Genomic DNA, 57,165 nt, shown 5'->3' with positions numbered 1-57,165 from the left:
ATTCGAAGCCATCGTCCACATGCTGATGGGCGCGCGCGGCTATCTCAGCCGGCGCTACTCCTATTCGGCTGCCGGCGTCACCGCCGTCCCCGAGCACGTCATCTCCGCCTATTGCAAGCTGATGACGCGCGGCCTCTTCACTGCCTCCGGAGATCAGGAAACCCCATGAACATCTCGTCTCCGCACAAGCCGCTCGATCTCACTTCTGCGATTGCGGAGGGCGACATCCGCTGCCTCCTGATGGTGCTGGTGCACATGACCGGCGACGAGCGCTGGCTCGCGCCGCCCTATCTGCCCAAGCGCGACATCCGCCTCATCCCCGATCCCGAGGCTGGCGTGCCTCGGGAGGCTCAGGACGAGATCCGGGCCGCGGTGCTCAAGCTGTTTTCCGAGGGCGCGCCAAAACCAGTCATCGCCGATCCCGGCGAAGAGCTGCTGCTGAAGATGATGCGGGCCTGCCTCGGCGAGAACGTCGCGCCGGAATATGCGCCCCTGATGCGCGAGGAGATGGGGTTTGTATCGCGCGAGGCGCGGTGGACCAAGAAGCCCACCGACGACAAGCTCGCGGAGCAACATGTCCTGATCGTCGGCGCCGGCGTCTGCGCCATCGCGCTCGGCGTCGCGCTCGGCCATCTCGGCATCCCCTACACCATCGTCGAGAAGAACGACGAGCTCGGCGGCACCTGGTGGATCAACCGCTATCCCGGCTGCGGCGTCGATACGCCGAACCACTCCTATTCCTACTCCTTCGGCTCGGGCAACGCCTGGACCCGCTATTTCTGCCAACGCGAGGAACTGCTCGGCTATTTGCTCAAGGTCGCGGACGAATACGGCATCCGAAAACATCTGCGCGTCAACACCGAGCTGACCTCGTCGCGCTGGGACGAAAGCAAGCGGCGTTGGATCTCGACGCTCAAGACGGGGAATGGCGAAGAGACGTTCGAATCCACCGCGCTGGTCTCGGCCATAGGCCAGCTCAACGATCCCTCCCGCGCGCACTTCAAGGGCGAAGAAGCATTCGAGGGAACGATCCTGCATTCGGCGCTGTGGTCGGGCGACATCCACGTCGACGGCAAGCATGTCGCCGTGATCGGCACCGGTGCGACCTCGATGCAGCTGGTCCCGGCGATCGCCGGCCGAGTCGCCTCCGTCACCGTCTATCAGCGCAGCGCGCAATGGGCGCGGCCAGTGAAGGGCTATGCCGAACCGATCAGCGAGGGCGCGCGCTGGCTGCTCGCGCATCTGCCGTTCTATGTGCAGTGGTACCGCTTCAACATGTTCTGGCGCTACGGCGACGGCCTTCTGCCGTTCCTGCGCAAGGACCCGCACTGGCCGCATCCGGAGCGCGCCGTCAACAAGGGCAACGACCGGCACCGCCAGGAGCTGACCGACTTCATCCTGTCCGAGCTGAAGGACCGCCCCGACCTGATCGAAAAATGCGTGCCGACCTATCCGCCCTACGGCAAGCGCATCCTGCTCGACAACAACTGGTTCAAGACGCTGACGCGCGACAACGTCGAGCTCGTCACCGACACGATCGATCGTTTCGACGAAAGCGGCATCGTCACCGCAGACGGCGAGCATCGCCCCGCCGACATCATCGTGATCGCTACCGGCTTCAAGGTCACGGAGATGGCGGCGCGCCTCAACATCAGCGGCCGCAACGGCAAGGATTTGCGCGAGGCCTGGGCCAACGACAATCCGACCGCCTTCCTCGGTCTCACCGTGCCTGATTTCCCAAACTTCTTCTGCATGCTCGGTCCGAATTCCGGTCCCGCGCATGGCGGCAGCGTGATCTTCCAGTCGGAATGCCAGAGCCGCTACATCTCGGCCTGCCTCGCCGACATGATCGAGCAAGACGTCGCCGCCATCGACGTCCGCCAGGACGTGCTCGACGACTACGTCCGCAAGGTCGATGCCGAGCACGAAGCGATGATCTGGACGCATCCGGGCATGAGCACGTACTACCGCAACGCCAGCGGCCGCGTGTTCTCGGCGATGCCCTGGCGCTTCGTGGACTACTGGCGCATGACGCACGATCCGGATCTGGGGCAGTACAGGCTGACGAGGGCGTAGCCCGCGATTGAGTTGCTAGCGTCACGTGGACGGTGCACCTTCTCCCACAAGGGGAGAAGGAAGGAAAAGGAAACGCCGATGCCCAAGCCAATCGTGCGCATCTACACCGACTACAAGAGCCCCTACGCATTCGTCGCGAACAAGCGTCTGTTCGCGCTGGAGGAGACACACGGCGTCGAGCTCGAATGGCTGCCTTACACGCTGCGTGTCGCTGAATTCATGGGGACGGTCGAGGAGCGCACGCCGCATTTCTGGCGCAAGGTGCGCTACGCCTATATGGACGCGCGGCGCCATGCCAATGCGCAGGGGCTAATCATGAAGGGGCCGCGACGGATCTACGACGCCTTCTATTCCAGCGTCGGCATGCTGTTCGCACAACGGCACGGCTTCTTCCGCCCCTACCACGACACGGTATTCCACAAATTCTGGAGCCATGAGCTGGAGATCGACGACCTCGCCGCAATCACGGATGTCATCACATCGTGCGGCGGCTCGGCCAGCGAGTACGAGGCCTACGTCCATGGCCCTGCGCGCGCCGAGCATGATCGCATCATCATTGATGCCGAAGCGCTCGGCGTGTTCGGCGTGCCCACCATGGTGTTCAACGGCGAGCTGTTCTGGGGCGGCGACCGCATCGACATGCTGATCGAACGTATCGAAAAGCCAGAGACGATCGAGGCCGCGCTCGGCAGCCGCCATCGCAAGCCGGCGTAACCGCTAGGCCGCCAGCCCGCTCTCCACCGGCGCGAATTCGAGCCCCAGACTTTCCGCCACCGCCTTGTTGGTGATGCGGCCGCGATGCACGTTCAGCCCGTTGCGCAAATGCGGGTTCTCCAGCACCGCGGCAAAGCCCTTGTTCGCCAGCATCAGTCCAAACGGCAGCGTCGCATTGTTCAGCGCCTGGCTCGACGTCACCGGCACCGCGCCCGGCATGTTGGCGACACAATAATGCACGACGCCGTCGACCTCGTAGGTCGGATCGGTATGCGTGGTGGCATGCGAGGTCTCGAAGCAGCCGCCCTGGTCGATCGCGACATCGACCAGCACGGCGCCGGGCCGCATCGATGTCAACATCGCCCGCGTGACGAGCTTTGGCGCGCTGGCGCCGGGCACCAGCACCGCGCCGATCACGACGTCGGCATTGAACACCTCGTCCTCGACGGACTCGATCGTGGAGAAGCGGGTGCGCACGCGTCCGATAAAGAGATCATCGAGCTCGCGCAGCCTTGGGATGGAGCGGTCGATCACGGCGACTTCCGCGCCAAGGCCCGCGGCCATGCGCGCCGCCTGCGTGCCCACCACGCCGCCGCCGAGCACGACGACCCGCGCCGGCTGCACGCCGGGCACGCCGCCGAGCAGCAGCCCGCGCCCGCCGGCCGACCGCTTGAGCGCGGCACCGGCGGCCTCAATGGCGAGGCGGCCGGCGACTTCGCTCATCGGCGCGAGCAGGGGGAGGTGGCCGGCCGCGTCGGTGACGGTTTCATAGGCGATCGCGGTACAGCCGGAGGCGAGCAGACCCCTGGCCTGTTCGGGATCCGGTGCAAGATGCAGATAAGTGAAAAGGATCTGGCCGTCGCGGAGCTGGGTCCATTCGCTCTTCTGCGGCTCCTTCACCTTCACGATCATGTCGGCCTTGGCGAAGATCTCGCGGGCATGCTCGGCGATCGTCGCCCCTGCCCGCCGATAGACCTCGTCGGAGGCGCCGATGCCGCTGCCGGCGCCGGTCTCGACCGTCACCTGGTGCCCGGCGGCGACATATTCACGGACCGCGCCCGGAGTGAGCCCGACGCGATATTCCTGCACCTTGATCTCCCTGGGCACACCGACGCGCATCTTTGGCTCCTTTTTGATTCTCTTCATCATCGTAACGACGGCGGCGGTTTGGTTTCGTGCAAATATCCGCTAGTTTGGCGACCCGCGCGCCGGTTTCCGGCGCGGAAATGTCCTTTCACGCTGGAAACGAAACCTTGGCCCTCGACCGGAAAGACCTCGCCATCCTCGCGGAACTCACGACCAATGCGCGAGCCAGCCACACCGAGCTTGCCAACAAGGTGGGACTCTCCAGCACGGCGCTGGCACGGCGGCAGAAGGCGCTGGAGGACGACGGCTACATCCAGGCCTACCAGGCTGCGCTCGATCTCGCGCAGTTCGGCCTCACCATTACGGTGCTGGTGCGCATCTCGCTGGAGAGCCAGAGCGACGAGGCGCTGAAGGCGTTCGAAGCGGAGGTGGTGAAATGCCCCTCCGTCGTGCGCTGCTTCCTGATGTCGGGCACCGACGACTACATCCTGATCGTGCTCGCCCGCGACATCCAGGATTTCGAGCGCATCCACCGCACCGAGCTGTCGCGCCTGCCGCGCGTGGCGCGGGTGCAATCGAGCTTCGCGCTGCGCGAGATCGTCAACCGCGCGGTGCCGACGGTGGTGTTCGGCGAGGCGAAGCGGTAGCGGCTCCCCCTCTGCAAACGCGACGGAAGCTATCCAGGGCCGCTGTCATCGAATTGTCATCGAATGTGCCGAGAGCTGTGCTCCTGGCACATTCGGGACCCCACATGGACTATTTCAAGCGCTTCAACTTCCTGTTCGCAGCACCAATGTTCGACGCCGACGACCTCGAAGGCGTCCGCTTCAACCAGATCATCGAGGAGATCCAGCGCTCCGGCTTCGAGGTGGTCCGGGCCCGCAAGCTGGAGGATGCCGAGATGGCGGTGCAGACCGATGCCGCGATCGGCTGCATGGTGGTGGACTGGGGCAAGAAGGGCCTTGAGGGCAAGACCTCGGCGCTGATCAATTTGATGCGACGCCGCGGTCTCGATTTCCCGATCATCCTCTTGATCCGGCGCAAACGCTTCGAGGACCTGCCCGTCGAGGTGCTCGATTTCATCGACGGCTATGTCTTCCTGTCCGAGGAGACGCCGACCTTCATCGCCAAGAATTTGATCAGCCGGCTCAAGCAATATGCCGAGACGCTGAAGACGCCGTTCTTCGGCGCGCTGGTCGACTATGCCGAGGAAGGCAACCAGCTCTGGACCTGTCCGGGCCACAATGGCGGCGTGTTCTACAACCGCAGCCCGATCGGCCGGGTGTTCGTCGAGCATCTCGGCGAATCCGTGTTCCGCGACGACCTCGACAATTCCGTGCTCGACCTCGGCGACCTCCTCACCCATGAGGGGCCGGCGCTGAAGGCGCAGAAGGAAGCCGCCCAGATCTTTGGCGCGGAGAAGACCTATTTCGTGCTCAACGGCACCTCGACCTCGAACAAGGTCGCGCTCGGCGCCCTCGTCACCGACGGCGACCTGGTGCTGTTCGACCGCAACAACCACAAGGCCGCCCACCACGGCGCGCTGATGATCAATGGCGGCGTCCCGGTCTACGTGCCGACCATCCGCAATGCCTGGGGCCTGATCGGTCCGATGCGCTGGGACATGCTCGACGAGAAGGCCCTGCGCGAGGCGATCCGCAATCATCCGCTGGTCACGGACAAGGATGCCTGGCGCAAGGAGCGGCCGTTCCGCGTCGCCGTCGTCGAACAGTGCACCTATGACGGGACGATCCACAGCGCCGAGATGATCCTGAAGCGCATCGGCCATCTCTGCGAATACATCCTGTTCGACGAGGCCTGGGCCGGCTTCATGAAATTCCATCCCCTCTATGCCGGCCGCTTCGCGATGGGGCTGGCGAACCTTCCTCCCGAAGCACCGGGCATCATCGCGACGCAGTCGACGCACAAGCAGCTCGCCAGCTTCTCGCAGGCCTCGCAGATTCACATCAAGGACCGCCACATCCGCGGCCAGAAGCGGCGCGTCGAGCACCGCCGCTTCAACGAGAGCTTCATGCAGCACGCCTCGACGTCACCCTTCTATCCGCTGTTCGCCTCCCTCGATGTCGGCGCGCAGATGATGAAGGGCCGCTCGGGCGAAGTGCTATGGGACGACACGATCCGCCTCGGCATCGAGCTGCGCAAGAAGATCCGCGCGATGCGCCGGGAGTTCGAGGAGAAGGAGCAAAATCCGGATCGCCGCTGGTTCTTCGAGCCCTTCGTTCCCGATCGCGTCGCCATTCCCGATGTCGGCCGCCCCGGCGCGGCGCATAACGTCGCATGGGAGACCCTCTCCACCGACGAGCTCGCCACCAATCCCGCGCTGTGGCAGCTCGCGCCCGACACCAACTGGCACGGCTTCCCCGGCATGGCCGAGGGCTTCGCCATGACGGACCCGAACAAGCTGACGCTGCTCACCCCCGGCTTCGACCGCTCCGGTGCCTATGCCGAGCACGGCATCCCCGCCCCCGTCGTCGCGCAATATCTTCGCGAGAACCGCATCGTGCCCGAGAAGAACGACCTCAACTCCCTGCTCTTCCTGCTCACGCCCGGCGTCGAGGCGAGCAAGGCCGGCACGCTGATCTCGGGCCTTGTCGCCTTCAAGAAGCTGCATGACGACAATGCGCTTCTGGCCGACGTGATCCCGGAGTTCTACCAGCGCCGGCAGGCACGCTATGCCGGTGTGCGGCTGCGCGACCTCTGTGGCGACATGCACCGCTTCTTCCGCACCGCCGACGTCAGCGCCCTCCAGGCCCGGCAGTTCATGCCCGAGCACATGCCCGAGATCGCGATGTCGCCCCGCGATGCCGCGCGCTACCTATTCAAGAACGATGTCGACTATCTGCCGATCGAGGCGATCGCGGGCCGCATCGCGACCACGCCCTTCGTGGTCTACCCGCCCGGCATCGCCACCATCGTGCCCGGCGAGCGGCTGACGGAACGGGCGAAGCCCATGGTGGATTATCTCAAGATGTTCGAAACCTGCTTCAACACTTTTCCCGGCTTCGATGTGGAAATCCAGGGCGTCTACAAGGAGATCGATGCGCAGGGCCGCATCGGGCTCTATACTTACGTCGTTGCCGAGTAGGTGCCGATGAACGAAACAGCTGCGCGCGCGAGTGACGAACGCGTCCTGGTCAGGCCGTCGCGCGAGAGCGATGTCGAGGCGATGCTGGCGATCTACCGCCATCACGTCCGCAACGGCGTGCCGCGCGATGTCGAGGGAACCGGCGCGCCCGAGCCGGACGATTTGCGCGACCGGCGCAAGAACCTGAAGCAGACCCGCCTGCCGCATCTGGTCGCGACCTATCGCGGCGAGGTCGTGGGCTATGCCTATGCGGTGCTGTTCCGCAAGCGTCCGGCCTATCGCTACACGGCCAAGCACTCGATCTACGTCCACCACGAGCATGTCGGCCGCGGGGTCGGACGGCTCCTGCTCCAGGAATTGATTGATGCTTGCGCGGCGGCCGGCTTCCGCCAGATGATCGGCTATATCGATGCCGACAATGCGCCCTCGCTGGCGCTGCACGAGAAGTTCGGCTTCGCGCGCGCCGGCCTGCTCTGCGGTGTCGCCTATCGCCACGGCCACTGGTCCGACACCGTCATGGTGCAGCGGTCGCTCGGCGCGGGGACGACGGCGCCCCCGCCTGTCGCGGCGCCGGGCCGCTAACCTTCACGACGGAAAGTCAGCCTGCTTTACATGGATGCGGTCGGCATGCAGCGACCAGTGATGCAACGCCTGGTCCTTGCAGAATTTTGCCTTCGCCCGCTCCCTGGCTTCGTTCTCGTCCGAAGCGTCGATTTCGAGCGTGCTCTGGCAAACCTCGCTCTGCCGGCCGTACTGCCCGAGCACGTCCTTCATGAACCTGACGACATAGATAGACATGGGACCTCCTGCGACCCCCGGCGTCACTCTAGTCCTATTTAGGCCGGACGGGGGAAGGAGATTTTGACGCGGATCAAGACGAGGAGGCAGCGCCGACAATTCATTGCGGAACCAGCCGTCCAGGGCTAAGCCGGGCTGCCGGCCGCTGCCCATGAGGATTTTGCCTTGCACTTTGTTTCCGACACCGAAGTCACGAAGGTCTTGACCTTTCCGATCCTCATCGCAGCCCTGGAAGATGCGCATCGCCGGCCGAAGATGGAGGTTCTCGATGCCTTCCTCGGCGGTGAAGGGGCGCAATATGTCATCCGCAGCGCCGTCGATCCCGGCCGGTACATGGCGAGCAAGATGTTCACCAGCTTTCCTGCCAATCTGGCGGAAGGGAAGATGCCGGCGGTGCAGGCCGTGTGCGTGCTGTTCGACGGCACCAACGGCAAGCCGCTGGCGGCAATGGACGGGACCGAGATCACGCATTGGCGCACCGCGGCCGACTCTGCGCTCGGCACGAAACTGCTGGCCCCTCCCAATCCCGAGACGTTGCTTTGCGTCGGTGCCGGCGAAATGTCCGAATGGCTGATCCGTGGCCATCGCACCGTACGGCCATCGCTCGCACGCGTGCTGATCTGGAATCGGAGCCGGGACCGGGCGGATGATTTCGCGAAGCGACTGGCGGCAGGCGGCGTGAAGGCGGAGACGATCACGGACCTCGACGCCGCGACGCGTGAGGCCGACATCGTCACCACCTGCACCCGTGCGCATCAACCGCTGATCAAGGGCCGCAACTTGCGTCCGGGCACGCATCTGGACCTGGTCGGCGGTTACACGCCGCAAACGCGCGAGGCTGACGACGAGGCAGCCAAGCTGTCGCGTGTCTTCGTGGACCGGCGAGAATCCGCCTTCCATGGCGTCGGCGACATCCTGCAGCCGATCGCGAGCGGCGCGATCAGCGAATCCGATGTCCTTGGCGATCTCTACGATCTCGCCGGCGGCCACGTGGAGGGACGCACCTCGCCGTCGGACATCACGTTCTTCAAGAACGCGGGCGGCGGCCATCTCGACCTCATGACCTGCGAGGCCGTGTTCCAGCAGCTCGGCGCAAAGCTGGGGTAGACCCTACCCCGGCGTCATATCGGCCGTCACGTCTTGATGTCGAGGAGCGTGTCTGTCGTTTCCGCGTAGGCCTGAATGACCTTCGCATTGGCGATGAAGCTGTACTTTGCGGTCTCCAGCTCAACGAATTCGCCCACGAGGTCGACGTTCGGCGCGGCAACCAGGCCATCCTGGTTTGCGAAGGGAGCGCCTGGGTCGTATTGGGCGGTAAAGCTCGGAGACAATGTCGATACGGTCGCGATCGTTCCGCCGGGTGTCGAGCCGCTCGATTGGGAGACCTGATCGACCCGCAACGGCACATAGGCCGCTGGAAACGTCGGAGCAATGCCCGAGCTGCCTGCACCGGCCGACGTGCTCGATCCGCCTGACGCCGGCAACGGGCCGGTCGTGCTGACATTGGCGATGTTGCTCGCGGCTACGCTCACGCGCAAACTCGCTGCAGAAAGTCCGGATGTCGCAATCGAAAATATGCTCATGCCCCTGATCTACAGGACAAGTCATACGCGTTCGCTCACGCCATCGGTAAAATCCGCCGCTTTCTGTTTTCATCCTCGTAACCAGCGATCGGAGCGCAATCAGACTTGGCGCCCCCTACCCCGGCGTCACGCCAAAAGCCTGCTTGAAGCGCTCGGCATAGCGCGGCCAGACTTCAGGATTGATGATCCGCGGCGGGCGCTTGCCGTCGAGCGTCTCCAGCACCTGCTCGGCGGCGATGCGGCCCATGTTCTGGCGCGCCTCGATCGTCACGCCTGCGGTGTGCGGGCTCGCAAGCACGTTGTCGAGCTGAAGCAGCGGATGCTCCGGCGGCGGCGGCTCCTTGGACCAGACGTCGAGGCCGGCGCCGGCGATGCGCTTGTCACGCAGCGCCTGGAGCAGCGCATCCTCGTCGTGGATGAAGCCGCGCGCCGTGGTGACGAAGTAGGCATGCGGCTGCATCAGCGCGAATTCGCGCACGCTGATCATGTTGCGGCTGCCCTTGTTCAGCGGGCAGGAGATCGACACGAAATCAGCGCGGCGCAAGAGCTCGTCGAGCTCGACCTTCTCACCGCCCCGCTCGGCCATCACCTCGGTCGAGAGATAGGGGTCATAGGCCAGCACCTTCATGCCGAGCAGGCCCTTGCACAGCGCGGCGATGCGGCGGCCGACATTGCCGAGGCCGATGATGCCGACGGTCTTGTGCTCGACCTCGTTGCCGACGAGATCATTGCGGTTGACGTCCCGCTCCCGGCGCAGGCGGCGGTCGGACTGGATGATGCGCTTGGACAGCGTCAGCATCATCGCCAGCGCATGCTCGGCGACCGAATGGGCATTGCCGCCGGACTGGTTGACAACCACCACGCCCGCATCGGTGCAGGCCTCGACATCGACGGGATCGAAGCCCGCGCCGTTGCTGGAGACCAGAAGGAGGTTCGGCGTGCGCTTCAGGAAGGCGGCGTCGACATGGAAATGCGGCGCCAGCTCATCGCGCGCAGCACCGATCTGGTAGACATGGGCCGCGCTCAGGATCGGAGCATAGAAATCTTCAGGGCTCGCATTCTCGATGCGATCGAGCCGGACGTCGGGCCGCGCCTTCAGGATGTCGATATAGATCGGATTGGCCAAGTAATTGGAGTAGACGACACGCTTGCTGTTGACCGACATCAGGACCCTTCCGGCGCTATCGAGGGAGATCCGCTAGGTCAGCGCGATGCGCGCCCGTCCGTGCCCCTCCCGTTTTCTCGTTATCGCCCTTATGCCATGGCGATGCCGGCCACGGCAGGCCGTCTGGCGCAGATCACGGTGCCGGCCCGGACATGTTGACAATCCCGCCCGCTCCGTCAAGTTCGGCTGATCGCCGCGACGGCCGGGACAACGGCTAAGACCAAGAAGCAGGCGCGGCTGAAGGGAGAACGCAATGGCGATTGCGGAGCAGCAGACCTCGACGGAGGCCTCGGGCGACAGGAGCTGGCACGGCATCGTCCTGCAAACCCTGAAGCGGAACGAGATCAGCCTCATCCCTTACGTGCCCGACCGCGTGCTGACGCCGCTGATCAAGAATTTGCACGCCGATCCCTTCTTCACCACCTTCGCCACCGCCCGCGAGGAAGAGGCCGTCGGCATCGTTTCGGGCGCCTGGATGGGCGGACGTCGCGGCGCTGTGTTGATGCAGACCTCGGGCTTTGCCACGCTCGCCAACGTGCTGGCTTCGCTCGCGGTGCCCTACCAGATCCCGCTGATCATGTTCGTGTCCGAGCGCGGCACGCTCGGCGAGTTCAATTATGGCCAGTCGCTGGTCTGCCGCACCATGCGCCCGGTGCTCGACTCCCTGGCGCTGGAGCATCACACCATCACCCGGCTCGACGAGCTCGAGTTCATCGCCGACCGTTCGATCAAGCAGGCCGTCACCACGCAGGCGCCGGTGGCGCTGATCCTCAACCCGCTGCTCACCGGCGGCAAGGTCTTCGACAAGTGAGCGCCACCATGAACACGCGCAACACCAAAGTGATGAACCGCTTCGACGTCACCTCGCGCCTGATCGCAAAGCTCGAGCACGAGGAAGCCGTGATCGGCGGCATCGGCAACACCAATTTCGACTTGTGGGCCGCCGGCCACCGTCCGCAGAACTTCTACATGCTGGGCAGCATGGGCCTCGCCTTCCCGATCGCGCTCGGCGTCGCGCTGGCGCAGCCTGATCGGCGCGTCTTCGCGCTCGAAGGCGACGGCTCGCTGTTGATGCAGCTCGGCGCGCTATCCACGATTGCGACGTTGAAGCCGAAAAACCTGATCATGATCGTGATGGACAACGGCATCTACCAGATCACCGGCGCGCAGCCGACGCCGGCCGCTGGCGTCGCCGACGTCGTCGCTATCGCCATCGGCTCGGGGCTGGCCAACAGCGCCTGGGCCGCGGACGAGGAGGATTTCGAGCGGCTGGTTGATGAGGCCATGTCCGCCTCGGAGCCGAGCCTGATCGCGGTCCGTATCGACGACAAGCCCGGCGTCGGTACCACCCGGAGGGACCCCGTGCAGATCCGGGAGCGCTTCATGCACGGCCTCGGCGTGCGCGAGCCACTTTAAGGTTTCGTCATTAACTACACGGCGATCTGATCCGCATCGCGCGGCAGGCCCCTGCCAATCCGTGCTAAGCGGTCCGGATGTCCATTTTTGTTCGTTTTTCTGCCTGGCTGCTCGCCGCCGCCGTCACCTTTGCAACGCTCGGCCCGCCGGGCCTGCGGCCCCATTCCGATCTCGGCCAGGATGGCGAGCATGCGCTGGCCTTCATCCTTGTCGGGCTGGCTTTCGGCCTCACCTACCGGAATCGCCGCTGGACCGTCGCCGCCATCGCGGTGGTCCTGATCGGCCTGCTCGAGCTGATGCAATTCTGGGCGCCGGGACGCCATGCGCGTCTGGAGGACTTTCTGGTCGACGCCGGCACCGCCTGCATCGGCTTTGCGCTGGCGGCCGTTGCAGATTGGGTCATGACCCGGTTTCGAGCGAACTCCGCCCTGACAGGCTGAGGCCCCGCGGAGTGACCTCCGCAGGGCCAATTCTTCAAACCTGCACGCCGGTTGATCAGTCGATGATCTTGACCACGCGGCGCGTGCGCGGCTCGACGATCACGCGGCGGTCGTTCACGACCGCATAGCGATACTCGGTGTAGTTCGGCACGGGGCGCAGCACCACGGTGGGGGGCAGCGGCTCGCCGACCACGACGCGCTCGTGGATCACGACGGAGTCGTCGCGCGGGATTCCACCAAGCACCGCGTTCGGGATCTCAAGGCCGGCGCCGACAGCCGCACCGACGGTGCCACCGACCATCGCGCCGACCGGGCCGCCGATGTCGCCACCCGCGCGCGCGCCGTTCCTGGCGCCCTGTTCGGTCGTCGATTGAGCAAAGGCTGCGCTCGACGCCAGCAGCGACACGGCAGCCAACGAAATCACAAGACGGGTCTTCATGTGCTTTTGTCTCCAGTGATTGCTGTGCGCCATCAACCGCGAAGGCCGGATCATTGTTCCGGTTCCGCGGTCGCGAAAGATCCGCCAACATCACTGGAAACTGTTACCGGGTAACAGTTCAGGCAGCCCCGATTTCGTGGCCTGCCATCAGTTCCAGCGCCCGCACCATCGCCGAATGATCCCAGGCCTTGCCGCCATGTGCCGTGCAGGACGAGAACAATTGCTGCGCCACCGCCGTGCTCGGCAGCGACAGGCCAAGAGCACGCGCGCCTTCGAGCGCGAGGTTGAGATCCTTCTGGTGCAGCTCGATGCGGAATCCGGGATCGAAATTCCGCTTCACCATGCGCTCGCCATGCACTTCGAGAATCCGCGACGACGCAAAGCCGCCCATCAGCGCCTGCCGCACCAGCGCGGGGTTCGCACCGGCTTTGGACGCGAACAGAAGCGCTTCGCTCACAGCCTCGATCGTCAGCGCGACGATGATCTGGTTCGCGACTTTCGTGGTCTGGCCGTCGCCATTGGCGCCGACATGCGTGACGTTCTTGCCCATCTTGTCGAAGATCGGCTTCATGGTGCCGAAGGCCCGCTCGGGCCCGCCGACCATGATGGTGAGGCTCGCAGCCTTCGCGCCGACCTCGCCGCCCGATACCGGCGCGTCGAGATAGTCCGCACCCAGCGCTTCGATCTTCTTCGCGAATTCTTTCGTCGCCAGTGGCGAGATCGAGCTCATGTCGACCACGATCTTGCCCTTGGAGATGCCGCTCGCAACGCCATCCTTGCCGAACAGCACCGCTTCCACATGCGGGGTGTCAGGCACCATGATGATGACGGCGTCCGCCTCCTCTGCGACCTCCTTGGCCGATTTGCAGGCAACGCCGCCCGCCGCAATCAGCTCCGCGGCAACCGGCGCAACGTCATGCAGGAGAACGCGGTGACCCGCGGCGAGAAGATGGCCGGCCATCGGCCGTCCCATGGTGCCTAGTCCGATGAAGCCGATGTCGATCATGTCTCGATGTCCTCAGGTCTCGAAAGTCTGCGCCGCGTGCCAGGAGAGGCCCTCCAGCGTCGTGGTGCGCGGCTTGTATTCGCAGCCGACCCAGCCGCGATAGCCGATCGCGTCGAGGTGGCGGAACAGGAAGGGGTAATTGATCTCTCCGGTGCCGGGCTCATGGCGGCCGGGATTGTCGGCGAGCTGGATGTGCGCGATCTGGGGGAGATATTCCTGCATGGTGCGGGCGAGATCGCCCTCCATGATCTGCATGTGATAGATGTCGTACTGGATGAAGAGGTTGTTCGAGCGCACCTCGGAGATCAGCTGCACCGCCTGCTCGGTGCCGTTGAGAAAGAAGCCGGGAATGTCGAGCGTGTTGATCGGCTCGACCAGCAGCTTGATGTTCTCCCGTGCCAGCGTCGAGGCCGCAAAGCGGAGATTGCCGACCAGTGTCTCCTGAAGCTCGCGCCGATCGGCGTCGACGGGCGCGATGCCGACGAGGCAATTGAGCTGCTCGCAATCGAGCGCCTTGGCATAGTCGATGGCGCGGAACACGCCGTCGCGGAATTCGGCGGTGCGATCTGGCAGGATCGCGATGCCGCGCTCACCCGCCGCCCAGTTGCCGGCCGGCAGGTTATGCAGCACCTGCGTCAGACCATGGGCTTCGAGCTGCTCGCGCAGTTGCGCCTTGTCGAAATCATAGGGGAAGAGATATTCGACCCCGGAAAAGCCCGCCGCCTTCGCAGCAGCGAAGCGGTCGATGAACGGCGTCTCGTTGAAGAGCATGGTGAGGTTGGCGGCGAATTTCGGCATGGTGCTGTCCTCCCTATTCCGCCGGCTGCAACACGCCCGGGCGCGCCCGTTCGACCTCGTCGAGCGGCAGATCCAGCACTTCCTCGAACTCGACGATGTTGTCGATCTCCGTGCCCATCGCGATGTTGGTGACGCGTTCGAGGATGAACTCGACGACGACAGGCACGCGGTGCTTGGCCATCAACTCGCGCGCGGTCACGAAGGCAGCTTGCGCGTCCTTCGGGTCCGTGACGCGGATCGCCTTGCAGCCGAGGCCTTCGGCCACCGCGACATGGTCGACGCCATAGCCGCCGAGCTCCGGCGCGTTGATGTTCTCGAAGGAGAGCTGAACGTGATAGTCCATGTCGAAGCCGCGCTGGGCCTGGCGGATCAGGCCGAGATAGGAATTGTTCACGACGACGTGGATGTAAGGCAGATTGAACTGCGCACCGACCGCGAGCTCCTCGATCAGGAACTGGAAGTCGTAATCGCCCGACAGCGCGACGATCTCGCGATCAGGACATGCTGCGCGCACGCCGAGCGCGGCGGGCAGCGTCCAGCCGAGCGGACCCGCCTGTCCGGCATTGATCCAGTTGCGCGGCTTGTAGACGCCCAGGAACTGCGCGCCGGCGATCTGCGACAGGCCGATCACGGTGACATAGGTGGTGTCGCGGCCGAATGCCTTGTTCATCTCCTCATAGACGCGCTGCGGCTTGATCGGCACGTTGTCGAAATGGCTCTTGCGCAGCATCGTCTTCTTGCGATCGCGGCAGGCCGCGGGCCACGCCTGGCGCTCGCGGAGCCTGCCTGACCGGCGCCACTCCCTGGCGACGGTGACGAAGAGTTCGAGCGCAGCCTTGGCGTCCGAGACAATGCCGAGATCGGGATTGAACACGCGCCCGATCTGGGTCGGCTCGATGTCGACATGCACGAAGGTGCGGCCCTTGGTGTAGGTCTCGACCGAGCCGGTGTGACGGTTGGCCCAGCGGTTGCCGATGCCGAGCACGAAGTCGGACTCCAGCATGGTGGCATTGCCGTAGCGGTGGCTGGTCTGAAGGCCGACCATGCCCGCCATCAGCACGTGGTCGTCGGGGATCGCGCCCCACCCCATCAGCGTCGGGACAACAGGCACGTTGGCGATCTCGGCGAATTCGACCAGCAGGTCCGACGCGTCGGCATTGATGATGCCGCCACCTGCCACGATCAGCGGCCGCTCGGCCGCGTTGAGCATCTCCAGCGCCTTCTCGACCTGCTTGCGCGTCGCGGTGGGCTTGTAGACCGGCAACGGCTCATAGGTCTCGTCGTCGAACTCGATCTCGGCGAGTTGCACGTCGAGCGGCATGTCGATCAGAACCGGCCCCGGCCGCCCCGAGCGCATCACATGAAAGGCCTGGCTGAACACGCGCGGCACCAGCGCCGGCTCGCGCACCGTCACGGCCCATTTTGTCACGGGCTTGGCGATCGACTCGATGTCGACGGCCTGGAAATCTTCCTTGTAGAGCCGCGCCCGCGGCGCCTGGCCGGTGATGCAGAGGATCGGGATGGAATCGGCGATCGCCGAATAGAGCCCGGTGATCATGTCGGTGCCGGCAGGCCCCGATGTGCCGATGCAGACGCCGATATTGCCGGCCTTGGCCCGGGTATAGCCCTCAGCCATGTGCGAGGCGCCCTCGACATGGCGCGCGAGGACATGGCGGATCGAGCCGCGCTTCTTCAGGGCCGAGTAAAGCGGATTGATTGCGGCCCCGGGAACGCCGAAGGCAGTGGAGATGCCTTCCTTCTCCAGAATTCGGACGGCTGCATCGATAGCTCGCATCTTCGCCATATCGGACCTCGCTCAAGTTGCGTCAGCGAGCGAGATCATCAGATGCGCAGAAGCCGATCTCAACGAGATCGATTTTATTTTCCACGATGCGGCAACCGCTGAAAAAACGTGGCGGTTTCAATCGATTAGATCGAGAGATGCGTGAAAGCCAATCACTCGAACAGCGGCGCCAGTTCCATCTGCGGGACCAGCACGAGACCCTTGTCGGTGATGCGAATTTCCGGAATGACCGATAGCGGAATCAAATTGAAGCCCATGTAGGGGATGGTACAGCCGGCTTCCGCCCATTCCTTCTTCAAGACCTTCACCTCTTCGGCCACCTCGGTAACGCGCTTGTCGGACAAGAGCCCCGCGATCGGCAGTGGAACCAACGCCCTCACCTCGCCCTCGGCAACCACGCAAACGCCGCCCTGCTGGGCCTTGATGGCCGATATCGCCACCTGCATGTCGGCCTCGTTGGTTCCGGCGACGATGATGTTGTGGCTGTCGTGCCCGACGCTGGAGGCGACCGCGCCGCGTTTCAGGCCAAAATCCTTCAAGAGGCCATAAGCGACGTTACCGGCCGATTTGCCGTGGCGCTCGACCACCGTGACGAAGCACAGGCCGTAACGTTCAAACAGCGACAGCCAGTCCTTTGCCGGCTCGATCTTGACCTTCTCGTGGATCAGCGTGATGCCCGGCAGCGCGGTCTTGATCGCGTTGACGGTGCAGGCCTTCGTCGGAAGCTCCGGCGTGAGCTTGACCTTCTCCGGAAGCTTCACCGTCGCATAGGCCGCCTTCGGATATTGATAGCGCTGCGACAGCGCCTGATCGAGGCTATCTGTGATCTTGCCGTGCTCGACCACCAGATCGCCGCCATACCAGGTGCATTGCGGCTTGAGCTGATCGTCCATCAACACGAGGTCGGCGCGGCGGCCGCCGCCGAGCCCGCCGATATCGCCGTCCATGCCGAAGCGCGTCGCGCCATGCAGCGAGCCCATCGACCAGGCCTGCTCCGGCGATATCCCCGCCTTTACGGCCTCGCGCACCACCCAGTCGAGGCCGAACAGCAGCAGATCATCGGCATCGCGGTCGTCGGTGCACACGGCCGTGCGCTTGTGCGAGGCCCCGAGCTCGGTAACGGTGCGGATCGCCTGCGGCAGCGAATGCCAGGGCGTGGTCGGCGGGCCGCCACGCAAAAACACCCAGACGCCGGCATCGAGCAGATCGTCGGCGATGTCGCGGTCGATCGCCTCATGGGTATCGGTGACGCCAGACGCTGCGTAGGCCGCGACGAATTCGCGGCCATAGACGTGGCCGGACACCGGTCGCCCGCGCTTCAGGGCGGCGGCGAGGATGGCGTGGCTCCGCTCGTCGCCCATCGTCACGGGCACGAAATCCATCTTTTCGCCGAGCGCGACCGCTTCGGGCCAGCGGTCGAACAGACCGGCGATCTTGTCGGGCGTGAGGTCGCCGCCCGCCGTCTCCAGTTCCGCCGACGTTGCCGGCACCGTGCTCGGCACCGTCAGGAAGATCGAGAGCGGCGCCTCGCGCGCATCCTCCAGCATCGCCTCGACGCCGGCGACGTCCATGACGTTGCCGATCTCATGGCTGTCGCAGAAGATCGTGGTGGTGCCGTTGAGCAGCGCCGCCTCCGCATAGGCGCAGGCCGTCACCATCGAGGATTCGATGTGGATATGCGGATCGACTAGCCCCGGCGCGATGATGCCGCCAGCCGCGTCGTAAAGCGGAACATCGCTCCAGGCTTTCCTGGCCGTGCCCGCCGGTTTCACCGCCGCGATGCGGCCGCCGGTGATCCAGACCTCGCGGCCCGCGTGGATGCGCTCCGAATAGGTCGACAGCACTCGCGCGCCCGTGACGACCAGATCCGGCGCGACGCGCGCCGAGGCGACGTCGGCGAGGCGCCGCGTCATGCTGTGCAGCGGCGCGACGGAGAAGCGGGTGAGTTTGGTCATCGGGGCTCTCGCGAAGATTGGACAGCCCATCGATGGTTGCGCGCTGGGCGTACGAGGGGCAAGATCAAATAAAACGGCACCTCTGCTTACGCATTGGGCAACGGCGCCGGCGGCCGTTTCAGGCCAAGGCGAGCTTGTGCCGCCGGACGATGTCCTCACGATCAGCTTTTGGCTTGCTCAGCTTTTCGCCGGGAGCGTCGTTTCGGCGCCGGCGCGGCCACTGTCACAGGCTTGACACGTATGCGCACCGATCCCTTCGACTGGTCGAGGTCGAAGGCGTTGGTCTTGCGCACGAGGTCGATCAACTTGCGGGAACCGTAGGTCCGCGGGTCGAAATCGGGCGCCAGGTTGGTCACCTGTTTTCCAACGACGCCAAGCTCGACCCAGCCGTCTTCGCTTTCCGTCTGGGTGATGACGTTCTTGATGATTGGGGTCGCGGCTTCCGGCGGCTGCAGCGAGCGCGGCGCGGACGCGGCATCCCGATTGTTCACCACGCCGCCGCGCAAATTCTCGGTGTAGACGAACTTCCGGCAGGCCTGCCGAAAGCTCTCCGGCGTCTTCTGCTCGCCGAACCCAAACACGTCGATGCCGTGCTCGCGGATGCGCGCGGCAAGCCGGGTGAAGTCGCTGTCCGAAGATACCAGGCAGAAGCCGTCGAAGCGGCCGCTGTGCAAGAGGTCCATGGCGTCGATCACGAGCGTGATGTCGGAGGCGTTCTTGCCCGTCGTATAGGCGAATTGCTGCTGCGGGATGATGGCGTGCTTCGCCAGGATGTCGGCCCAAGCCTTGGATCGGGCATTGGAGAAGTCGCCGTAGATGCGGCGAACGCTGGCCTCGCCGATCTTGGCGATCTCCTCAAACAGTCCATCCGCGATCTTGGCGGACGCATTGTCGGCGTCGATCAGGACGGCGAGACGGGGCGAGCGAAGTTCGGATGCCATGGCGTTTCCCAGCGAGATGGAAACCAGACTAGCAGATAATTGCGTTTGGGAACGTCTAGTCCTCGTTGGCCTTGAAGCGCCCCATCCCCTTCAGCACGAACGGCGCCAGCAACGCGATCAGCGCCAGCGCAAGCAGCGTCGCCGAGATCGGACTCTGCAGCAGCGTCATGGGATCGCCGAGGCTGATCGCGAGCGCACGACGCAACTGGCTCTCGGCGATCGGGCCGAGGATCAGGCCGACGACGACCGGCGCAATCGGGAAATCGAACCGGCGCATCAGGAAGCCGAGCACACCGAAACCGGCCAGCATCGACAATTCGACCACCGAGGGCTTCGCGGCGATGGTGCCCGTGGTCGCGAACACGAGGATGCCGGCATAGAGCCAGGGCTGCGGAATCGCGAGCAGCCGCACCCACAGGCCGACCAGCGGCAGGTTGAGCACCAGCAGCATGCAATTGGCGATGAAAAGGCTGGCGATCAGGCCCCAGACCAGATCGGGCCGCTCGGCAAACAGCAGCGGGCCCGGATTGAGGCCGTATTGCTGGAAGCCCGCGAGCATCATCGCGGCGGTCGCCGAGGTCGGCAAACCCAGCGTCAGCAGCGGCACCAGCGTGCCGGCAGCCGAGGCGTTGTTGGCGGCTTCAGGCCCCGCGACGCCTTCGATCGCACCCTTGCCGAATTCCTCGGGGTGTTTCGTCAGGCGCTTCTCGGTCGAATAGGACAGGAAGGTCGGGATCTCCGCGCCGCCCGCCGGCAGCGCGCCGATCGGGAAGCCGAACATGGTGCCGCGCAGCCACGGCTTCCACGACCGTTTCCAGTCTTCTTTTGTCATCCACAGCGAGCCGCGCACCGGCTCGAGCTTCTCTTCAGTGTGGTGGCGGCGTGATGCGACGTAGAGCGCCTCGCCGACCGCGAACAGGCCGACCGCCAGCGTCGTCACCTCGACGCCGTCGAGCAGCTCGGGGACGCCGAACGCAAGCCGCGCCTGTCCGGTCAGCTTGTCGATGCCGATGAGGCCGAGCGTGAGACCAACGAACAGGCTGGTCAGGCCGCGGACCGGGGAATCGCCGAAGGTCGCCGATACCGTGACGAAGGCGACGCACATCAGCGCGAAGTAATCCTCAGGGCCAAAGCGCACGGCGAAATCGACCAGCCACGGCGCGAGGAACGCAAGACCGATGGTGGCGATGGTGCCGGCGACGAAGGAGCCGATCGCCGAGGTCGCCAGCGCCGGCCCGCCGCGGCCGGCCTTGGCCATCTTGTTGCCTTCGAGCGCGGTCGCCATCGAGGCGCTCTCGCCGGGCGTGTTGATCAGGATCGCGGTGGTCGAGCCGCCATACATGCCGCCGTAATAGATGCCGGCGAACATGATCAGCGAGCCGCCGGGATCGAGCTTGTAGGTCACCGGCAACAGCAGCGCGACCGTCAGCGCCGGGCCGATGCCGGGCAGCACGCCGACGGCGGTGCCGAGGAACACGCCGATCAGCGCATACAGCAAATTCATCGGCTGGACGGCGACCGCCATGCCATGCGCCAGCGCGGCGAAAGTGTCCATCACAGCAGTCGCTCCAGCGGTCCGGCGGGAAGACTCAGCGTCAACAGGCGGTCGAACGCGAGATAGATGAGGGTCGACATCACGAGCGCGATGACGGAGTCGACAAGGATGGCGCGGCGCCCGAAGGCCGCCGATGTCGTCACGAACAGCGCCGATGTCGCAAGGATGAAACCGCCGCCGAAGCCGATGATGGCGATCAGAAGTGCGAGGCCAACGAGGATCAAAACGACTGGTACCGGATCGGTGCTCTCGCGCGCCGGCAGGTTGCCGCGCAGCGCGTCGATGAAATTGCCGATCGCGAGCAGCGCGAGGCCGGTGGCGACCACGACCGGCATCGCCTCCGGCCCCATGCCGTACATCGCGGTGGATTGCAGGCCGCGCGCATCCCAGACCAGCACCGCGGCAAGACCCGCCAGCAACGCGGCGATGACGATACCCGCGCGGTCGACATGCCGCGGCGGTTGGGCAGGATCGTCTGAGCTCATGACTTGACGAGGCCGACCGATTTCAGCACGTCGGTGACGCGCACCGTTTCCTTCTTCAGGAAGTCGACGAAGGCGTCGCCGCCGAGATAGGCATCCTCCCAGCCCTTCTGCTTGAGGATCTCCTTCCAGGCGTCCGACTTCACCATCTTCTCGACCGCATCGCTCAAGGTCTTGCGCTGCTCCGGCGTGATGCCGGGAGGCGCGACCACCGAGCGCCAGTTGGCGATCACGAGGTCGATGCCCTGCTCCTTGAAAGTCGGAATGTCGCTGCCTGGGATGCGCGTCTCCGAGGTCACGCCGATCGCGCGCAGCTTGCCGGACTTGATCTGGCCTTCGTATTCGCTCAGCCCCGAAATGCCTGCGGTGACCTTGCCGCCGAGGATCGCGGCCAGCGACTCGCCGCCGCCGGAGAACGGGATGTAGTTGATCTTCTTCGCGTCGGCGCCGACCGCGCCGGCAAACAGCGCCGCCATCACATGGTCGACGCCGCCGGCTGAGCCGCCGGCAAAGGTCACCTTGGCGATATCGGCCTTCACCGCGGCGGCGAGGTCCTGCGCATTCTTGATCGGCGAATTCGCGGGCACCACGATCACCTGGATTTCCTCGGTGAGGCGCGCGATCGGCGTCACCTGCTCGAGCGTGACAGGCGACTTGTTCATGGCGAGCGCGCCGACCATGACGAAGCCGTTGACCATCAACTGGTTGCCGTCGCCCTTGGCGCCGTTGACGAACTGCGCGATGCCGACGCTTCCGCCGGCGCCGGGAACGTTGGTGACCTGTACGCTGCGCGCAACACCCGCGGCAACCAGCGCCTGCTGCATCGAGCGCGCGGTCTGGTCCCAGCCGCCGCCTGGCGCTGCCGGCGCCATCAGCTTGAGCTCGAGTTGCTGGGCGAAGGCAGGCGTCGCTGCCGCAAGGGTCAGCGCGACGGCTGCGCCGGCAAGGCGCGCAGAAAATCGAAACATGGGGGCATTCTCCAGGCTCGTGCGGACGTGTTGATCGTTTGCCGCATTGTGTCGTTTGGTCGCATATCAGCCAAAACGGCCTATGCTGTCCAGCGACGGCGCCCGGTTCCCAGTCAGCCGGATTTCGGCATCACCCCACCGAGTGCGACGGTCAGCTCGGCGGCAACTTCGCGCACGATCTGGCCGATTTCCGGGAGCCTGTCGTCGGTCAGACGGCTGGTCATGCCAGAGACGGAGATCGCCGCAAGCGGCTCTGCGCAGTCGTTATAGACGACTGCGGCAATACAGCGCAGGCCCATAAAGGCCTCCTCGTCGTCGATCGCAAAGCCCTGCTTGCGGATCGTCGCGAGCTCCTTGAACAGATCGCTCGGCCGCACGATGGATTTCTCGGTCAGGCGGGGCATGCCGTGATGGCGGATGACGGCGCTGACATCCTCGTCCGAATAGGTCGCGAGCACCGCCTTGCCGACGCCCGAGGTCACCATCGCGACGCGGCCGCCGACCTGGGTCAGCGAGCGCATGATCTCGCGGCTTTCCATGCGGGTCAGCACGATGATGAATTCGTCGTCGACGACGGCGAGATTGGCGGTCTCGCGGGTGAGGTCGCGCAGCTTGCGCAGGTATGGAATCGCCTGTGCGGAAAAATTGCGACGCCGTGCGAAGCTGGCGCCGACCGTGAAGCTACGCACGCCGACATGCCATTTGGATTCGGCGCGGTCGAACTGCACGAAGCGGCGGCTTTCCAGCGTCGCCAGCAGCCGGTGCACGGTCGAGGCCGACAGGCCGGTGCGAACGGCGAGGTCGCTGAGGCGATAGCCTTCGTCGTCTTCGGCCAGCGTTTCGAGGATCGACAGTGCGCGGTCGACGGACTGCACGCCGCCGTCGCGCGCGTCATGGTCGGCCTCGGATGGAGATCGAGGCTCGAGCGATTTGCGCCGGATCACGTTCTTGCTCATCGCGACCTGCCGCTTTTGCATCCGTCATTCCGGGATGGTGCGCCGGGACTGCGCGCAGCGCGGGCCTGGCGTACCAGACCCGGAATCTCGAGATCCCGGGTTCAACGCTCCGGGCCGCGCTTGCGCGGTCCCGTCGCGTTGCCCCGGGATGACCGGAGAGATAGCGCTCAGAGCAACCCTGCCCCGCGCGCCCACTTGAACTTGGCGCCGAGCACCTCGACCGGCAGCTCGGTCGAATAGGCATAGGCCGGGATGCCGTTCTGGTAGAGATATTCGGCGGCTTCCTCGACCTCGACGTCGCCGGCCAGTGACGCCACGATCGGCTTCACAAAGCCCTTGGCCTCCATCTCCTTCTTCACCTCGACCATATTGCGGGCGAACACCATCGGCGGGGTGACGATCGTGTGCCAGTAGCCGAGGATCAGCGAATGGATGCGCTCATCCGACAGGCCGAGCTTCACCGTGTTGACGTAGGTGATCGGCGGCTCGCCGCCGGTGATATCCACAGGATTTCCGGCCGCGCCAAACGGCGGGATGAACTTGCGGAAGGCCGCGTCGAGATCCGGCGGCATCGACATCAGCGACAGGCCGTTGTCGACGCAGGAGTCCGACAGCAGCACGCCCGAGCCGCCGGCACCCGTGATGATCAGCACGTTCTCGCCCTTCGGCGTCGGCAGCACCGGCACGCCGCGGGCGAATTCGAGCAGCTGCCGCAAGCTGCGGGCGCGGATCACGCCGGACTGCGCCAGGACGTCCTCGTAGATCTTGTCGTTGCCGGCGAGCGCGCCGGTGTGCGACGAGGCCGCCTTCGCGCCGGCCGAGGTGCGGCCGGCCTTGAGCACGACGACCGGCTTCTTCTTGGAGACGCGCTTGGCGGCTTCCGCGAAGGCGCGGCCGTCCTTGAGGTCTTCGCAGTGCTGCGCGATGATCGCCGTGTTCGGATCCTGTTCGAAGAAGGCGAGCAGATCGTCCTCGTCGATATCGGACTTGTTGCCGAGGCCGACGATCGCCGACACGCCCATTTTCGCCGAGCGCGAGAAGCCGATGATCGCCATGCCGATGCCGCCGGACTGCGACGACAGCGCCGCCGAGCCCTTGACGTCGTAGGCGGTGCAGAAGGTCGCGCAGAGATTGGCGGGGGTATAATAGAAGCCGTAGATGTTCGGCCCCATCAGGCGGATGTCGTACTTCTTGCCGACCTCGACGATCTCGGCCTGCAGCTCCGGCGCGCCGGCTTCAGCGAAGCCCGACGGAATCAGCACCGCACCCGGGATTTTCTTCTCGCCGCATTCGGTGAGGGCTGCTGCGACGAACTTCGCGGGGATCGCGAACACGGCCGTGTCGATCACGCCCGGCACGTCCTTGACGCTCTTGTAGGCCTTGTAGCCGAGGATCTCGGCGGCCTTGGGATGGATCGGGTAGATGTCGCCCTTGTAGCCGCCGTTGATGAGGTTCTTCATCACGGAGTTGCCGATCTTGCCGTCCTCCGCGGAGGCGCCGACCACGGCAACCGCCTTCGGTTGCATAATGCGGCTCATCGCCGCGACGATCTCCTCGGTCGGGCGCGGCTTCGGCTTGGGCACATAGGCGAAGTCGACGACAATGCGGACGTCGGCGGCGATCGCGCTCTTCGCCGTCGCGAACACAGGGTTGAGGTCGAGCTCGACGATTTCAGGGAAGTCGGTGACGAGCTGCGAGACCTTGACGATGACGTCGGCGAGCGCCGTGCGGTTCACCGGCTCGCCGCCGCGAACGCCCTTCAAAATCTCATGCGCCTGGATGCCGTCGAGCATCGAGAGCGCGTCTTCCTTGGTCGCGGGCGCGAGGCGGAAGGTGATGTCCTTCAGCACTTCGACCAACACGCCGCCGAGGCCGAAGGCGACCAGCTTGCCGAACGAGCCGTCGGTGATCGAGCCGACGATGACCTCGGTGCCCCCGGCCAGCATCTGCTGCACCTGGACGCCCTCGATCTTGGCGTCGGCCTTGTACTTCCTGGCGTTGCCGAGAATGGTCTCATAGGCCTTTTCGGCGTCTTCGGCCGTCTTGAGGCCGACGATGACGCCGCCGGCTTCGGTCTTGTGGAGAATGTCCGGCGAGACGATCTTCATCACCACCGGGAAGCCCATCGAGGAGGCCATCTTGCCGGCCTCGCCGGCCGATTTCGCCACCCCCTCCTTCGGCACCGGAATGCCGTAGGCGTCGCAGACCAGCTTGCCTTCCGGCGCCGTCAGGCTGGTGCGATTGTCCGCCTTGACCTGGTCAAGCACCTTGCGGACGGCATCTTTGGAATTGGACATGTGGCTTCTCCCTTGACCTCGGTTCGTTCTTTGCAAAGCGCGCGCGTGATTTGCGGCTGCCCGTGATGCTTGCCATTCGCCGCGCTCTGTTCCATGCCGCGGAGCCTAAAGCCGAGCTTACTCCGCCGGCTTGGATCAAAAATGGCTGGCGATGGCATTTGGTATGCCAGAAGCCAACTTGTCAAGCCGCCGCGCACCTTAGAAGGCCGCAAAAAATAGGCAGCTTGACATTCTGGCATGTGGTATGCCAAAAACTTTCCGGTTAATAATCCTGTAAAAGACGACTCCCACTGGAGGAGATTCGTCGTGTCACTGCGGAAACCAACCAAGGCGTTGCCGAACATGGCCGAGGCAGATATCGCAATCGTTCGTATTGCCCCGGAGAGCAGCTTCAAGAACAAGGCGTATGACGCCTTGAAGGAAGCCATCCTCAAGATGGACATCTACTCGACGCCCGAGCCGGTGATGCTCGACGAGCGCGCGCTGTCCGAACGCCTGGGCGTCAGCCGAACCCCGATCCGCGAAGCCATCGCGATGCTCGAGCAGGACGGTTTCGTGAAGACCGTGCCGCGCCGCGGCATCATGGTGGTGCGCAGGACCAAGAGCGAGATCGTCGACATGATCCGCGCCTGGGCGGCGCTGGAGAGCATGGCCGCGCGCCTCATCACCACCACCGCGCGCAAGAAGGACATCACGGCGCTGCGCGACTATTTCAAGGACTTCGGCAAGGACCGCCTGCCCGAGGATCACGTCGAGGAATATTCGCGCGCCAACATCGCCTTCCACCAGGCGCTGATCTCGCTGTCGGAATCGCCGGTGCTGGTCGATCTCACCAACGACCTCTTGCTGCACGTGCGCGGCTATCGCCAGCTGACCATCGGACGCAAGGACCGCACCGCGACGTCGCTGCCCGAGCATCTCGGCATGATCGAAGCGCTGGAGGCACGCGACACCGAGCTCGCCGAGAAGCGCGCCCGCGACCACACCCTTGGCCTTGCCGCTTACGTCGAAGCGCACGGCCAGGAACTGTTCACCTAGCAACGTTCACCAGAAGGGCGAAAAATTCGCCCCACTACTTGAGACCAGGGAGACAAGGCCCATGCTGAATACCGCGACCAAGTCCGAAGCACCGGGCACCGAGCAGGAACTGACGGATGGCTTCCATCTCGTCATCGACGCGCTCAAGCTGAACGGCATCAACACCATCTATAATGTGCCGGGCATCCCGATCACGGATTTGGGCCGCATGGCGCAGGCCGAGGGCATCCGCGTGATCTCCTTCCGCCACGAGCAGAACGCCGGCTACGCCGCAGGCATCGCCGGCTACCTCACCAAGAAGCCCGGCGTCTGCCTCACAGTCTCGGCGCCCGGCTTCCTCAACGGTCTCACCGCGCTCGCGCACGCCACCACCAACTGCTACCCGATGATCCTGGTCTCGGGCTCCTCCGAGCGCGAGATCGTCGATCTCCAGCAGGGCGACTACGAGGAAATGGACCAGCTCGCGATTGCCAAGCCGCTGTGCAAGGCGGCCTATCGCGTGCTGCACGCCCAGGACATCGGCATCGGTTTCGCACGCGCCATCCGCGCCGCGGTCTCGGGCCGTCCGGGCGGCGTCTATCTCGACCTGCCGGCAAAGCTGTTCGGTCAGGTGATGAACGCCGAGGCCGGCCAGAAGTCGCTGGTCAAGGTGATCGACGCTGCGCCCGCGCAGCTTCCCTCGCCCGCTTCGATCAAGCGTGCGCTTGATGTGCTCAAGAGCGCGAAGCGTCCGCTCATCATCCTCGGCAAGGGCGCGGCCTACGCGCAGGCGGATGAAGAGATCAAGAGCTTCGTCGAGAAGAGCGGCGTGCCGTTCCTCCCCATGAGCATGGCCAAGGGCCTGCTCCCCGACACCCATCCGCAGTGCGCCGGTGCCGCCCGCTCGACGGTGCTGAAAGACTCCGACGTCGTCATGCTGATCGGCGCGCGGCTGAACTGGCTGCTCTCGCACGGCAAGGGCAAGAGCTGGGGCGAAACGCCGAAGAAGTTCATTCAGGTCGACATTGAGCCGAAGGAAATGGACTCCAACATCGAGATCGTCGCGCCCGTGGTCGGCGACATCGGCTCGGTCGTCTCGGCGTTCAATCAGGCCATCGCTTCGGGCTGGACCGCGCCGCCGGCCGAATGGACCAAGGCGATCTCGTCCAAGCGCGACGAGAACGTCGCCAAGATGGCGCCGAAGCTCATGAACAACAAGTCGCCGATGGACTATCACGGCGCGCTCGGCGTGCTGAAGAACGTCATCAAGGAGTATCCCGAGGCGATCCTCGTCAACGAGGGTGCCAACACGCTCGACCTCGCCCGCGGCGTCATCGACATGTACAAGCCGCGCAAGCGTCTCGACGTCGGCACCTGGGGCGTGATGGGCATCGGCATGGGCCAGGCGATCGCGGCCGCGCTCGAGACCGGTCACCCCGTGCTCGCGGTGGAAGGCGATTCGGCCTTCGGCTTCTCCGGCATGGAGGTCGAGACCATCTGCCGCTACAACCTTCCGATCTGCGTCGTCATCTTCAACAATGACGGCATCTATCGCGGCACCGACGTCAACGGCGCCAACGCCGATCCGGCGACCACCGTGTTCGTCAAGGGCGCGCGCTACGACAAGATGATGGAAGCCTTCGGCGGCGTCGGCGTGAATGCCACCTCGCCCGACGAGCTCAAGCGCGCCGTCAACGAGGCGATGAAGTCCGGCAAGCCGACGCTCATCAACGCGGTGATCGATCCGGCCGCCGGCTCGGAGAGCGGCCGCATCGGCAACCTCAATCCGCAGAGCGTTCTGCAGAAAAAAAAGTAAGTCCACCCCTCGACCCTTAATTCCCTGCGGTTGGCGGGGGCAGACACAGAGTACGGAGCAACACGATGACCAAAGCGCTCACGGGCGTTCGCATTCTCGACTTCACCCACGTCCAGTCCGGACCGACCTGCACGCAGCTGCTGGCATGGTTCGGCGCCGACGTGATCAAGGTGGAACGCCCGGGCGTGGGTGACATCACCCGCGGCCAGCTGCAGGACATCCCGAACGTGGACAGCCTGTATTTCACCATGCTCAACCACAACAAGCGCTCGATCACGCTCGACACCAAGAACCCCAAGGGCAAGGAAGTCCTCACCGAGCTGATCAAGAAGTGCGACGTGCTGGTCGAGAATTTCGGCCCCGGCGTGCTCGACCGCATGGGCTTCCCCTGGGAGAAGATCCACAGCCTCAACCCGAAGATGATCGTCGCCTCGATCAAGGGCTTTGGTCCCGGCCCGTATGAAGACTGCAAGGTCTACGAGAACGTCGCGCAGTGCACCGGCGGCGCCGCCTCCACCACCGGCTTCCGCGATGGCCTGCCGCTCGTCACCGGCGCGCAGATCGGCGACACCGGCACCGGCCTGCACCTGGCGATCGGCATCCTCGCCGCGCTCCACCAGCGCACCACGACCGGCAAGGGCCAGAAGGTCACCGCCGCGATGCAGGACGGCGTGCTCAATCTTGCCCGCGTCAAGCTGCGTGACCAGCAGCGCCTCGCTCACGGCCCGCTCAAGGAATACAGCCAGTTCGGCGAAGGCGTTCCGTTCGGCGACGCCGTGCCGCGCGCCGGCAACGATTCCGGCGGCGGCCAGCCGGGCCGCATCCTGAAGTGCAAGGGCTGGGAGACCGATCCCAACGCCTACATCTACTTCATCACCCAGGCCCCGGTCTGGGAGAAGATCTGCGACGTGATCGGCGAGCCGACCTGGAAGACCGATCCGAACTACGCCAAGCCGGCCGTCCGCCTGCCGCGCCTGAACGAGATCTTCGCCCGCATCGAGCAGTGGACGATGACGAAGACCAAGTTCGAGGCGATGGAAATCCTCAACAAGGACGACATCCCCTGCGGCCCGATCCTGTCGATGAAGGAGATCGCCGAGGACCAGTCGCTGCGCGCAACCGGAACCGTGGTCGAGGTCGATCACCCCACCCGCGGCAAGTACATCTCGGTCGGCAACCCGATCAAACTATCGGACAGCCCGAGCGACGTGACCCGCTCGCCTCTGCTCGGCGAGCACACCGACGAGATCCTGCGCGCTGTGCTCGGCTTCTCGGACCACCAGGTCGCCGATATCCACAAGTCCGGCGCGCTCGACCCGCCGCAGAAGCAGGCCGCTGAGTAAGCGGATCTGTCAGAGAACGACGAAAGGGCCGCCCGAAGGGGCGGCCCTTTTTGCTTGTGAAGGCGTGCGGGCGCGGGCTCAAACTAAAAACCGGAAAAACAACCCCATGCACAGTAGCCATCTACTTGGCATCAAAGGAAATTTCTGATTTAGCGAAAATAACTTTGACGCGTCGGGCAAAACAAGGATATTATGCCATCGTCCGAAAGAGGCGCCGAAAGACTGCCAAGCGCCACAGGCGTCGGAAGCCCAAAATGTCTTGCGCAACGGAGCCCCCAATTTCGCGCAGGAGTTGAGCGAGGAACGGTAGCGGAATTGTGGCTTCGACCCGGCTAGAACCGTGCCGTTGGCACGAGCCGGGCCAGCAAAGGTACGTTCGCATGCCACAGCATGCAATCGCGCGCCCGGGCGGTCTGGCCGGCCGCGAGTTCGGCAAGCTGCTCCCGTGAGAAGACATGCCGCTCGCAGAAGAATGGGCGAAGCGGCCGGCGCGAGAAGAAATTGTAGAAGAGCGCGCAACGATCGCGCGCGATCGCCGGACGCCCGCGATGGTAGTGGCCTGCGACATCCGCGAAGATCACGGTCCCGGCCTTGCCGGTGCAAGTCGTCACATCGCCGCGCTCCAGCGTCCCGCCTAGCCTCTGCTCCAGCATTTCATGAGTCAGAACCGGAAAATTGGCACCATCGAGCGTCTCGCTGCCGGGAAAGGAACGATGCAGGATTTCGAGCGGGCCGCCGTCCTCATCGACATCGTGCAAATAGACGGTCACCTTGACCATCCGCCGGTCCTCGAGGTCGCGATGCCATCTGCGCGCCGCGACCTGCCGGCCGTCGGCCACGGTATAGAAGAAATTCAGCGTGTCGTATGCCGCAGGCAAGCCGAGATAGGTCTCGACGATGTCGAGGATGCGATCGTCGAGGGGCCAGCGGACGATATGCGGATGATGCATCAGGTCCTCGGCGCCGACCTGCACGGTGTATTGACCGGCAAATTCGCCCGTTTCGGCACGGAGGGAATAGACGTTCGCGATACCGGTTGCCGATGCCCAGAGCGCGTCCGTGCCGGGCAGATCCAGCTTGTCGAGCGTGGTGATGTAGACGCCGTTCTTCTCCAGTCCGGCGACAACGTCCATATCGAGCGGCGAGAGCTTGGGCAGGCGCGGCTTGTGAGATGCGCGCGCCTTTTCGTAGGCCTTGTTCAATTCTCGACTGATGGCTGGCATTCCGAGCAATCTCGAGGCGGTCTCCGCTGGCAGGCTGCGGACCCGGCGCAAGGCCCGGTAACGCAGCGTCGTCTGCTTCATATCGCAATTTCCCCTGGTGCGATGGATTCGTAGCGCGGCCGCGTCGCAAGACGCGACCGGCGACTAACTTATCGCTGAGACCAGAGGCAAAAATCCGGCTCAAGTGTTTCGAAGTATATCCGCCCACATGCTCGCAAATCGTGCGGGCGCTGCAAGGCGTGCAGTCGCAGGGCTCAAACTCAAAACCGGAAAACAACCCCATGCACAATAGCCATCCCCTTGGCATCGAAGCATATTTCTGATTTAGCGAAACATCCTTTGACCCGTCGGGCAAAACAGGGGTACTGTGTCACGATCCGAAACAGCGAGCGTAGGCCTTTCGAGACGCCGCAGGGTCTCTCATTGGGATTTGCCTGCTCGAGGTTCGTTATCGTGCCCGATGCCAGCAGGGGCATCCGGCTTCCCCACCCTTCTATCGCTTCAGCTCCCTGATCAGGTCGGCCAGACGCGAATCGTCAGGCAGGAGGTGCGCCAGTCTCCCGGCATATTCGAGCGCGGCGACGGCGTCGCCTCTCTCGCGGCTCAAGTCCAGCGCGGCTGACAGCAGCTCCAGATTGTAGGGATGTCCGCGTAGACTTTCCATCAGCACCGCAAGCGCGTCGTCGCGCCGGCCCGCGGTGTTCAGCCCGATTGCATACACGTAAGCGTAGCGCGCCTGGTCCGGATCCAGCGACGCAGCCCGACGCAGCTCGTCGAGGGCCTCCTCGCTGCGCTTCTGGCGCACGAGTGTCAGACCAAGCGCGTGGTGGAGAGATGCGTCTTGCGCGGACGCGGAGAGCGCTTCACGCAGGATTTTCTCCCCGTCACTGTCGCGTCCGAGCTGCCGATACAGATCGGACAGGTTGACGGCGGCTGCCACAAACGAGGGATCGAGCCTCAGGGCGGCGCGGTATTCGGCTTCCGCCTCGACAGCGTTCTCCTGGCGGGCGAGGAAGTTGCCGAGCGCCGTGCGCGCCTCCGGCCGATCCGCGTTGAGCTTCTGCGCAGCGACGAATTCGCCGGCCGCCTGCGTGAACCTGTCGCGATCAGCCACTCGCCGGCGTGCTGGAGGCACGACGGCCAGAACTTCGGCGGCGCGAATGCGCACACCACGCACGGGATCGCCCAGTCGTGGTGAGGCGAGCAGCCAGAGCTGATCGGCGGGCGCTCCTTCGAGCCGATCGAGCGCGCCGAGTCTCACAAGCGGATCAGAATCGGAAAGCCCATGCTGGATCGGATCGAGAAGCGGTGCCGGAAGCTCCGCCAGCGCGCTGGCGCGGACGATACCGGGAACGTCAGCCGATTCGGCGATTGCGGCGAGCTGCGCTTGCGCGTCGGCAGCCTCGCTCCAGCCAGCATGAAACGCACGCGCATAGGTCTGATGGCCGCGCCGCTCCGGCCCGAACCAATCCTCGATCTGATGCGCCGCCCAGGCCGCCGGCTTGTCGCGATGGCAGTCGTTGCACGCATTCGGTGCGCCCGTCTGCACCGAGAGATCGGGACGCGGAACGCGGAAGCCGTGGTCGTGGCGGCGATCGAGGACCATGTAGCGGCGCTCCGGCATATGGCAGGCCGAACAGCCCGGCGGCGGCGAGACATGCGCGTGGTGCCGGTGCGCCACGGATTCATATTGAGCGGGCATATGGCACTGCGAACAAACGCCGTCTCCGGGCGTCTTCAACGTTGCGCTGTGCGGGTCGTGGCAGTCGCTGCAGGTCACGCCCTTGGCGAACATCCTGCTCTGTTTGAACGGCGCGTAATTGTAGGTCTCCTCGTCGTCGCGCATCTGGCCGTCGGCATGAAAGCGCTGGCGGTCAAGCAGCGATACACGGTGTGTGTCAGAGAGCGGTCGGCCCGGTATCCAGTCTTCCGAAAGCTGCCCGCGGCGCGCATGGCAGCGTCCGCAGGTCTCGACCTCCTTGCGCAGGGCCGGCGCGGGCGCGCTGCGTATGGGTGTCAGCGCGCCACTCCCGGCGGACCAGGCGATGCCTGTGCGCTCGTCGAACCTGACAAGCAAACCGTTTTCCGGACCGCGCGAGGCCGACTTCTGACGAGCCCAGGCGACATGGCGCGAGCCTTCTCCGTGACAGGCCTCGCAACCAACGCTGATCTCGGCAAAGGTCGTCGCGAAGCGGTCCTTGGCGGCGTCGTAGTTCTTGTGCACGCCGGTCGAGTGACACTCGGCGCACATGAAATTCCAGTTCTGGTTCAGCCTGGTCCAGTGCAAGGGATCGCTGCTGGTGACGGCCGCATCCGGATAGAGGTGAAACCAGCGCTGGCCGCCCTGGTCCTTCGGGCGCGTGTCCCAGGCGATCGAAAGAGCCTGCAGGCGGCCGTCGGCGAATTCGATCAGATATTGCTGCAGCGGCTCGACGCCGAAGGAATATTTGATCTCGAACGTCGCGAGCTTGCCGTCCGGATCGTCGGTCTCGACGAGGAACTTCTTGCCGTCACGGAAGAAGCGCGAGCGTGTGCCGGCGTATTCGAACGTTGCATCGCTGAAATCGCCGCGCACAGATTGCTCGGTCGCGTGATCCATGGCGTGCCGATGCTGCGAGCCTTGCCAGAGCCTGGCTTGCGTCTGGTGGCATCCAGCGCAAGCCTGGCTGCCGACAAAGCCGAGCTCGGCCGTCTGTTGCGGCTGAACCGCGATGTCCGGCCTCGTGAACCAGTAGAGCGCGCCAGCGATCACTGGGATCAGCAGGCCGATGCCGAGCGCCACTCCGGTGGCCTTCTTACGGGTGACTGCCTGGGATGGTTGTGGCGCATCAAGCGGCGGCGCGGGCCGCGGACTCGCGCGGGTCTTCTGACGCTTGCGGTTCTTTCCGGAGCCTTTTGCCACGTCCGACTACCGATCCGAGCGAGCTCTCAGGGTTGGGATCATACGCGCAGGTCGTTGTCGTGAAGCGCGATTCTCGTTTCGCGGGCAAGATCGATCAGCGATGCGCAAAACATCACCATCGCCGCCATGAACAGGATCGCCACGCCGTATTCGTGGTCGAAATGCAGCAATGCGCTGATGAAGGCGATGATGACGATCAGGGCGGTCAAGATCGCCGCGATCACGGCGCAGTACAGCGATCGGTTCAGAAAGACCGCCCGCCGGCGCAGCCGTGGCAGATCGGCCTTGAGAAACGATTTCGATTCGTCACTCTCGGGAATGCCGTGGATGAACTGCGACCGGTCGATCACCCGGTTGATCCGGGAGATCAGCACGGAAATGAAGCCTGCGACGGCGCCGAGCAGAAAGGCCGGTGCCGCCACATTTGCGATGATGCGACCGAGCTGGTCGATCGAAGGCGTCACTGGCATCAGATCGGTTACAGTCTGCATATGTTGGTCCGTCGATGTGCGGGTGTTGGCTATTATCGAAGGAGATCTACCTTTGCAGCCATATCGGGCACGCGGCTCACCCGGTAGCTGGCGTTGCTGCATTTGAGCACCCAGACCGCGTAGTCCGGTTTGGAGCGCTTCGCATCCCTGGTCGCGCCAAGTGCTTTCTCGCAGGCGAAGCCTTGTGCACGTATTTGGGCCGCGAGCATGGTCTGAATCGTTTCCTCGGCGGCCTGCGCCGATCTTACGACGCCGTTTCCGGGTCCCAGTACCGACGGAAGGGCCAGCAGAGCTATGGCGAGCGCAAGGGCAATGCGATGGCTCAGAACTTTCATGCGATGCTCCATCAAGCAGAGATCGTGAACTAAATCGAAAAGTCTTCTTTCTGGATTTCTCTTGTTGCGGACCACGCCGCACCGAGCAACAGCGCAAAACACGCGTGGAGCACGACCGCCGGCCATAACAGGATGCCCACCAACCGGCCGTCGTGCCCAACATAGATGAGATAGATCGCTGCCAGAAGGTTATAGATCAGAAGCGTTTGAACAGATGATCGTTTGTCGGGAGTCTTGGCGGGCGACGGCCACGTCGCGAGCACCAGTGCGAGCAACGCGATGGACGTGAGCCGCCCCAGCGCATCCCCGGCGTTGGAGAATTCAGCGCCAAAGACCAGTGAGGCGAACAGTGGTGGCCAAACGAACAGGACGAGGCCGGCGGCTGCGGCTTCCAGTGCGGCGGCGAGAATGGTCCATTTCACAATGCTCGGACTGTCCCACATGGTTTCAAAACCGACAGATGAACTCTCGAAGTCGACCTCTTGTGATGTTCATGGCTTTCTCCTCTGCGTTGCGGCGAACGGCCAGTTCAATGCACTGCTAGTTCTTGCCTTGCGTCTGCGGCTCCGATGCGAGTTTGACGGTCAGCTTGTCGATCTTGCCGGTAAACTTGAACGGAGGGTCGTAGCGATACTCCGCCAGCGCTATCCCGGTGCGCGTGTCCTGGCCGATGTCGAAACTTTCGTCCTCCGGAAGCGTGACCGGGATGGTGTGCTCCAGCGTATTCCGCGCCACTTCCTTGCCATCGACCGACAAGATGCCCGTGCCACCCTTACCGAGCCCCGGACCGTCCGACTTGAACTCGAAGACGATGGTGTGCTTGCCGGTTGTCAGCTCCGGTCCCTCCCAGGCCGTTCGCTTGAGGTCGAGCAGGTTGTACAAGAACACCGCCTTGCCGCGACCAATTCCGAACTCACCTTTGCTCAGGAACAGGCCATAGCCGCCGAAGCGCCCACCGTGGGTGACGATCATGCCCTCCGCACCACCCTCGGGGACGCTGACCTCAGCGGTGATCGTGTAGCCCTTGTTCAGGATATCGGGCGCGGCGCTGGCCGGCGTGCCGATCAGCTCGCCCGAATAGGTGAAGGTGGTGCGCCCCGCCGTCAGGCTCGGACGCGGCGTATTCCAGCGCGCAAGCGTCGAGTTGTCGAGCGGCAGCACGTTGTACTTCTTCGCTTCGGCGTAAAAGAGATCCTGCATCTGCTTGAGCCTGTCCGGCATCTTGGCAGCAAGGTCACTGGACTGCGTAGGATCCTCCTGGACGTTGTAGAGCTCCCAATTATACCCGGTGATCACGTCCGGAGGCGTCTTGGTGCTCAGTTCCCAGGGAAGCGTCGCCGGTGTCGTGGCGGCGACCCATCCATCCTGATAGATGGAGCGATTACCGAGCATCTCGAAATATTGCGTGGTGTGGCGCGTGGGCGCATTGGCGTTCGCCTCGTCCCACGTGTAGGCCATGCTGACACCTTCGATGGGAATCTGCTTGATCCCGTTGATCGTGTCGGGTTGTTGAATGCCTGCCGCCTCCAGGATCGTCGGCACGATGTCGATGACGTGAGAGAACTGGCGACGGATGCCGCCCACGTCGTTGATATGCCCGGGCCATGACATGACCACGCCCTGGGCGGTCCCGCCGAAATGTGACGGCACCTGCTTGACCCACTTGAAGGGCGTATCCATCGTCCACGCCCAACCTGCGGCGAAATGCGGGAAGGTCCTCTCCGATCCCCAGAACGGATACCAGAGCAACTGATCCTTCACCGGCACGGCCACGCCGTTGAAGGTCGTGAACTCGTTCGGCGTGCCGTTGAGCATGCCTTCGGCGCTCGCGCCGTTGTCGCCACCGATGTAGATGATCAAGGTGTTGTCGAGCTGACCCAGATCCTCGACGGCCTGGATCACCCGCCCGATCTCATGGTCGGCGTAGGCGAGGTAGGCTCCGTAGATGTCCGCCTGCTTGATGAAGAGTTTCTTCTCGTCCCAGCTCAGCGAATCCCATTCCGGCAGGTCTTTCGGCCAGGACGTCAGCTTGGCATTCTCGGGCATGATGCCGAGCCGCTTCTGGTTCGCAAAAATGTTCTCGCGCACCTTGTTCCAGCCCTCGTCAAACAGGTGCATGTCACTGATCTTCTTGACCCACTCGGGCGTGGGATGATGCGGCGCATGCGTTGCGCCCGGCACGTAATAGATGAAGAACGGCTTGTCGGGCGCGATCTCCTTGAGCTGCTTCATGTACTGGATCGCGTCGTCGGCCATCGCCGTCTCGAGATTCCAGCCGGGATTGTCGAGGAAGGGATAGATCGCGGTCGTGTTGCGAAAGAGATTCGGCTGCCACTGGCTCGCATCGCCACCGACGAAGCCGTAGAAATATTCGAAGCCCATTCCATTCGGCCATTGCCCGAACGGCCCCGCCTGGCTCGACTGGTAGGACGGCGTGTTGTGGTCCTTGCCGAACCATGAGGTTGCGTAGCCGTTTGCCTTCAGGATGGTGCCAATCGTGCCCTTCTCGATCGGGATGATGGAATCGTAACCCGGGAAACCCGTTGCAATTTCGCCGACCACCCCATAGCCAACCGAGTGGTGGTTACGCCCGGTGATCAGCGCTGCGCGCGTCGGCGAGCACAACGATGTCGAATGGAAGTTTGTGTAGCGCACGCCAGCCTTGGCGATCCGATCCATGCTGGGCGTAGGGATGACGCCGCCGAACGTGCCGGGCGCGCCGAAACCCTGGTCATCCGTCATGATGAGCAGAACGTTCGGTGCCCCCTTCGGCGGCACGACGCGGGGTGCCCACCAGGGTTTCGACTCCGAGGCCTTTTCCCTGACAACACCGCCGAATTTCGGATCGGGCGGCGGGAGCTGCTTGCCGTCGATGGTGGTGGTGGCTCCGGGCGAGCCCGGGGTACCCGTAATTTGCTGGGCATGTGTCGCGAAGGTCGCGAGCGGTACCAGGAAGAGTGTGACAATGAGGCTGCGCGGATTCATCATTTGTCACTCCACTGAAATCAGGGTTGGAGCTGTATGCGGTGCGGTACTTCCTCTCGATACCAAAAGAACTGCTGAGACTGCCGGCCTCAACCCCGGCAACCAGAATAGCAGGAGAGAGGCGAGCTATGGCGCACGCCTCTCTCCATTCAAGAAGGCGTCTCAAGTCCTCTGAGCCCAGCGATCCACATCACTTCTCAACGCATTGCTGGACGAACTTGACGCGGTCCACCATGCCGAGACCCTGCGCCTCGGCCTGCTTGCGACAGCCCTCGCGCTTGTCGATCCGCAACTGGATCTTGTCGACCAGGCTCAGGCCGACAGTGCCGACTTGCGGTGCGGCCGAAGCCGTCTTTCCGGCGTCGGCCGAGGGACCGTCGCCGGCAGCGCGCGCAGCCTCCTGCAGCCGCCTGGTGTCGTCCGGGCTCAGCTTCGGCCGATCGATGTCCAGCGCGATCCTGTTGATCCTGCCGGTGAAGACGAACGGCGTCTGATAGTCGTTGTCGTCGACCGGCGTGCCGGTGTCGGAGCCGATGTCGAACGCCTCGTCCCACTGGAGGATCAGGGGAAGCGTGTGCTCCATCTTCTCCGTGGCCACCGCGTTGCCGTCGACTTTCAGCGTTCCGGTGCCTCCGGCTCCGATACCGCTATAGTTGCCGTACACCATGGTGCCGGCACCGAGGCCGTCGTACTTGAAATCGAACTCGATCACGTGCTTGCCGGGCGTCAGCTCCGGCCCCTCCCAGCGCACGCGCTTGAGGTCGACGAGATTCCACGTGAACACGGGCTTGCTCTTCAGAACATAGAGCCCATAGCCGCCGAACCGGCCGCCCTGGGTCACCAGCACGCCCTCGGCGCCGCCTTGCGGAATGTCGACATCGGCCTTGAAGTTGTAGGAGGCGTTGAGCAGGCTCGGCGCGTCGCCATTCGGCGTGCCGGTTATCGGCCGCGTCCAGCTGAAGCTGGTCCGGCCGGCACTGAGGCTCGGGCGCGGCGTGATCATCCGGGTCGCCACCGACGAGTCGAGCGGCAGCACCTGATATTTCTCCGCCTCCTTCCAGAACATCGCCTGCAGTTCCTTCAGCTTGTCCGGATACTTGGCGGCGACGTCTTCGGCCTGCGTCCAGTCGTTGCCGAGGTCGTAGAGCTCCCACGGGTAGTCCTGCGGGCTCGGCAGGTTCCTGGCAATTGTCACCCACGGCGGCCGCAGGACCTTGGTGCTCGCGATCCAGCCATCATGATAGAGCGCGCGATCGGCGAACATCTCGAAATATTGAGTCTTGTGCGTCGTGGGCGCCGCCGCGTTCTTCTGATCGAACGTGTACATCATGCTGACGCCTTCGATCGGGCTTTGCTTGATGCCGTCCACCATGTCAGGCTGCTTGATCTGGGCCGCCTCGAGGATGGTCGGTACGACGTCGATGACGTGGTGGAACTGGTGGCGGATGCCGCCCTTGTCCTTGATCCCCGCTGGCCAGGAAATCGCCATGCCCTGGCGCGTGCCGCCGAAATGCGAGACGATCTGCTTGGTCCAGGAGAACGGCGTGTCGAACGCCCAGGCCCAGCCGATCGACATGTGGTTGTAGGTGCGGTCGGTACCCCAGACATCGTAGAAGTATTTGAGCTGATCCTCGACCGACGGGGTGATCTGGTTGAACATCGCCACTTCGTTCGGTGTGCCGTTGGGCTGACCTTCCGCGCTGGTGCCGTTGTCGCCCTCGATGTAGATGATCAACGTGTTGTCGAGCTTGCCCATGTCGTCGATCGCCTGGATCACCCGGCCGATCTCACTGTCGGCATAAGCCGCATAGGCGGCAAATACGTCAGCCTGACGGATGAACAGCTTCTTCTCATCGGCTGAGAGCTGATCCCATTCCTTGATCAGATCTTTCGGCCACGGTGTCAGCTTGGCATTCGGCGGAATGACGCCGAGCCGTTTCTGGTTCTCGAAGATGGTGTCGCGCAGCTTGTTCCAGCCCTGGTCGAACAGATGCATGTCGCCAATCTTCTTGGCCCACTCCGGCGTTGGGTGATGGGGTGCATGCGTCGCACCTGGGGCGAACTTGACGAAGAACGGCGTGTCCGGCGAGAGCGCATTCATCCGGTTGACATAGTCGATGGCGTCATCAGCCATGGCCGTCACCAGATTCCAGCCGGGCTTCCCTTCGTAAGGATGAATCGGCGTGGTGTTGCGGACGAGATTGCCGGGCTCCCATTGGTTGGTATCGCCGCCCATGAAGCCGTAGAAATATTCGAAGCCCATGCCTGTCGGCCATTGATCGAATGGTCCAGCCTGGCTCGATTGGTATTCGGGCGTATTGTGATTCTTGCCGAACCACGCCGTGCGATAGCCGTTGTCGGTCAAGATTCGGCCGATCGTGGCCTTGTCCTTGGTGATGATGCTGTCGTAGCCCGGGAAGCCGGTGGCCTGTTCTGCGATAACACCATAGCCCGCCGAGTGATGGTTGCGACCCGTGATCAAAGCCGCGCGCGTCGGCGAGCACAGCGCCGTTGAATGGAAGTTGGTGTAGCGCAATCCGCTTTGCGCGATACGATCGAGCGCAGGTGTTGGAATGACGCCGCCGAACGTGCTCGGCACGCCGTAGCCGGCATCATCGGTGATGATGAGCAGCACGTTCGGTGCGCCCTTGGGTGGCACCACGCGGGCCGGCCAGAACGGTGTCGAATTGCGCGCATCGCGCTCGATCTTGCCGCCGAATTTCTGCGGAGGCGGCGGCAGCTGCTCGCCGGGAATGGTGATGGTCGCCGCAGGTGAGCCCGGCGGCGGCGCAGCTTGTTGGGCTTGTTGTGCGAATGCTGGCGCCGAAAAGGCAAGGGTCAGTGAGAATGCGACAAGATGAAAGGATCGCGCAGTGCCCATGGCAATTACTCCCCTCAAATGAAGCGCTATCATTTTCCGGCGATCAGAGAGAAGGCTTGATGTGGATCAACAGATCAAGATGACGGATCAGAAGCCGAGATGTTGGAGACGGTGGAGCGGCGTTTTTCCGTAAACTCCCGGGACCTCATCTCCATCGCGCTGGTATCATAGCGCGGTAGTGTTGTTTGCTTGCTACACTTGATTGCCAAATATTCCTGCAACATCAACAACTATGGCAAGCCCGGTCGGCTGGGTCATATGATCAGTAACATATCAGGCGCTCCCACTGAGCAAAGCTCGTGGTTCGGGAGGAGTCAGCATGCGATTGACGAAAGCGTTTGCCGCTATTGCATTTGCGGCCTTGGCATCGATACCGAGCAAGACCTTGGCCGATGAGAGCGGCATCAGCTTCTGGATCCCGGGCATGTTCGGCAGCCTTGCTGCCACACCTCAGCAACCGGGCTGGACGGCCGCCGCGATCTACTATCACACCTCGGTGTCCGCCGGCGGTGACGTGGCGCGTGCGCGCGAGATTCAGATCGGCCGGATTCCGGCGAACCTGACGGCCACGTTGAACGCGAACGTCAATGCGAACGTGGATCTCGGACTGTTGAACGCGACCTACGTCTTCGCAACGCCGGTGCTCGGCGGTCAGGCCTCGGCCAGCCTGATCGGAATCTACGGTGCAAACTCCACTTCGCTCAACGGACTGCTGACGGGGACGCTCACGACGCCGCTGGGCTCGGCTTCCGTCTCGCGCTTCGATTCGATCAGCGATTCCGTGACCGCCTTCGGCGATGTGATCCCGCAATTCGCGCTGCGCTGGAATGCCGGCGTCAACAACTACATGACCTATGTCACGGGCGACATCCCGGTCGGGGCTTACCAGTCGACCCGGATCGCCAATATCGGGCTTGGACACGGGACCATCGACGCGGGCGGCGGCTATACCTATTTCAATCCGCAGACCGGACATGAGCTGTCCGGCGTGCTTGGCTTCACCTATAATTTCAAGAACACCGATACACAGTATCAGAGTGGCGTGGACATGCACTTCGACTGGGGCGCGTCCCAGTTCGTGAGCAAGCAGGTGCAGGTGGGACTCGTCGGCTATGTCTACCAGCAGCTCGGCTGCGACGGCGGATCCGGCGATCGCGTCGGCTGCTTCCGCTCGCGGGTCGGCGGGATCGGCCCGCAGATCGGCTTCATCTTCCCGGTCGGCGACAAACAGGGCTATCTCAACTTCAAGGCCTACAAGGAATTTGCCGCCGAAAACCGGCCCGAGGGCTGGAATGCGTGGGTGACGTTCGTGATTTCGCCGGCGGCACCCCCGCCCGCAGTGACGCCGACGAAGCACGTCATCACGAAGTGACGGGCGTTCGGCGGCGCACATGGGCCGCTTGGCAAGTGACGTTGCTCGTCCTTCAGCCGTCAGACTATAGTTCGGGCTTTCGTCGTGTGGCGAGACCAAACGCTTATTCAACGTCGCCGTCATCAGCGCCGGTGAACGCGTCGGTCCGCAGCCGCCACGAAATATGGAGGTCGGCATGTCACTGCTCGGCAAGGCAGCCGTCGCGATGTGGTGGAGCGTACGCCCCGAACAGCGCAGCGCGTTCGGCGACTGGCATTCGCATGAGCATTTTCCGGAGCGGATGGGCATTTCCGGATTCCGGCGCGGTTCGCGCTGGACCAGCACGACGGACGCAGAGGGCTTCTTCGTGCTCTACGAACTCGAGCAGTATGAGGCGCTCATCTCGAAGGGATATCTCGACCGGCTCAACGCGCCGACGCCGTGGTCGACGAAAATGATGCCGCATCATCGATGACGCCACAGGATGTGGCGGCAGTCTGATCGATCGTCGTTGCGCCAACTCAGGTCCCGGCACGAACGAGCGCAATTTCGCACCGGCCAGGCCTGATTGGCCGAGCCGGCGCTGCCAACAAAAAGCAAAAAAATCGAGCCCCCCTGTCGGATCGGCGCCATCCCGTTCGTCCTCTGGACATGAATGGGCTGTAGACGCCAAGGTCGGCCCATCAGTTCAAGAGGATGAAAGAAACATGCCCAGCACTATTCGCCTGCACCGCGTTCTCGCCACCAGCCCGCAGAAAGTCTATCGCGCCTTCCTCGAGGCGGATGCGATGGCGAAATGGCTTCCGCCGAACGGCTTCACCTGCACCGTGCATCATTTCGAGCCCAAGGTGGGCGGCACGTTCAAGATGTCGTTCCGCAATTTTACGACGGGCAACAGCCACTCCTTCGGCGGCGAATATCTCGAGCTCGTCCCCGGCGAACGCCTGCGCTACACGGACAAGTTCGACGATCCCAATCTGCCGGGCGAGATCCAGGTGACGGTGATCCTGAAAAAGGTCTCGGTCGGCACCGAGATCGACATTACGCAGGCTGGCATCCCCGACGTCATCCCGCCGGAAGCCTGTTATCTCGGCTGGCAGGAATCGCTGCGGAATCTGGCGAAACTCGTCGAGCCCGAGATCAATCAGTAGCGTTCCAAGCGGAACTGAGCGCGCGCCTCGTCCTTCGAGACGCCCGCCTTTGGCGGGCCCTCAGGATGAGGCTAAGCAGCATCTTTGCCCGTCGAAATTGCTGCCACACGCTCCGTCCTCATCCTGATGAGGGCCCGCCAACGGCGGGCGTCTCGAAGGATGGGCCGCAGAGAGACGGTGTTCAAATGCGATGGCCCTGTCCGCAAACGGGAGAGGAGCGAAACTGCCCCGTGGCCATCACGTGACCGCGCCTTACGCGCCCGCCCTCGACTTGAGCCCGCCGTCCGCGGTCCAGCGGTCCGGCTCGGGACTGTGGCCGATCAGCGCGAGGCCGTAGGCGATCGATTCGAACTGGTCGCCCGACATCAGCCGCTCGTTGCCGAACCGCTCGGCGAACAGTTTTCGCACCGCAGGCACGAAGGAGGTGCCGCCGGTCAAGAACACCTTCTCCACCTCGCGCGCGGTGATGCCGGCTTCGCCGAGCACCTTGTCGACGGTCGCACCCAGGCGGGCGATATCGTCGGCGATCCAGGCCTCGAAATTCTTGCGTGTGATGGTCGCGCCGATGTCGACGCCGCCGCCCTTGAAACGGAAGTCGACCTGGTCATGCGCCGACAGCGCGACCTTGGCGTCGGACACCGCGCGGTACAGCGAGAAGCCGAGGTCGAGATCGACGATGGTGATGAAATCCTCGAGCAGCTTCGGCTTCAGCGCGGTGCGCGCAAGCTCCCGCAGCTCGCGCAGATCGCCGTTGCTCTTCATCATCGCGAGCTGATGCCAGCGCGCGAGGTTGGTGTAGTGGCCGCTGGGGACCGGGAGCACCTTGTCGAACGAGCGGAAGCTGGAGCCCTTGCCGAGCCGCGGCGAGACCACGTGGTCGACGATGCGGTAGTCGAACGTATCGCCGGCGATGCCGATGCCGGCGTGGCCGAGCGGCTCGGCGCGCAGGACGCCGCCGGCGCGCGAGAAACGCATCACGGAGAAATCGCTGGTGCCACCGCCGAAATCGGCAACCAGGACGGTCGCATCGCGCTCCAGCCTGCGGGCGAAGGAGAACGCGGCGCCGACGGGCTCATAGACATAGCGCGCGTGGCCGGCACCGAGACGCTCGAACGCGGCCCGGTAGCGCTGCATCGCCAGCGCCTCGTCGGGATTGCCGCCGGCGAAGCGCACCGGGCGGCCGACCGTGATGTTGGACGTCTCGAAGCCGAACTTCTCGCCGCCATGGCGCGCCAGGGTGCGCAGGAACGCCGCCAGGATGTCCTCGAACTTGAAGCGCTGCCGGAACACCTGGGTGGTGTTGAAGCTAGAGCTCGCCGCGAAAGTCTTGAACGACTGGAGGAAGCGGTAGACGTGGCGGCCTTCGAGGAACGTCTCGATCGCCCACGGGCCGCCCTCGGCCTGGGCGCCGGCGCCCGGCCGGTCCTCCCAGAAGCACAGGGCCGACACATAGGTGCTGTGGCGCTGTCCGCCGTGGTCGAAGCGGATGGCCTCGACCCGGCGATCGTCCGCGGCAAGGGCGACGACCGTATTGCTGGTCCCAAAATCGATGCCGATCGAGACGGCGGGCGAGGCGCTCGACATGAACCACTCTGACTGTTGATTGGAAAAGGGGGCAGACCACTAACGACTTTGACCTGCCCTGCCAAGGGCCGGTTTGCTGCAGCGCGGTCGGAATTCGCACCCCATCGGGCGTCATTTCGCGTCGGGCGGAGCCAAAGGATCCCTGCTTTCGCGTCACTTTCCGGCTGGTAGCAGGGCGTTCGCGGGCCGCGATCCTATTTTGGCCGTCCAACCAGCAATTTTTAGCCCGGAACGGCCGCTTTAACGGATGATTATGTTGCAATGCGGGATGGGGCATGCTGCTATGCAATGGCATGCATAGACACTGGCATCTGGTATACGTAGATTGCCCTCCGAAATGAGACAGCAATACTGACTGTCTCGAGAAAGGGAATTCCGATGTCCAAGACCGCTTCCGTCGCTCTCGTCCCCTCCTCCTCGCTGTTCACCCGCCTGGTGGCCGCGATCGACCGCCTCCTGATGGCGAGCGCCGAGATCTCGAATCACAACGGCGACCTGCCGCGCTTCGGCCTGTAAGCCGGGCGTTTCCCGCGCTGTCACGCAGCGCGACGGTTTCAGAACAATTCACATACGACTTTTGATGAATGGCCCCGCAGGACGGGGCCATTTCTACTTGTGCTGTCCCCGAGTCACCGCTGCGGCCGGACAAGCCTGCGGCATTTGCGCACGGTGACCGGACCAGCGCTTGAAGCTTGGCATAATGCATACAAGAATGCCCCTCCAGCGCTCGCAGAAAAATTAGAGGCGCCACGGGAGGCTTTATGACGGACATGGTGCAGGCAACGGCCCCTACCACCGCGCGCGTTAGCGACACGTATCGCTGGGCGCAATTGGCGATCGGTGTAGCGGCGATGGTGATGATCGCCAACTACCAATACGGCTGGACGTTCTTCGTCCCCGACATCCAGAAGAAGTTCGGCTGGGATCGCGCGTCGATCCAATGGGCCTTTACGCTCTTCGTGCTGTTCGAGACCTGGCTCGTGCCGATCGAAGGATGGTTCGTCGACAAATACGGTCCGCGCATCGTCGTGCTGGTCGGCGGCGTGCTCTGCGCCATCGGTTGGGCGATCAACGCGCAGGCAACCTCGCTCAACGGCTTCTATCTCGGCATGATCATCGCGGGCATCGGCGCCGGCGGCGTCTACGGCACCTGCGTCGGCAACGCGCTGAAGTGGTTTCCGGACAAGCGCGGTCTCGCTGCGGGCATCACGGCCGCAGGCTTCGGTGCAGGCTCCGCGCTGACCGTCGCGCCGATCCAGGCCATGATCAAGGACAGTGGATTCCAGACCACCTTCCTCTATTTCGGCCTGGGACAAGGCATCATCATCTGCATCCTCGCCTTCTTCCTGCTGGCGCCGAAGCCGGGCCAGGTGCCGAACGTGGTGGCGAACGCCAATCTGCTGCAGAGCCGCCGCAACTATCAGCCGACCGAGGTGCTGCGTCAGCCGATCTTCTGGCTGATGTACTTCATGTTCGTGATCGTCGGCGCCGGCGGCCTGATGGTGACGGCGAACCTCAAGCCGATCGCGGCCGACTGGAAGGTCGACAACGTGCCGGTCACCTTGATGGCGGTGACGATGACGGCGGTGACCTTCGCCGCCACGATCGACCGCGTGCTCAACGGCCTGACGCGTCCGTTCTTCGGCTGGATCTCGGACATGATCGGCCGCGAGAACACGATGTTCATCGCCTTCGGCATGGAAGGGTTCGGCATCTGGATGCTCTACCTCTGGGGTCACGATCCCCTCTGGTTCGTGCTGCTCTCGGGCTTCGTGTTCTTCGCCTGGGGTGAGATCTACTCGCTGTTCCCCTCGACCTGCACCGACACGTTCGGCGCAAAGTTCGCGACCACCAATGCGGGCCTGCTCTACACTGCGAAGGGCACCGCCGCGCTGCTCGTCCCGGTCGGAAACCTCATGCAACAGTCGTCGGGTACATGGGACAGCGTGTTCATCATCGCGGCCGGCGCCAACATCATGGCTTCGCTGCTGGCGATCGCGGTGCTCAAGCCCTGGCGCAAGGTCGTGGTCGCAAAATCGACCGTCTGACGTCTTCGCCACAAACCATTCAAGCACGACGCCCGGCCTCGCGGCCGGGCGTTTTTCGTTTTGCGCGGAACTTCCTGGATTCCGATAACCCGAACGGAACTGCGTATTTTGTTGAAGGCGGATCCAAGTTAGGACTTGCAATCTGGAATATGGTATACCAAGGTGCCGGCCGCGCTTGCGACGATAAGCCACAACATTTGCGACACTGGGTCATCTTGCAATCCCAGGCTGCAATCAATCAGGCGCGTTGGGAGGTTCTTGATGATTTCCAGCACGGACGGCGCCGTCACGGCCGCGCCTCTTCGCACAGGTTTCCGTTGGCTCCAACTCGTCATGGGCATCGTCTGCATGGCGATGATCGCCAACCTGCAATATGGCTGGACGCTGTTCGTCGATCCGATTGATGCGGCCCACCATTGGGGTCGCGCCGCGATCCAGCTCGCTTTCACCATCTTCGTCGTCACCGAGACCTGGCTGGTTCCGGTCGAGGCCTGGTTCGTCGACAAATACGGCCCGCGCATCGTCGTCATGTTCGGCGGCGTGATGATCGCGCTCTCCTGGGTGCTCAACTCCTACGCCGACTCGCTCACGCTGCTCTACGCGGCAGCGATCATCGGCGGCATGGGCGCCGGCGCGGTCTACGGCACCTGCGTCGGCAACGCGCTGAAATGGTTCCCCGACCGCCGCGGCCTCGCCGCAGGCGCCACCGCTGCCGGCTTCGGCGCGGGCGCGGCGCTCACCATCGTGCCGATCGCGACCATGATCGCATCGAGCGGCTACCAGCACGCCTTCCTCACCTTCGGCATCGGCCAGGGCGTGATCGTGTTCATCCTCGCCTTCTTCATCCAGCCGCCGCGGCTCTCGATCCCGCCGAAGAAGAAGCAGCTGAACCTGCCGCAGACCAAGATCGACTTCACCCCGCCGCAGGTGCTTCGGACCCCTATTTTCTGGGTGATGTATCTCGTCTTCGTCATGGTCGCCTCCGGCGGCCTGATGACCGCGGCGCAGATCGCCCCGATCGCGCACGACTTCAATATCGCCAACACGCCGGTCACGCTCGCCGGCTTCCAGATGGCGGCGCTGACCTTCGCGATCTCGCTGGACCGCATCTTCGACGGCTTCGGACGTCCGTTCTTCGGCTGGGTCTCCGACACGATCGGCCGCGAGCACACCATGTTCATCGCCTTCGGCACCGCCGCGGTGATGCTGCTGACGCTGTCGGCGTATGGTCACGTGCCCATCGTCTTCGTGCTCGCGACCGCGGTGTATTTCGGCGTGTTCGGCGAGATCTACTCGCTGTTCCCCGCGACCTGCGGCGATACCTTCGGCTCGAAGTTCGCGACCACCAACAACGGCATGCTCTACACCGCAAAGGGCACCGCATCCCTGCTCGTTCCGCTCGCCAGCGTGATCTCGGCAACGTACGGCTGGAAGGCCGTGTTCGTGGTCGCGGTGGCCCTGAATGCGATGGCGGCGCTGATGGCGCTGTTCGTGATCAAGCCACTGCGCCGCTCCTTCATCCTCGGCAAGGAAGCCGAGAGCGCCACGACCGCGACCGGCAGCGCCAAGACCGAGACGGCGTGACAAACCACACACTTTGCACGGTTGAAAAAGGGGCGCAGAATGCGCCCCTTTCTTTTTGGCCAAGTTTTTTGGCCGAGGCCGGAGGCACCGCAAACGTCAGTAATGCTGTCGCAAGATTTTTCGGATCAGCCAAATCCAGCGCTTGACGATTGGCATTATGTATACCACACTTACCTCGTCATTCACCCAGGGAGGTTGCAATGCTGGTCGGAGACATTCTGCGCAAGAAGACACCGCGCGTTGTCACGGTGCGAATGAACGAAACGGTGGGTATCGCCGCCAAGCTGATGCGCGCCAACAACATCAGCGCGCTCGTGGTCAAGGACGTGGTCCGCTCCGAGGGCAACACCGCGGTCGGCATGTTCACCGAGCGCGACGTGGTGCGCGCGGTCGCCGAGCACGGCACCAATGCCGTCAACGTCAAGGTCTCGCAGCTCGTCTCGGTGCAGCAACTCGTGTCCTGCACATCGAGCGACACCATCGAGCACGTCCGCCATTTGATGAACCGGAATCACATCCGCCATTTGCCGGTCATCGACGATTACAGCCTCGTCTCCGTCATCAGCATGCGCGACATCGCAGCTGCCATGGACGAAGCGATCAACGGCACGCCGCAAGCCGCCGCCTAACCGACACGACCCTTCCCCTGCGACTACCGGCCCCGGCTCGGATGCTTCCGAGCCGGACCGGATCTTTCGTCCCAAAATTCCGGTCTCCCGCGAGGATTTCATGAAGATCTGCATCTACGGCGCCGGCGCGATCGGCGGATATCTCGGGGTTCAGCTCGCGCGCGCTGGCGCCGATGTCAGCCTCATCGCACGCGGTGCGCACCTCGCCGCGATGCGCGAGCGCGGCCTGACGCTGCTCGCGGGCGAGGAGACGCACACCGTGCACCCGCGCTGCACCGACGATCCCGCCGAGCTCGGCGTGCAGGACTACATCATCATCACGCTGAAGGCGCATTCGATCACCGGCGTGATCGAGAAGATGCAGCCGCTGCTCGGGCCCCACACCCGCATCGTCACCGCCGTCAACGGCATCCCCTATTGGTATTTCTACAAGCACGGCGGCCAACACGAGAACTCGACGCTGGAGAGCATCGATCCCGGCGGACGGCAATGGCGCGAGATCGGCGCCGAGCGCGCCATCGGCTGCATCGTCTATCCCGCGACCGAGATCGAGGCGCCCGGCGTGATCCGCCACGTCTATGGCAACAATTTCCCGCTCGGCGAGCCTTCCGGCGAGATCACGCCGGACGTGCAGCGCCTCGCCGATCTGTTCGTCGCGGCCGCGCTGAAAGCGCCGGTGCTCGACCGCATCCGCGACGAGATCTGGCTCAAGCTGTGGGGCAATGTCTGCTTCAACCCGATCAGCGCACTGACCCACGCGACGCTCGACGTGATCTGCACCGACCCATCCACGCGCGCATTGTCACGCGCGATCATGGTGGAGACGCAAGCGATCGCCGAGACGTTCGGCGTCAAATTCCGCGTCGACGTCGAGCGCCGCATCGAGGGCGCCCGCAAGGTCGGCGCGCACAAGACCTCGATGCTCCAGGATCTCGAGCGCGGCCGCCCGATGGAGATCGACCCGCTCGTCACCGTGGTGCAGGAGATGGGCCGCCTCACCGGCATCGCCACGCCCGCGCTCGACTCGGTGCTGGCGATGGTGACCCAGCGCGCCCGCATCGCCGGCCTCTATGACAGCGTCTCGACGCCATCAGATCCGCGCGCACTGGCGGTGGCATGATGGCGGGCGAGATGAAGAAATGGCTCCGCTATCGCCATGCCGGCACGACCGGCTTCGGCACGCTGACGTCATCGGGCATCAGCGTGCACGAGGGCGAGATGTTCGGCCGCAACGTCGCGACCGACAAGATTCTGGCGCTGTCGGAGGTCGAGCTGCTCGCGCCCTGCGCACCCAGCAAGATCGTCGCGCTTTGGAATAATTTTCACGCACTCGCCGCCAAGCTCAACCAGCCCGAGCCGCCGGCGCCGCTCTATCTTCTGAAAGCCACGACCAGCATCACGACGCCGGGCGCCGTGATCCGCCGCCCCTCTTATTACGACGGCAAGACGACCTATGAAGGCGAGCTCGGCATCATCATCGGCAAGACCTGCGCCCGCGTCTCACCGGCGGACGCGGACGGCTTCATCTTTGGCTACACCTGTGTCAACGACATCACCGCCAACGATATCCTGACCAGCGACCCAACTTTCCCGCAATGGGCCCGCGCCAAGGGCATCGACGATTACGGCCCGTTCGGCCCTGTCATCGCAACCGGCCTCGATCCGGCCAGGCTCGTGGTCCGCACCGTCCTCAATGGCGCGGAGCGGCAGAACTATCCGATCTCGGACATGATCTTCACCGCGCAGGAATTGGTGAGCAAGATCTCCCACGACATGACCCTGCTCCCCGGCGACCTCATCGCGGTGGGCACCTCGGTCGGCGTCGGCGTGATGAAGGAGCCGGTGAATATTGTGACCGTCGCGATCGACGGCATCGGCGAGCTCACCAACGAGTTTCGGCTGTAGCGGCAGACGCGGTGCCGTAGCCTGACCATCGGAATGAAGGCTCGCCGGCCATTTTCGCCGCAGCGCGGCAATATTGATCCTGCGCAAATCGCAATATTGCGGCCGCCATTATCCTTCCCGGCAACAGATTGATTTCTGATGCAAGGGAGGAAGCCATGACGAATGCCGGTAATGCATTTTTGTGGACGGGTCTGTACTTTGCCCTCGCGTTCGCTGCGATCTTCGTGGTCTGGTTCGCCGACAAGATGCGCTCGAACTTCCTCGGCAAGTGATCGACCGAGGCGCTCGGGTTCACCGGCTGCTAGTGCCGTAGTGTCGTAGCCCGGATGAGCGCAGCGACATCCGGGGAAGTCTTTGTTGCGGCACCCCGCATGTCGCTGCGCTCATGCGGGCTACAAGACGTGTCCCTTCGGGAAAATTCGGCAACCCACGCCGTTCGCCACTGATCGGCCGACGCAATCAGTCGTGGATCGCGCGACCGGATACATCCCGCTCGCCCCCGCGCCCCTTGATCTCGGTTCCGCTCTCCAATAGCAAATATGGCGAGATTGTGCCGGCGTGAGGAAGTCACGATGTGGCTGTTTTTCCTGGTTGCCTGGTTTGTCGTGCTCGCCGCCATCGCGCTTCTCGCCCAGGCGTTTGGCTACGACGTCGGTCATCTGCCCGCCTGGTTCGCGGGCCTGCCGATGCCGCAACGCATCGCGGCCGGCGCGATCCTGGTCGTGATCCCAGCGCTGGTCGGTGCCTCCGCCTGGTGGCTGTCGCGCCAGGACCGTCGCCTCAACAAGCTGCGTGACCGCCTCAAGAAGACCCGCGAGGATGTCGTCGTCGCCCACGCCCTGCAAAACCACTTAGATGCCACCGTCCAGCACCTGATCGAGAGCGATCCAAGGGAGGCCGTTTCCGCCCTCCACGACAAGCTGGGCGAAACCGAGCAGCGCGCGCTGCTCCAGCAGGGCCGCAACGAATCCACCGACATGCACGACCAGCTCGCCGAGATCCGCCGCCGCCAGCAGGCGCTGCGCGAGATGGTCGGCAAGGTCGCGGATCAGCGCCGTGCGGTCGAGCCCGTCTTCACCGAGATCCGCGACCGCCAGAACCAGCTCGAACGCTCGCTGCACGACCTCGAGACCGACGACCGCAAGAACAATCTCGCCGACCGGCTCAAGGACATCGCGCGCGACGTCTCGACGCTGCTGTCGCGGGTGAACGCGGTCCACGGCACGTTCGCGACCCTGAACCAGTACAAGGACGATCTGGCCAAATCCCACGCCGAGCTGGTGCCGCTGCGTGCATCGGACGCCGGCATCAACGCCCTGATCGGCGAGCTCAGCCTCAGCCACGATCACCTCGCCAAGACTGTCGACGAGCTCGAGACCGGCGGCGAAGCGCCGCTCGGCAGCCGCGTCGAGACGCTGTCGAAGAACAAGATCGAGATCGAGCAGCGCCTCTCCCGCATCGACGACAGCTTCAATATCCTCAAGACAATCAGGCTCGATTTCGAGGAGCTCGGCCAGCGCCAGGCGCAACTCGAACGCTCGCTCGCCGATGTCGAGACCGATCCCGACGGCAGGACTCTCGCCGACCGCCAGAATGCGCTCAATGATTTCGTCATCCAGTCGCGCCAGCGCCTCGGCGCGCTGCAGGAAACGCTCGCAACGCTCAACGCCTTCAAGACGGAGCTGTCGAAGTCGCAGGCCGACCTCGTCCCGCTGAAGGCCCCGGTGTTCGGCATCGAGGCGATGATCACCGACGTCGGTGCCACCCGCGACCTCCTCGCCAAGACCGTTAGCGAGATCGAGGCCAACGCGGGCGTGACCCTCGCCTCGCGCGTCGACGCGCTGACGACAAGCAAGCGCGAGGTCGAAGACCGGCTCGCCCGCATCTTCGACAATTTCAACGCGCTCGATGCCTTGCGCAAGGACATCGGCGGCATCTTCTCGACGATCCGCAACAGCCTGAACCGGATCGGTTAAAGGCCCTCGAACCGCGATCTCACTCCGTGCGACCAATCCCGCATGCGCTTCATCCTCGGCCTCCTGTCCGCCCTGCTCGGCATGCTCGCCGGCTGGTCGGCGCTTGCCGCGCTGGTGATCGCTCTGGCGGGGCCGGACCGCGACGGCGGCATCGCCATGGGCGCCTTCTTCAACATCGGCCCGATCGGCGGTATCGCCGGCCTGATCGCCGGCATCTGGCTGTTCATGCGTTTTGGCCTCGTCCGGCACGCAGCGCCGCAGCCGGCCGCGGAAACCTCCGATGCCCCGCCTCGCCGCGCGACGCGGTTGTCCCTCCCGTTTGCCATCCCCGTCCTGCTCATCGCGGCGGGCCTCGCCTGGTGGGGATGGTACGAGCTGATCCGCTCGCCCAATCTCAGCCACGGCTTCATGACGCTCCAGGTCGAGTTTCGCCTGCCCGCCGGCATGACCCTGCCGGACAAGGAAGCGGACGTGCAGATCGAAGTCGAGGAAGCGCAGGGCTATGCCAACGCGATGTTGCCGGCCAACTGGCGCGCCCATGATGGCGATCGCCGGGCGATCATCGCCACAGCCTCGCTGATGTACAAGACGCGCCACCGCGCCGTCAGCCTGACGCTGCCGGGCGTGCCCACGCAGCGCTGGTCAATCGACCTTCCCTCCGATCCGGATCCGACGCCCGGCTTTTCGCCGTGGCGCGTTGCGAGCGAAGCATCGCCCACTGGGATCGAGATGCATTTTCGTCTCAGCGCCGACCGCTGAAGCGACGCTCCGAAACATCCGGACACATCACATCTGCGTACGCCCGACAGATGCCGCCAACATGTCGCGGGGGTGCCGCACTGTGGTCGCATTCGGCCGCCCTTCTGTGAGGCGTGTCTGGGGGCACGGCCCAGCCGTGTTTGGACCAAACCTTCTAGGGGTATGCTGTGAAGAAGATTGTAATTGCTCTGGGTGCTACGTTTGCTCTGGCGACGGCTGCGAACGCTGCGGATCTGCCGCGCCGGCAACCCGTGCCGGTCTATCCGGCCGAGCAGGCTCCGATCGGCAAGATGCCGATTGGCAAGAGCCCGGTTGGAAAGGCCCCGATCGGCAAGGCGCCGGGCCCGGTCGCAGCGCGCTACTGAGCGCGACGCAAATACGCGCGGAAGCAGAATCTGCGTAAGCGGCTGACAGTCGAGGGGCATAGCGTGACGAACAAACCTGATCGATCGGGACCCTGCATTCTCGCAGGCCTCGCTCTCGCGGCCATGATCGCATGCACGACGCCCTCGGCCTCGGCCCACGAAGCGAACAAGCGCGTTGCCGACGCAAATGCGCTTGCCACGACCGACACCGCATCACGCCCGGCGCCGCAATCGACGCGGCGCCCGGTCGCGCGTGCGGAGAAGGGTCCCTATTACGTCGACTTCCGCGCGCGGACGGCGGCGAGCTGGGGCCATGCCTTCGTCTGGTACGGCAAGACCAGCGAGCGCGCCGTCGAGGTCGCGGGCCTGACGCCTGCGGGCGACACGCTTGCTTACGTGCTGGGTCACCTCACCTGGGTGCCGTCCGAGACCGGCGCGAGCTATGGCGATCTCGATCCGGACTATCTGACCGCGAGCTACCGCGTCTATCTGAACGAAGCCGATGCCAAGCGCGTGTTCGCCTATATCAAGAAGCTGCAGGCGAGCTCGCCGGTGTGGAACGCCGAGACCACCAACTGCACCGGCTTCATCGGCGACATCGCCGAGTTCATGGGCCTGAAGGTCCCCTATCGCTGGCAGCGCCCGGAAAACTTCGTCAACAGCCTCAAGGACATGAACGGCGGCCGGCAGATGGTGCGGCTGTCGGCGGAATAGCGCCAGTGCCGTAGCCCGGGTGAGCGTAGCGATACCCGGGACAACTCGCGGTGAGAATCCCGGATGTCGCTTCGCTCATCCGGGCTACAAGATATCCGTCGCCACCATCACGCAAAACAACATCTCCTGAGGCTATGGTCCTGGCTTTCGCCAGGACGACGGCGGTGATTGCGGAATGCACCGCGCCCCAATTATCCGCCCCGCGGAATCCCCCTCACTCCCCGCATAATCGCCCCGCCTCCACCGCACGCCGGCGCAATAGACATTTCCCGACCTCGGCGGCATCCTCCCGCCATCAACCGATAACAGAGCCTGCGGGCCACCCGGGGGAAACATCATGCTGCAGACACGGTTCACCAAGCTCGTCGGCGTCGAGCATCCGATCGTCCAGGGCGGCATGCAGTGGGTCGGACGGGCCGAGCTGGTCGCGGCCGTCGCGAACGCCGGTGCGCTCGGCTTCATCACGGCGCTGACCCAGCCGACGCCGGAGGACCTCACCAAGGAGATCGCGCGCTGCCGCGACCTCACCGACAAGCCGTTTGGCGTCAACCTCACCATCCTGCCCGCGATCAAGCCGCCGCCTTACGCCGAATACCGCGCCGCGATCATCGAGGCCGGCATCACGGTGGTCGAGACCGCCGGCAACAAGCCGCAGGAGCATGTCGACGAGTTCAGGAAGCACGGCGTCAAAGTCGTGCATAAATGCACCAGCGTCCGCCACGCGCTCTCGGCCGAGCGGATGGGCGTCGACGCCATCTCGATCGACGGGTTCGAATGCGCCGGCCACCCCGGTGAGGACGACACGCCCGGCCTGATCCTGATCCCGGCCGCCGCCAACAAGGTCAAGATCCCGATGATCGCCTCCGGCGGCTTTGCCGACGCGCGCGGTCTCGTGGCGGCGCTGGCGCTGGGCGCGGAAGGGATCAACATGGGCACCCGCTTCATGGCGACCAGGGAGAGCCCGATCCACCAGCTCATCAAGGAGAAGATCGTCGCCAATGACGAGCGCGAGACCGAGCTGATCTTCCGCACCATGCGCAACACCTCGCGCGTCGCCAGGAACGAGATCTCGACCAAGGTGGTCGCGATGGAGAAGGAAGGCGCCAAGTTCGAGGACATCCGCGAGCTGGTCGCGGGTGCCCGCGGCAAGATGGTCTATGCGACCGGCAACTCCGACGAAGGCATCTGGTCGGCCGGCCAGGTGCAGGGCCTGATCCAGGACATCCCGAGCTGCGCCGAACTCATCTCGCGCATCGTGCGCGAAGCGGAGGCGATCATTCGCGGCCGGCTGGAAGGCATGATCATTCAGCCGCAACGCGAAGCAGCGGAATAGTCACTGCAAGAAGCGAGAGCAATTCATGAAGGCTTATGTCTACGGCCCTGAGGGCGCTCGGATTTCCGACGTCGCTCAACCAAAACCCAAAGGCACGCAGGTGCTGGTAAAGGTGCGCGCCTGCGGCCTCAATCGCGCCGACACCGGCATGCGCAAAGGCCACGCCCATGGCGCGGCCGGTGGGGTCGGCACCGTGCTCGGCATGGAATGGGCCGGGGAGGTCGCCGAGCTCGGACCGGATGCAAAGGGTGTGAAGGTCGGCGACCGCGTCATGGGCTCGGGCGGCGCGGCCTTCGCGGAGTACACGCTCGCCGACCACGGCCGGCTGTTTCGCGCGCCTTCGAACATGAATTTCGAGGAGGCCGCCACCCTCCCCGTCGCCCTTGCGACCATGTACAACGCGGTCGTCATGGTCGGCGGCGTGCAGCCCGGGCAAGCCGTCCTGATCCAGGGGGCCAGCTCCGGCGTCGGCCTGATGGCGATGCAGATCGCCAAGCTGAAGGGTGCAAAACTCGTGATCGGCTCGTCGACCGATGCCTATCGCCGCGGCCGGCTGAAGGAGTACGGCGCCGACCTCGCCGTCGATTCCGCCGATCCCAAATGGGTGGAGGAGGTGCTGAAGGCGACGAACGGCGAAGGCGTCGATCTCATCGTCGACCAGGTCTCCGGCAAGGTCGCCAACCAGAACCTCGCCGCGACGCGAGTTTTGGGCCGCATCGTCAATGTCGGCCGGCTCGGCGGCACCCATGCCGATTTCAACTTCGACCTGCATGCCGCACGCCGCATCGACTATGTCGGCGTCACCTTCCGCACCCGCACCATCGAGGAGGTCCGCGAAATCTTCGAGGAGGTCCGCAAGGACATCTGGGGTGCGGTGGAATCGCGAAAACTGCAGTTGCCGATCGACAAGGTGTACCCGTTCGACCAGATCGACCAGGCGTTCGAGCACATGGAGGCGAACAAGCATCTGGGGAAGATCGTCGTCACCCTATGAAGCTCGAGGTGCGGTGAGGCACGAGCGATTGGGCACCACCCTCTCCACTCGTCATGGCCGGGCTTGTCCCACGGCTGTCCGGTTCAAAATTATTGGACAGAGCGCATGGCGTTGATTCTACTCGATCCTGGACGTCTGCAAGCGTTCCGGGACACGAATGGAGATCAGCGCCATGCCGCACCACAATACAGTAT

General features: G+C 64.1%; 51 protein-coding genes (1 of these 51 only partly in view). 28 read left to right on the top strand and 23 right to left on the bottom strand.

Annotated elements, in window-relative coordinates; genetic code table 11:
* From RAD15_RS27200 to RAD15_RS27190, 3 genes are all read left to right on the top strand, one after another.
* Positions 1–169 carry the final stretch of a TetR/AcrR family transcriptional regulator gene (locus tag RAD15_RS27200; RefSeq protein ID WP_458181289.1) on the top strand. It extends 473 nt beyond the left edge of the window, so 169 of the gene's 642 nt are visible here — the last part of the coding sequence; its start codon lies beyond the left edge, outside the window; its stop codon occupies positions 167–169.
* Positions 166–2,076, top strand: a complete 1,911-nt coding sequence (locus tag RAD15_RS27195; RefSeq protein WP_458181288.1) for a flavin-containing monooxygenase — start codon at positions 166–168, stop codon at positions 2,074–2,076. The genes RAD15_RS27200 and RAD15_RS27195 overlap by 4 nt, the downstream gene beginning before the upstream one ends.
* Before the next feature lie 78 nt (positions 2,077–2,154).
* On the top strand, positions 2,155–2,790 hold the full coding sequence (locus RAD15_RS27190; RefSeq protein ID WP_458181287.1) for a DsbA family protein: 636 nt from the start codon (positions 2,155–2,157) through the stop codon (positions 2,788–2,790).
* A 3-nt stretch (positions 2,791–2,793) separates the two neighbouring features.
* Here RAD15_RS27190 and ald read toward each other — a convergent pair whose 3' ends face one another.
* Complete coding sequence (gene ald, locus RAD15_RS27185) at positions 2,794–3,909, bottom strand: alanine dehydrogenase (protein ID WP_458181286.1); 1,116 nt, start codon at positions 3,907–3,909, stop codon at positions 2,794–2,796.
* Positions 3,910–4,043: 134 nt separating this feature from the next.
* On the opposite strand from ald, the gene RAD15_RS27180 reads away from it, so the two are divergent.
* From RAD15_RS27180 to RAD15_RS27170, 3 genes are all read left to right on the top strand, one after another.
* Complete coding sequence (locus tag RAD15_RS27180) at positions 4,044–4,523, top strand: Lrp/AsnC family transcriptional regulator (protein ID WP_458181285.1); 480 nt, start codon at positions 4,044–4,046, stop codon at positions 4,521–4,523.
* Between the two features lie 104 nt (positions 4,524–4,627).
* Positions 4,628–6,982 (top strand): Orn/Lys/Arg family decarboxylase, encoded by a 2,355-nt coding sequence (locus tag RAD15_RS27175; RefSeq protein ID WP_458181284.1) that lies wholly within the window; start codon positions 4,628–4,630, stop codon positions 6,980–6,982.
* 6 nt (positions 6,983–6,988) lie between these two features.
* Positions 6,989–7,564: an N-acetyltransferase family protein gene (locus tag RAD15_RS27170; protein ID WP_458181283.1), complete on the top strand. Its 576-nt coding sequence runs from the start codon at positions 6,989–6,991 to the stop codon at positions 7,562–7,564.
* Between the two features lie 3 nt (positions 7,565–7,567).
* Here RAD15_RS27170 and RAD15_RS27165 read toward each other — a convergent pair whose 3' ends face one another.
* Positions 7,568–7,780, bottom strand: coding sequence for a hypothetical protein (locus RAD15_RS27165; RefSeq protein ID WP_458181282.1), 213 nt, complete (start codon positions 7,778–7,780; stop codon positions 7,568–7,570).
* 165 nt (positions 7,781–7,945) lie between these two features.
* Here RAD15_RS27165 and RAD15_RS27160 point away from each other — a divergent pair, with 165 nt between their 5' ends.
* Positions 7,946–8,887, top strand: coding sequence for an ornithine cyclodeaminase family protein (locus tag RAD15_RS27160; RefSeq protein WP_458181281.1), 942 nt, complete (start codon positions 7,946–7,948; stop codon positions 8,885–8,887).
* Positions 8,888–8,913: 26 nt separating this feature from the next.
* On the opposite strand, the gene RAD15_RS27155 is transcribed toward RAD15_RS27160, so the two are convergent.
* Both RAD15_RS27155 and RAD15_RS27150 read right to left on the bottom strand, forming a co-directional pair.
* Positions 8,914–9,363, bottom strand: a complete 450-nt coding sequence (locus RAD15_RS27155; RefSeq protein ID WP_458181280.1) for a flagellar basal body rod protein FlgC — start codon at positions 9,361–9,363, stop codon at positions 8,914–8,916.
* Between the two features lie 115 nt (positions 9,364–9,478).
* On the bottom strand, positions 9,479–10,528 hold the full coding sequence (locus tag RAD15_RS27150; protein ID WP_458181279.1) for a hydroxyacid dehydrogenase: 1,050 nt from the start codon (positions 10,526–10,528) through the stop codon (positions 9,479–9,481).
* Positions 10,529–10,781: 253 nt separating this feature from the next.
* Between RAD15_RS27150 and RAD15_RS27145 the strand changes: the two genes are divergently transcribed.
* The 3 genes from RAD15_RS27145 to RAD15_RS27135 all read left to right on the top strand — a co-directional run bounded on the left by RAD15_RS27145 (position 10,782) and on the right by RAD15_RS27135 (position 12,384).
* Positions 10,782–11,339 (top strand): thiamine pyrophosphate-binding protein, encoded by a 558-nt coding sequence (locus RAD15_RS27145; RefSeq protein ID WP_458181278.1) that lies wholly within the window; start codon positions 10,782–10,784, stop codon positions 11,337–11,339.
* An 8-nt stretch (positions 11,340–11,347) separates the two neighbouring features.
* Positions 11,348–11,944 carry a thiamine pyrophosphate-dependent enzyme gene (locus RAD15_RS27140; RefSeq protein WP_458181277.1) on the top strand — a complete coding sequence of 199 codons (597 nt, stop codon included), beginning with the start codon at positions 11,348–11,350 and terminating at the stop codon, positions 11,942–11,944.
* A 77-nt stretch (positions 11,945–12,021) separates the two neighbouring features.
* A complete protein-coding gene (locus RAD15_RS27135) occupies positions 12,022–12,384 on the top strand; it encodes a VanZ family protein (RefSeq protein ID WP_458181276.1) in 363 nt (120 codons plus the stop codon).
* 55 nt (positions 12,385–12,439) lie between these two features.
* Here the strand turns inward: RAD15_RS27135 and RAD15_RS27130 are convergent, their stop codons facing one another.
* From RAD15_RS27130 to RAD15_RS27080, 11 genes are all read right to left on the bottom strand, one after another.
* Positions 12,440–12,823 (bottom strand): DUF1236 domain-containing protein, encoded by a 384-nt coding sequence (locus RAD15_RS27130; protein WP_458181275.1) that lies wholly within the window; start codon positions 12,821–12,823, stop codon positions 12,440–12,442.
* Positions 12,824–12,941: 118 nt separating this feature from the next.
* Positions 12,942–13,829 (bottom strand): 2-hydroxy-3-oxopropionate reductase, encoded by an 888-nt coding sequence (locus RAD15_RS27125; RefSeq protein ID WP_458181274.1) that lies wholly within the window; start codon positions 13,827–13,829, stop codon positions 12,942–12,944.
* Between the two features lie 12 nt (positions 13,830–13,841).
* Positions 13,842–14,627 (bottom strand): hydroxypyruvate isomerase, encoded by a 786-nt coding sequence (gene hyi, locus RAD15_RS27120; RefSeq protein WP_458181273.1) that lies wholly within the window; start codon positions 14,625–14,627, stop codon positions 13,842–13,844.
* Positions 14,628–14,640: 13 nt separating this feature from the next.
* Positions 14,641–16,431 carry a glyoxylate carboligase gene (gcl, locus tag RAD15_RS27115; protein WP_458181272.1) on the bottom strand — a complete coding sequence of 597 codons (1,791 nt, stop codon included), beginning with the start codon at positions 16,429–16,431 and terminating at the stop codon, positions 14,641–14,643.
* Between the two features lie 152 nt (positions 16,432–16,583).
* Entirely contained in the window at positions 16,584–18,386 is a 1,803-nt protein-coding gene (locus RAD15_RS27110; protein WP_458181271.1) for an adenine deaminase C-terminal domain-containing protein, read from the bottom strand.
* A 161-nt stretch (positions 18,387–18,547) separates the two neighbouring features.
* The gene (locus RAD15_RS27105) at positions 18,548–19,327 is read right to left on the bottom strand and encodes an NYN domain-containing protein (protein ID WP_458181270.1); all 780 of its coding nucleotides are present in this window, start codon (positions 19,325–19,327) and stop codon (positions 18,548–18,550) included.
* Positions 19,328–19,382: 55 nt separating this feature from the next.
* Positions 19,383–20,882, bottom strand: a complete 1,500-nt coding sequence (locus tag RAD15_RS27100; RefSeq protein ID WP_458181399.1) for a tripartite tricarboxylate transporter permease — start codon at positions 20,880–20,882, stop codon at positions 19,383–19,385.
* Entirely contained in the window at positions 20,882–21,367 is a 486-nt protein-coding gene (locus tag RAD15_RS27095; protein ID WP_458181269.1) for a tripartite tricarboxylate transporter TctB family protein, read from the bottom strand. Before RAD15_RS27095 ends, RAD15_RS27100 begins: the two co-directional genes overlap by 1 nt.
* A complete protein-coding gene (locus tag RAD15_RS27090) occupies positions 21,364–22,332 on the bottom strand; it encodes a Bug family tripartite tricarboxylate transporter substrate binding protein (protein WP_458181268.1) in 969 nt (322 codons plus the stop codon). Before RAD15_RS27090 ends, RAD15_RS27095 begins: the two co-directional genes overlap by 4 nt.
* Before the next feature lie 113 nt (positions 22,333–22,445).
* Positions 22,446–23,288 carry an IclR family transcriptional regulator gene (locus RAD15_RS27085; protein WP_458181398.1) on the bottom strand — a complete coding sequence of 281 codons (843 nt, stop codon included), beginning with the start codon at positions 23,286–23,288 and terminating at the stop codon, positions 22,446–22,448.
* A 167-nt stretch (positions 23,289–23,455) separates the two neighbouring features.
* The gene (locus RAD15_RS27080; protein WP_458181267.1) at positions 23,456–25,585 is read right to left on the bottom strand and encodes an acetate--CoA ligase family protein; all 2,130 of its coding nucleotides are present in this window, start codon (positions 25,583–25,585) and stop codon (positions 23,456–23,458) included.
* Positions 25,586–25,927: 342 nt separating this feature from the next.
* Here RAD15_RS27080 and RAD15_RS27075 point away from each other — a divergent pair, with 342 nt between their 5' ends.
* The 3 genes from RAD15_RS27075 (at position 25,928) to frc (ending at position 29,761) form a co-directional block, all read left to right on the top strand.
* On the top strand, positions 25,928–26,623 hold the full coding sequence (locus tag RAD15_RS27075; RefSeq protein WP_166819518.1) for a GntR family transcriptional regulator: 696 nt from the start codon (positions 25,928–25,930) through the stop codon (positions 26,621–26,623).
* 61 nt (positions 26,624–26,684) lie between these two features.
* Entirely contained in the window at positions 26,685–28,418 is a 1,734-nt protein-coding gene (gene oxc, locus RAD15_RS27070; protein ID WP_458181266.1) for an oxalyl-CoA decarboxylase, read from the top strand.
* A 65-nt stretch (positions 28,419–28,483) separates the two neighbouring features.
* On the top strand, positions 28,484–29,761 hold the full coding sequence (gene frc, locus RAD15_RS27065) for a formyl-CoA transferase (protein ID WP_458181265.1): 1,278 nt from the start codon (positions 28,484–28,486) through the stop codon (positions 29,759–29,761).
* 332 nt (positions 29,762–30,093) lie between these two features.
* Here frc and RAD15_RS27060 read toward each other — a convergent pair whose 3' ends face one another.
* The 7 genes from RAD15_RS27060 to RAD15_RS27030 form a co-directional block, all read right to left on the bottom strand.
* On the bottom strand, positions 30,094–31,065 hold the full coding sequence (locus RAD15_RS27060; protein ID WP_458181264.1) for a hypothetical protein: 972 nt from the start codon (positions 31,063–31,065) through the stop codon (positions 30,094–30,096).
* 412 nt (positions 31,066–31,477) lie between these two features.
* Positions 31,478–33,766, bottom strand: a complete 2,289-nt coding sequence (locus RAD15_RS27055; RefSeq protein ID WP_458181263.1) for a tetratricopeptide repeat protein — start codon at positions 33,764–33,766, stop codon at positions 31,478–31,480.
* Positions 33,767–33,924: 158 nt separating this feature from the next.
* The gene (locus RAD15_RS27050; RefSeq protein WP_458181262.1) at positions 33,925–34,479 is read right to left on the bottom strand and encodes a DUF2721 domain-containing protein; all 555 of its coding nucleotides are present in this window, start codon (positions 34,477–34,479) and stop codon (positions 33,925–33,927) included.
* A complete protein-coding gene (locus RAD15_RS27045) occupies positions 34,410–34,712 on the bottom strand; it encodes a hypothetical protein (RefSeq protein ID WP_458181261.1) in 303 nt (100 codons plus the stop codon). The genes RAD15_RS27050 and RAD15_RS27045 overlap by 70 nt, the downstream gene beginning before the upstream one ends.
* 29 nt (positions 34,713–34,741) lie before the next feature.
* Positions 34,742–35,134: a hypothetical protein gene (locus tag RAD15_RS27040; protein ID WP_458181260.1), complete on the bottom strand. Its 393-nt coding sequence runs from the start codon at positions 35,132–35,134 to the stop codon at positions 34,742–34,744.
* Between the two features lie 118 nt (positions 35,135–35,252).
* Entirely contained in the window at positions 35,253–37,697 is a 2,445-nt protein-coding gene (locus RAD15_RS27035; protein WP_458181397.1) for an arylsulfatase, read from the bottom strand.
* 190 nt (positions 37,698–37,887) lie between these two features.
* On the bottom strand, positions 37,888–40,578 hold the full coding sequence (locus RAD15_RS27030) for an arylsulfatase (protein WP_458181259.1): 2,691 nt from the start codon (positions 40,576–40,578) through the stop codon (positions 37,888–37,890).
* Positions 40,579–40,897: 319 nt separating this feature from the next.
* Between RAD15_RS27030 and RAD15_RS27025 the strand changes: the two genes are divergently transcribed.
* The 3 genes from RAD15_RS27025 (at position 40,898) to RAD15_RS27015 (ending at position 43,080) form a co-directional block, all read left to right on the top strand.
* A complete protein-coding gene (locus RAD15_RS27025) occupies positions 40,898–41,950 on the top strand; it encodes a SphA family protein (protein ID WP_458181257.1) in 1,053 nt (350 codons plus the stop codon).
* Between the two features lie 175 nt (positions 41,951–42,125).
* The gene (locus tag RAD15_RS27020; RefSeq protein WP_458181255.1) at positions 42,126–42,404 is read left to right on the top strand and encodes a hypothetical protein; all 279 of its coding nucleotides are present in this window, start codon (positions 42,126–42,128) and stop codon (positions 42,402–42,404) included.
* Between the two features lie 232 nt (positions 42,405–42,636).
* Complete coding sequence (locus RAD15_RS27015) at positions 42,637–43,080, top strand: SRPBCC family protein (RefSeq protein WP_211417586.1); 444 nt, start codon at positions 42,637–42,639, stop codon at positions 43,078–43,080.
* A 252-nt stretch (positions 43,081–43,332) separates the two neighbouring features.
* Here the strand turns inward: RAD15_RS27015 and RAD15_RS27010 are convergent, their stop codons facing one another.
* Positions 43,333–44,664 carry an Hsp70 family protein gene (locus RAD15_RS27010; RefSeq protein ID WP_458181253.1) on the bottom strand — a complete coding sequence of 444 codons (1,332 nt, stop codon included), beginning with the start codon at positions 44,662–44,664 and terminating at the stop codon, positions 43,333–43,335.
* 378 nt (positions 44,665–45,042) lie between these two features.
* Between RAD15_RS27010 and RAD15_RS27005 the strand changes: the two genes are divergently transcribed.
* The 12 genes from RAD15_RS27005 to RAD15_RS26950 all read left to right on the top strand — a co-directional run bounded on the left by RAD15_RS27005 (position 45,043) and on the right by RAD15_RS26950 (position 56,971).
* Positions 45,043–45,180 (top strand): hypothetical protein, encoded by a 138-nt coding sequence (locus RAD15_RS27005; protein WP_458181251.1) that lies wholly within the window; start codon positions 45,043–45,045, stop codon positions 45,178–45,180.
* A gap of 245 nt (positions 45,181–45,425) precedes the next feature.
* On the top strand, positions 45,426–46,712 hold the full coding sequence (gene oxlT, locus RAD15_RS27000) for an oxalate/formate MFS antiporter (RefSeq protein ID WP_458181250.1): 1,287 nt from the start codon (positions 45,426–45,428) through the stop codon (positions 46,710–46,712).
* A gap of 261 nt (positions 46,713–46,973) precedes the next feature.
* On the top strand, positions 46,974–48,296 hold the full coding sequence (gene oxlT / locus RAD15_RS26995) for an oxalate/formate MFS antiporter (RefSeq protein ID WP_458181249.1): 1,323 nt from the start codon (positions 46,974–46,976) through the stop codon (positions 48,294–48,296).
* Between the two features lie 200 nt (positions 48,297–48,496).
* On the top strand, positions 48,497–48,925 hold the full coding sequence (locus RAD15_RS26990) for a CBS domain-containing protein (protein WP_458181248.1): 429 nt from the start codon (positions 48,497–48,499) through the stop codon (positions 48,923–48,925).
* A gap of 100 nt (positions 48,926–49,025) precedes the next feature.
* Positions 49,026–50,045: a 2-dehydropantoate 2-reductase gene (locus RAD15_RS26985; RefSeq protein ID WP_458181246.1), complete on the top strand. Its 1,020-nt coding sequence runs from the start codon at positions 49,026–49,028 to the stop codon at positions 50,043–50,045.
* Positions 50,042–50,830 (top strand): fumarylacetoacetate hydrolase family protein, encoded by a 789-nt coding sequence (locus tag RAD15_RS26980; protein ID WP_458181245.1) that lies wholly within the window; start codon positions 50,042–50,044, stop codon positions 50,828–50,830. Before RAD15_RS26985 ends, RAD15_RS26980 begins: the two co-directional genes overlap by 4 nt.
* A gap of 572 nt (positions 50,831–51,402) precedes the next feature.
* Entirely contained in the window at positions 51,403–52,806 is a 1,404-nt protein-coding gene (locus RAD15_RS26975; RefSeq protein WP_458181244.1) for a hypothetical protein, read from the top strand.
* Between the two features lie 42 nt (positions 52,807–52,848).
* The gene (locus tag RAD15_RS26970) at positions 52,849–53,565 is read left to right on the top strand and encodes a hypothetical protein (protein ID WP_458181243.1); all 717 of its coding nucleotides are present in this window, start codon (positions 52,849–52,851) and stop codon (positions 53,563–53,565) included.
* A gap of 167 nt (positions 53,566–53,732) precedes the next feature.
* Positions 53,733–53,930: a hypothetical protein gene (locus RAD15_RS26965; RefSeq protein ID WP_458181242.1), complete on the top strand. Its 198-nt coding sequence runs from the start codon at positions 53,733–53,735 to the stop codon at positions 53,928–53,930.
* A gap of 63 nt (positions 53,931–53,993) precedes the next feature.
* Positions 53,994–54,644 (top strand): hypothetical protein, encoded by a 651-nt coding sequence (locus RAD15_RS26960; RefSeq protein ID WP_458181241.1) that lies wholly within the window; start codon positions 53,994–53,996, stop codon positions 54,642–54,644.
* 337 nt (positions 54,645–54,981) lie between these two features.
* Complete coding sequence (locus RAD15_RS26955; RefSeq protein ID WP_458181240.1) at positions 54,982–55,977, top strand: NAD(P)H-dependent flavin oxidoreductase; 996 nt, start codon at positions 54,982–54,984, stop codon at positions 55,975–55,977.
* 25 nt (positions 55,978–56,002) lie between these two features.
* Entirely contained in the window at positions 56,003–56,971 is a 969-nt protein-coding gene (locus RAD15_RS26950; protein WP_458181238.1) for a zinc-binding dehydrogenase, read from the top strand.
* Positions 56,972–57,165 lie beyond the last annotated feature (194 nt).

This window comes from Bradyrhizobium sp. 14AA (genome assembly GCF_054185205.1).
This window is presented reverse-complemented; position numbering and strand designations above follow the sequence as displayed.

What these genes read in the sequence shown, in the direction of transcription:
- RAD15_RS27130 (WP_458181275.1), bottom strand. Translation starts at nt 12,823, where the DNA reads ATGAAGACCCGTCTTGTGATTTCGTTGGCTGCCGTGTCGCTGCTGGCG.
- RAD15_RS27090 (WP_458181268.1), bottom strand. Translation starts at nt 22,332, where the DNA reads ATGTTTCGATTTTCTGCGCGCCTTGCCGGCGCAGCCGTCGCGCTGACC.
- RAD15_RS27035 (WP_458181397.1), bottom strand. Translation starts at nt 37,697, where the DNA reads ATGAATCCGCGCAGCCTCATTGTCACACTCTTCCTGGTACCGCTCGCG.
- RAD15_RS27015 (WP_211417586.1), top strand. Translation starts at nt 42,637, where the DNA reads ATGCCCAGCACTATTCGCCTGCACCGCGTTCTCGCCACCAGCCCGCAG.
- frc (WP_458181265.1), top strand. Translation starts at nt 28,484, where the DNA reads ATGACCAAAGCGCTCACGGGCGTTCGCATTCTCGACTTCACCCACGTC.
- RAD15_RS27060 (WP_458181264.1), bottom strand. Translation starts at nt 31,065, where the DNA reads ATGAAGCAGACGACGCTGCGTTACCGGGCCTTGCGCCGGGTCCGCAGC.
- RAD15_RS27020 (WP_458181255.1), top strand. Translation starts at nt 42,126, where the DNA reads ATGTCACTGCTCGGCAAGGCAGCCGTCGCGATGTGGTGGAGCGTACGC.
- RAD15_RS27165 (WP_458181282.1), bottom strand. Translation starts at nt 7,780, where the DNA reads ATGTCTATCTATGTCGTCAGGTTCATGAAGGACGTGCTCGGGCAGTAC.
- RAD15_RS27050 (WP_458181262.1), bottom strand. Translation starts at nt 34,479, where the DNA reads ATGCAGCAACGCCAGCTACCGGGTGAGCCGCGTGCCCGATATGGCTGC.
- RAD15_RS27005 (WP_458181251.1), top strand. Translation starts at nt 45,043, where the DNA reads ATGTCCAAGACCGCTTCCGTCGCTCTCGTCCCCTCCTCCTCGCTGTTC.
- RAD15_RS27030 (WP_458181259.1), bottom strand. Translation starts at nt 40,578, where the DNA reads ATGGGCACTGCGCGATCCTTTCATCTTGTCGCATTCTCACTGACCCTT.
- RAD15_RS26950 (WP_458181238.1), top strand. Translation starts at nt 56,003, where the DNA reads ATGAAGGCTTATGTCTACGGCCCTGAGGGCGCTCGGATTTCCGACGTC.
- RAD15_RS27170 (WP_458181283.1), top strand. Translation starts at nt 6,989, where the DNA reads ATGAACGAAACAGCTGCGCGCGCGAGTGACGAACGCGTCCTGGTCAGG.
- RAD15_RS27095 (WP_458181269.1), bottom strand. Translation starts at nt 21,367, where the DNA reads ATGAGCTCAGACGATCCTGCCCAACCGCCGCGGCATGTCGACCGCGCG.
- oxlT (WP_458181249.1), top strand. Translation starts at nt 46,974, where the DNA reads ATGATTTCCAGCACGGACGGCGCCGTCACGGCCGCGCCTCTTCGCACA.
- oxc (WP_458181266.1), top strand. Translation starts at nt 26,685, where the DNA reads ATGCTGAATACCGCGACCAAGTCCGAAGCACCGGGCACCGAGCAGGAA.
- RAD15_RS27135 (WP_458181276.1), top strand. Translation starts at nt 12,022, where the DNA reads ATGTCCATTTTTGTTCGTTTTTCTGCCTGGCTGCTCGCCGCCGCCGTC.
- RAD15_RS27140 (WP_458181277.1), top strand. Translation starts at nt 11,348, where the DNA reads ATGAACACGCGCAACACCAAAGTGATGAACCGCTTCGACGTCACCTCG.
- RAD15_RS27190 (WP_458181287.1), top strand. Translation starts at nt 2,155, where the DNA reads ATGCCCAAGCCAATCGTGCGCATCTACACCGACTACAAGAGCCCCTAC.
- RAD15_RS27045 (WP_458181261.1), bottom strand. Translation starts at nt 34,712, where the DNA reads ATGAAAGTTCTGAGCCATCGCATTGCCCTTGCGCTCGCCATAGCTCTG.
- ald (WP_458181286.1), bottom strand. Translation starts at nt 3,909, where the DNA reads ATGCGCGTCGGTGTGCCCAGGGAGATCAAGGTGCAGGAATATCGCGTC.
- RAD15_RS27195 (WP_458181288.1), top strand. Translation starts at nt 166, where the DNA reads ATGAACATCTCGTCTCCGCACAAGCCGCTCGATCTCACTTCTGCGATT.
- RAD15_RS27010 (WP_458181253.1), bottom strand. Translation starts at nt 44,664, where the DNA reads ATGTCGAGCGCCTCGCCCGCCGTCTCGATCGGCATCGATTTTGGGACC.
- RAD15_RS27145 (WP_458181278.1), top strand. Translation starts at nt 10,782, where the DNA reads ATGGCGATTGCGGAGCAGCAGACCTCGACGGAGGCCTCGGGCGACAGG.
- RAD15_RS27175 (WP_458181284.1), top strand. Translation starts at nt 4,628, where the DNA reads ATGGACTATTTCAAGCGCTTCAACTTCCTGTTCGCAGCACCAATGTTC.
- RAD15_RS27080 (WP_458181267.1), bottom strand. Translation starts at nt 25,585, where the DNA reads ATGTCCAATTCCAAAGATGCCGTCCGCAAGGTGCTTGACCAGGTCAAG.
- RAD15_RS26970 (WP_458181243.1), top strand. Translation starts at nt 52,849, where the DNA reads ATGCGCTTCATCCTCGGCCTCCTGTCCGCCCTGCTCGGCATGCTCGCC.
- RAD15_RS26990 (WP_458181248.1), top strand. Translation starts at nt 48,497, where the DNA reads ATGCTGGTCGGAGACATTCTGCGCAAGAAGACACCGCGCGTTGTCACG.
- RAD15_RS27150 (WP_458181279.1), bottom strand. Translation starts at nt 10,528, where the DNA reads ATGTCGGTCAACAGCAAGCGTGTCGTCTACTCCAATTACTTGGCCAAT.
- oxlT (WP_458181250.1), top strand. Translation starts at nt 45,426, where the DNA reads ATGACGGACATGGTGCAGGCAACGGCCCCTACCACCGCGCGCGTTAGC.
- RAD15_RS27085 (WP_458181398.1), bottom strand. Translation starts at nt 23,288, where the DNA reads ATGAGCAAGAACGTGATCCGGCGCAAATCGCTCGAGCCTCGATCTCCA.
- RAD15_RS26955 (WP_458181240.1), top strand. Translation starts at nt 54,982, where the DNA reads ATGCTGCAGACACGGTTCACCAAGCTCGTCGGCGTCGAGCATCCGATC.
- gcl (WP_458181272.1), bottom strand. Translation starts at nt 16,431, where the DNA reads ATGGCGAAGATGCGAGCTATCGATGCAGCCGTCCGAATTCTGGAGAAG.
- RAD15_RS26975 (WP_458181244.1), top strand. Translation starts at nt 51,403, where the DNA reads ATGTGGCTGTTTTTCCTGGTTGCCTGGTTTGTCGTGCTCGCCGCCATC.
- hyi (WP_458181273.1), bottom strand. Translation starts at nt 14,627, where the DNA reads ATGCCGAAATTCGCCGCCAACCTCACCATGCTCTTCAACGAGACGCCG.
- RAD15_RS27075 (WP_166819518.1), top strand. Translation starts at nt 25,928, where the DNA reads ATGGCCGAGGCAGATATCGCAATCGTTCGTATTGCCCCGGAGAGCAGC.
- RAD15_RS27025 (WP_458181257.1), top strand. Translation starts at nt 40,898, where the DNA reads ATGCGATTGACGAAAGCGTTTGCCGCTATTGCATTTGCGGCCTTGGCA.
- RAD15_RS26985 (WP_458181246.1), top strand. Translation starts at nt 49,026, where the DNA reads ATGAAGATCTGCATCTACGGCGCCGGCGCGATCGGCGGATATCTCGGG.
- RAD15_RS27125 (WP_458181274.1), bottom strand. Translation starts at nt 13,829, where the DNA reads ATGATCGACATCGGCTTCATCGGACTAGGCACCATGGGACGGCCGATG.
- RAD15_RS27155 (WP_458181280.1), bottom strand. Translation starts at nt 9,363, where the DNA reads ATGAGCATATTTTCGATTGCGACATCCGGACTTTCTGCAGCGAGTTTG.
- RAD15_RS27105 (WP_458181270.1), bottom strand. Translation starts at nt 19,327, where the DNA reads ATGGCATCCGAACTTCGCTCGCCCCGTCTCGCCGTCCTGATCGACGCC.
- RAD15_RS27100 (WP_458181399.1), bottom strand. Translation starts at nt 20,882, where the DNA reads ATGGACACTTTCGCCGCGCTGGCGCATGGCATGGCGGTCGCCGTCCAG.
- RAD15_RS27110 (WP_458181271.1), bottom strand. Translation starts at nt 18,386, where the DNA reads ATGACCAAACTCACCCGCTTCTCCGTCGCGCCGCTGCACAGCATGACG.
- RAD15_RS26980 (WP_458181245.1), top strand. Translation starts at nt 50,042, where the DNA reads ATGATGGCGGGCGAGATGAAGAAATGGCTCCGCTATCGCCATGCCGGC.